The 41239-nt window shown below is 72.7% G+C and carries 43 protein-coding genes (1 of these 43 only partly in view); 19 read left to right on the plus strand and 24 right to left on the minus strand.

Annotation, left to right across the window (positions count from 1 at the left end; genetic code table 11):
• Window positions 1-927: the 3' portion of a hypothetical protein gene (locus BM093_RS16220; protein WP_093343898.1), read on the plus strand. Its footprint begins 720 nt before the window's first position; 927 of the gene's 1647 nt are visible here — the last part of the coding sequence; its start codon lies beyond the left edge, outside the window; its stop codon occupies window positions 925-927.
• Here the strand turns inward: BM093_RS16220 and BM093_RS16225 are convergent.
• Both BM093_RS16225 and xylB read right to left on the minus strand, forming a co-directional pair.
• Window positions 893-1666 carry an IclR family transcriptional regulator gene (locus tag BM093_RS16225; protein WP_093343900.1) on the minus strand — a complete coding sequence of 258 codons (774 nt, stop codon included), beginning with the start codon at window positions 1664-1666 and terminating at the stop codon, window positions 893-895. The genes BM093_RS16220 and BM093_RS16225 overlap by 35 nt on opposite strands.
• Window positions 1663-3069, minus strand: coding sequence for a xylulokinase (gene xylB / locus BM093_RS16230; protein WP_093343903.1), 1407 nt, complete (start codon window positions 3067-3069; stop codon window positions 1663-1665). The genes BM093_RS16225 and xylB overlap by 4 nt, the downstream gene beginning before the upstream one ends.
• A 73-nt stretch (window positions 3070-3142) precedes the next feature.
• On the opposite strand from xylB, the gene BM093_RS16235 reads away from it, so the two are divergent.
• Together BM093_RS16235 and BM093_RS16240 are read left to right on the plus strand one after the other, a co-directional pair.
• On the plus strand, window positions 3143-3334 hold the full coding sequence (locus BM093_RS16235; RefSeq protein ID WP_093343906.1) for a hypothetical protein: 192 nt from the start codon (window positions 3143-3145) through the stop codon (window positions 3332-3334).
• Between the two features lie 10 nt (window positions 3335-3344).
• Window positions 3345-4094: an SDR family NAD(P)-dependent oxidoreductase gene (locus BM093_RS16240; protein ID WP_093343908.1), complete on the plus strand. Its 750-nt coding sequence runs from the start codon at window positions 3345-3347 to the stop codon at window positions 4092-4094.
• Window positions 4095-4122: 28 nt separating this feature from the next.
• On the opposite strand, the gene BM093_RS16245 is transcribed toward BM093_RS16240, so the two are convergent.
• Window positions 4123-5559, minus strand: coding sequence for a cytochrome P450 (locus tag BM093_RS16245; protein ID WP_245773560.1), 1437 nt, complete (start codon window positions 5557-5559; stop codon window positions 4123-4125).
• A 102-nt stretch (window positions 5560-5661) separates the two neighbouring features.
• Here BM093_RS16245 and BM093_RS16250 point away from each other — a divergent pair, with 102 nt between their 5' ends.
• Window positions 5662-6222, plus strand: coding sequence for a TetR/AcrR family transcriptional regulator (locus tag BM093_RS16250; RefSeq protein WP_177238513.1), 561 nt, complete (start codon window positions 5662-5664; stop codon window positions 6220-6222).
• Window positions 6223-6239: 17 nt separating this feature from the next.
• Here the strand turns inward: BM093_RS16250 and BM093_RS16255 are convergent, their stop codons facing one another.
• Genes BM093_RS16255 through BM093_RS16265 form a run of 3 tightly spaced genes read right to left on the minus strand, consistent with a single transcriptional unit; the run spans window position 6240 to window position 9303 of the window.
• Complete coding sequence (locus BM093_RS16255; RefSeq protein ID WP_093343916.1) at window positions 6240-6890, minus strand: LutC/YkgG family protein; 651 nt, start codon at window positions 6888-6890, stop codon at window positions 6240-6242.
• Complete coding sequence (locus BM093_RS16260) at window positions 6887-8494, minus strand: LutB/LldF family L-lactate oxidation iron-sulfur protein (protein WP_245773561.1); 1608 nt, start codon at window positions 8492-8494, stop codon at window positions 6887-6889. The genes BM093_RS16255 and BM093_RS16260 overlap by 4 nt, the downstream gene beginning before the upstream one ends.
• Entirely contained in the window at window positions 8491-9303 is an 813-nt protein-coding gene (locus BM093_RS16265; RefSeq protein ID WP_093343918.1) for a (Fe-S)-binding protein, read from the minus strand. The genes BM093_RS16260 and BM093_RS16265 overlap by 4 nt, the downstream gene beginning before the upstream one ends.
• A 118-nt stretch (window positions 9304-9421) precedes the next feature.
• On the opposite strand from BM093_RS16265, the gene BM093_RS16270 reads away from it, so the two are divergent.
• The gene (locus tag BM093_RS16270) at window positions 9422-10135 is read left to right on the plus strand and encodes a FadR/GntR family transcriptional regulator (RefSeq protein ID WP_245773562.1); all 714 of its coding nucleotides are present in this window, start codon (window positions 9422-9424) and stop codon (window positions 10133-10135) included.
• Window positions 10136-10293: 158 nt separating this feature from the next.
• Here the strand turns inward: BM093_RS16270 and ctaD are convergent, their stop codons facing one another.
• Window positions 10294-12045 carry an aa3-type cytochrome oxidase subunit I gene (gene ctaD, locus BM093_RS16275; protein ID WP_093343920.1) on the minus strand — a complete coding sequence of 584 codons (1752 nt, stop codon included), beginning with the start codon at window positions 12043-12045 and terminating at the stop codon, window positions 10294-10296.
• 142 nt (window positions 12046-12187) lie between these two features.
• Here ctaD and BM093_RS16280 point away from each other — a divergent pair, with 142 nt between their 5' ends.
• Entirely contained in the window at window positions 12188-12601 is a 414-nt protein-coding gene (locus BM093_RS16280) for a DUF1801 domain-containing protein (protein ID WP_093343923.1), read from the plus strand.
• 217 nt (window positions 12602-12818) lie between these two features.
• Here the strand turns inward: BM093_RS16280 and BM093_RS35990 are convergent, their stop codons facing one another.
• On the minus strand, window positions 12819-13151 hold the full coding sequence (locus tag BM093_RS35990) for a GYD domain-containing protein (protein WP_177238514.1): 333 nt from the start codon (window positions 13149-13151) through the stop codon (window positions 12819-12821).
• A gap of 678 nt (window positions 13152-13829) precedes the next feature.
• On the opposite strand from BM093_RS35990, the gene BM093_RS16290 reads away from it, so the two are divergent.
• The gene (locus tag BM093_RS16290) at window positions 13830-14150 is read left to right on the plus strand and encodes a hypothetical protein (RefSeq protein ID WP_143105406.1); all 321 of its coding nucleotides are present in this window, start codon (window positions 13830-13832) and stop codon (window positions 14148-14150) included.
• A gap of 28 nt (window positions 14151-14178) precedes the next feature.
• Here BM093_RS16290 and BM093_RS16295 read toward each other — a convergent pair whose 3' ends face one another.
• Complete coding sequence (locus tag BM093_RS16295; protein WP_245773563.1) at window positions 14179-14604, minus strand: DsrE family protein; 426 nt, start codon at window positions 14602-14604, stop codon at window positions 14179-14181.
• A 133-nt stretch (window positions 14605-14737) separates the two neighbouring features.
• Complete coding sequence (locus BM093_RS16300; RefSeq protein ID WP_093343930.1) at window positions 14738-15826, minus strand: alpha/beta fold hydrolase; 1089 nt, start codon at window positions 15824-15826, stop codon at window positions 14738-14740.
• Window positions 15827-15929: 103 nt separating this feature from the next.
• Here BM093_RS16300 and BM093_RS16305 point away from each other — a divergent pair, with 103 nt between their 5' ends.
• A complete protein-coding gene (locus BM093_RS16305) occupies window positions 15930-17378 on the plus strand; it encodes a hemolysin family protein (protein ID WP_177238515.1) in 1449 nt (482 codons plus the stop codon).
• A 13-nt stretch (window positions 17379-17391) separates the two neighbouring features.
• Here BM093_RS16305 and BM093_RS16310 read toward each other — a convergent pair whose 3' ends face one another.
• On the minus strand, window positions 17392-18447 hold the full coding sequence (locus BM093_RS16310) for a phosphotransferase family protein (RefSeq protein ID WP_093344010.1): 1056 nt from the start codon (window positions 18445-18447) through the stop codon (window positions 17392-17394).
• Between the two features lie 135 nt (window positions 18448-18582).
• On the opposite strand from BM093_RS16310, the gene BM093_RS16315 reads away from it, so the two are divergent.
• Genes BM093_RS16315 through BM093_RS16330 form a run of 4 tightly spaced genes read left to right on the plus strand, consistent with a single transcriptional unit; the run spans window position 18583 to window position 22760 of the window.
• Window positions 18583-19626, plus strand: coding sequence for an LLM class flavin-dependent oxidoreductase (locus BM093_RS16315; RefSeq protein WP_093343932.1), 1044 nt, complete (start codon window positions 18583-18585; stop codon window positions 19624-19626).
• The gene (locus BM093_RS16320) at window positions 19623-21197 is read left to right on the plus strand and encodes a long-chain-fatty-acid--CoA ligase (protein ID WP_093343935.1); all 1575 of its coding nucleotides are present in this window, start codon (window positions 19623-19625) and stop codon (window positions 21195-21197) included. Before BM093_RS16315 ends, BM093_RS16320 begins: the two co-directional genes overlap by 4 nt.
• Window positions 21198-21202: 5 nt before the next feature.
• Window positions 21203-22012 (plus strand): alpha/beta fold hydrolase, encoded by an 810-nt coding sequence (locus tag BM093_RS16325; RefSeq protein ID WP_093344013.1) that lies wholly within the window; start codon window positions 21203-21205, stop codon window positions 22010-22012.
• 1 nt (window position 22013) lies between these two features.
• Window positions 22014-22760, plus strand: a complete 747-nt coding sequence (locus BM093_RS16330) for an SDR family NAD(P)-dependent oxidoreductase (protein WP_245773564.1) — start codon at window positions 22014-22016, stop codon at window positions 22758-22760.
• Window positions 22761-22839: 79 nt separating this feature from the next.
• On the opposite strand, the gene BM093_RS16335 is transcribed toward BM093_RS16330, so the two are convergent.
• The 3 genes from BM093_RS16335 to BM093_RS16345 form a co-directional block, all read right to left on the minus strand.
• The gene (locus BM093_RS16335) at window positions 22840-23247 is read right to left on the minus strand and encodes a nuclear transport factor 2 family protein (protein ID WP_093344018.1); all 408 of its coding nucleotides are present in this window, start codon (window positions 23245-23247) and stop codon (window positions 22840-22842) included.
• 5 nt (window positions 23248-23252) lie between these two features.
• Window positions 23253-23891: a TetR/AcrR family transcriptional regulator gene (locus BM093_RS16340; protein ID WP_177238516.1), complete on the minus strand. Its 639-nt coding sequence runs from the start codon at window positions 23889-23891 to the stop codon at window positions 23253-23255.
• Between the two features lie 91 nt (window positions 23892-23982).
• Entirely contained in the window at window positions 23983-25074 is a 1092-nt protein-coding gene (locus BM093_RS16345) for an LLM class flavin-dependent oxidoreductase (protein WP_093343940.1), read from the minus strand.
• A 116-nt stretch (window positions 25075-25190) separates the two neighbouring features.
• Between BM093_RS16345 and BM093_RS16350 the strand changes: the two genes are divergently transcribed.
• The 6 genes from BM093_RS16350 to glnT all read left to right on the plus strand — a co-directional run bounded on the left by BM093_RS16350 (window position 25191) and on the right by glnT (window position 32635).
• Window positions 25191-26501 carry a PucR family transcriptional regulator gene (locus BM093_RS16350; protein ID WP_143105407.1) on the plus strand — a complete coding sequence of 437 codons (1311 nt, stop codon included), beginning with the start codon at window positions 25191-25193 and terminating at the stop codon, window positions 26499-26501.
• Window positions 26498-27622 carry a 3,4-dihydroxy-2-butanone-4-phosphate synthase gene (locus BM093_RS16355; RefSeq protein ID WP_093343945.1) on the plus strand — a complete coding sequence of 375 codons (1125 nt, stop codon included), beginning with the start codon at window positions 26498-26500 and terminating at the stop codon, window positions 27620-27622. The genes BM093_RS16350 and BM093_RS16355 overlap by 4 nt, the downstream gene beginning before the upstream one ends.
• Before the next feature lie 103 nt (window positions 27623-27725).
• Window positions 27726-28490, plus strand: coding sequence for an SDR family NAD(P)-dependent oxidoreductase (locus tag BM093_RS16360; protein ID WP_093343948.1), 765 nt, complete (start codon window positions 27726-27728; stop codon window positions 28488-28490).
• A complete protein-coding gene (locus tag BM093_RS16365) occupies window positions 28490-29785 on the plus strand; it encodes an acyl-CoA dehydrogenase family protein (protein WP_093343951.1) in 1296 nt (431 codons plus the stop codon). Before BM093_RS16360 ends, BM093_RS16365 begins: the two co-directional genes overlap by 1 nt.
• The gene (locus BM093_RS16370) at window positions 29782-31011 is read left to right on the plus strand and encodes a CaiB/BaiF CoA transferase family protein (protein WP_093343953.1); all 1230 of its coding nucleotides are present in this window, start codon (window positions 29782-29784) and stop codon (window positions 31009-31011) included. The genes BM093_RS16365 and BM093_RS16370 overlap by 4 nt, the downstream gene beginning before the upstream one ends.
• Window positions 31012-31237: 226 nt before the next feature.
• Complete coding sequence (glnT, locus tag BM093_RS16375; RefSeq protein ID WP_245773565.1) at window positions 31238-32635, plus strand: type III glutamate--ammonia ligase; 1398 nt, start codon at window positions 31238-31240, stop codon at window positions 32633-32635.
• 112 nt (window positions 32636-32747) lie between these two features.
• On the opposite strand, the gene BM093_RS16380 is transcribed toward glnT, so the two are convergent.
• The 10 genes from BM093_RS16380 to BM093_RS16425 form a co-directional block, all read right to left on the minus strand.
• Window positions 32748-33029 (minus strand): hypothetical protein, encoded by a 282-nt coding sequence (locus BM093_RS16380; RefSeq protein ID WP_093343955.1) that lies wholly within the window; start codon window positions 33027-33029, stop codon window positions 32748-32750.
• Window positions 33026-33703 carry a hypothetical protein gene (locus BM093_RS16385; RefSeq protein ID WP_093343958.1) on the minus strand — a complete coding sequence of 226 codons (678 nt, stop codon included), beginning with the start codon at window positions 33701-33703 and terminating at the stop codon, window positions 33026-33028. The genes BM093_RS16380 and BM093_RS16385 overlap by 4 nt, the downstream gene beginning before the upstream one ends.
• A gap of 10 nt (window positions 33704-33713) precedes the next feature.
• On the minus strand, window positions 33714-35159 hold the full coding sequence (locus BM093_RS16390; RefSeq protein WP_218162794.1) for an APC family permease: 1446 nt from the start codon (window positions 35157-35159) through the stop codon (window positions 33714-33716).
• Entirely contained in the window at window positions 35156-35338 is a 183-nt protein-coding gene (locus tag BM093_RS16395; protein WP_093343961.1) for a hypothetical protein, read from the minus strand. Before BM093_RS16395 ends, BM093_RS16390 begins: the two co-directional genes overlap by 4 nt.
• Window positions 35339-35387: 49 nt before the next feature.
• Window positions 35388-35822, minus strand: a complete 435-nt coding sequence (locus BM093_RS16400; protein ID WP_093343964.1) for a hypothetical protein — start codon at window positions 35820-35822, stop codon at window positions 35388-35390.
• A complete protein-coding gene (locus BM093_RS16405) occupies window positions 35819-36139 on the minus strand; it encodes a hypothetical protein (protein WP_093343967.1) in 321 nt (106 codons plus the stop codon). The genes BM093_RS16400 and BM093_RS16405 overlap by 4 nt, the downstream gene beginning before the upstream one ends.
• Before the next feature lie 272 nt (window positions 36140-36411).
• Window positions 36412-37737 carry an FMN-binding glutamate synthase family protein gene (locus BM093_RS16410; RefSeq protein WP_093343970.1) on the minus strand — a complete coding sequence of 442 codons (1326 nt, stop codon included), beginning with the start codon at window positions 37735-37737 and terminating at the stop codon, window positions 36412-36414.
• Complete coding sequence (locus BM093_RS16415) at window positions 37737-38492, minus strand: glutamate synthase (protein WP_093343973.1); 756 nt, start codon at window positions 38490-38492, stop codon at window positions 37737-37739. The genes BM093_RS16410 and BM093_RS16415 overlap by 1 nt, the downstream gene beginning before the upstream one ends.
• Complete coding sequence (locus BM093_RS16420) at window positions 38480-39373, minus strand: class II glutamine amidotransferase domain-containing protein (RefSeq protein ID WP_093343976.1); 894 nt, start codon at window positions 39371-39373, stop codon at window positions 38480-38482. The genes BM093_RS16415 and BM093_RS16420 overlap by 13 nt, the downstream gene beginning before the upstream one ends.
• A 312-nt stretch (window positions 39374-39685) precedes the next feature.
• Window positions 39686-40456: a FadR/GntR family transcriptional regulator gene (locus BM093_RS16425; RefSeq protein WP_093343979.1), complete on the minus strand. Its 771-nt coding sequence runs from the start codon at window positions 40454-40456 to the stop codon at window positions 39686-39688.
• A gap of 247 nt (window positions 40457-40703) precedes the next feature.
• On the opposite strand from BM093_RS16425, the gene BM093_RS16430 reads away from it, so the two are divergent.
• Window positions 40704-41239 (plus strand): FAD-dependent oxidoreductase (locus BM093_RS16430; protein ID WP_143105408.1); only part of this gene is annotated, 536 nt, incomplete at its 3' end.

The following is a 41239-nucleotide window of genomic DNA, read 5'->3' on the forward strand; positions in this document are numbered from 1 at the left end:
CGCGGCTGGGACGCGGTGCTCGGCGCGGGCCGGGCGCTGACCACCACCCCGGCGCTCACGCTCGCCGTGCTGGGGCTGGTCGTGGTCGCCGGTGTCTTCCACGAGTGCGGACACGTCACGGCCTGCCGGTACGGCGGGGCCACCCCCGGGGCGATGGGGGTGGGCATCTACCTGGTCTGGCCGGCGTTCTACAGCACCGTCACCGACGCCTACCGGCTCTCCCGGGCGGGACGGCTGCGCACCGACCTGGGCGGGGTCTACTTCAATGCGATCGTCCTGACCGTGCTCGGCGGGCTCTACCTGGCCACCGGGTCGGAGTGGCTGCTCGCCGCCTCGCTGCTCTGGCACGTCGAGACGGCCTGGCAGTTCCTGCCGTCACTGCGGATGGACGGGTACTACATCCTCGCCGACCTGGTCGGGGTCCCGGACCTGTTCAACCGGATCCGGCCCATCCTGCGCTCCCTGGTCCGCCGCCGGCACTCGGACCCACTGGTCGCCGACCTGAAGCCGTGGGCGCGCCGGGTGGTGACCGCGTGGGTCGTGCTGGTGGTGCCGCTGCTGCTCGGCTGGCTGCTCGTGTTCGTCGCGCTGGCCCCGCAGCTGGCGCCCGCGGCGTGGGACGCGCTGACCGGTCTCGCCGGGCAGGCGCTGGACGCCGCGCGGGCCGGCGAGCCCGCCGGCGTGCTGGCCGCGGTCCTGCGCGGACTGCTGCTCCTGCTGCCGTGGGTGGGCGGCGCCTACCTCGTGGCGTTGCTGGTGCGACGGATGGTGCGCGCGGTGGGCCGGTTCGTCCGGCGTCGACGCCCGCAGGGACGGCACCGGTGGCGACCGGGGTCCGGCGTGCTCACGGTCGACACGGTCGGCACCACGCCCGCGGGTGCCCGGCACCGGGTCAGGCCGGCGGGCGGCCGCCCAGCGTCCGGGTGAGCCGGTCCGCCGCCCCGACCAGCAGCTCCACGTACTCCTCGCAGTGCTCCCGGCCGAGCCGGATCGTCGGCCCGCTGATCGTCAACGCCGCGGACACCGCGCCGGAGTGGTCGAAGACCGGGGCGGACAGGCCGGAACCCCCGTCGTCGCGTTCGGCCGTGGTGATCGCGAAGCCGTCGCGGTGGGTGTCGGTGAGCAGCACGCGCAGCCGGTCCGGGTCGGTGACCGTGTAGTCGGTGATCGTCTCCAGCGGTCCGGCCAGGACCTCCTCGGCCAGGACCGGGTCCCAGGCGAGCAGCACCCGCCCGGCCGACCCGGTGTGCAGCGGGACGATCTTGCCGACGTGCATCTCCCGGCGCAGCGCGTGCCGGGTCTCGGCCACCGCGACACAGACCCGGAAGGCCTTCTCCGCCCGGAACAGCGCCGCCGTCTCACCGGTCGTGTCGCGCAGCTCGCGCAGCACCGGACCGGCCAGCTCCAGCAGGTCGACACCCCGGGCGGCGGCACCGGCCCAGTAGGCCATCCGCACTCCGATGCGGACCCGGTCGCCGACCCGGTCCAGCATGCCCTCGGCGACCATGTTGGACACCAGACGCTGCACCGTGGACGTCGGGATCCCGGTGGCCTGCTGGAGCTCGCCCAGGCTGAGCACCGGGCGCTGCAGGGTGAACGCGTCCAGGATGTCGGTGATCTTGCCGAGGACCAGCAGCGGTTTCGGCCCGCTCGGCTCGGTGGTCACGAGTGGTCCCGGGACGCGCGGGCCAGGAACAGTCCGGCCGCCTCCCGGTAGCGCTCCCAGGCCTGCGGCGCGGGGTCGGTCTCGTAGCGGGCCGGTGCGGTCGGCGGCGACCACGACGGCGGCTCGTCCCCGCCGCGCAGTGCCCAGGCGGCCTGGCGCGCGGCGCCGTCGGCGACGTACTCGCCCGGCTCGGGCACCCGTACCGGCACCTCGAAGACCTGGGCGGCGATCCGGGCGACGGCCTCGGACCGGGCGGCGCCGCCGACCAGCGTCACCCCGGAGACCGCGACCCCCTGCTCGCGCAGCGCCTCCAGACCGACCCGCTGGGCGAAGAGCATGCCCTCGACGGCCGCCCGCGCCAGGTTCTCGCGGGTCCCGGACGCCAGGGTCCACCCGTGCAGCGACCCGGTCGCGTCGGGCAGGTTCGGCGTCCGCTCGCCCTCCAGGTACGGCACGAGCACCAGCCCGCCCGCACCCGGCTGCGCCGCGAGCGCCAACCGGCCCAGTTCCTCGTGGTCCACCCCGAGCAGCCGGCAGGTCGCGTCGAGCACACGAGAGGCGTTGAGGGTGCAGGCCAGTGGCAGGTAGGCGCCGGTGGCGTCGGAGAAACCGGCGACGATCCCGGACGGGTCCTCCGCCCGCCGTGCCGAGCGGGCGAAGACCGTCCCGGAGGTGCCGAGGGAGACGACGACGTCGTCCCCGGCGTCGGCGCCCAGCCCGGCGGCGGCGTTGTCGCCCGCCCCGGCACCCACCACGATCCCGCCGGGCCCGGTGACCGACCCGGACGGGCCGAGCACCCGGGGCAGGGCCGCCGTCCGGCCGAAACCGCGTTCCAGCAGGTCGAGGCGGTAGTCGGTGCCGTCGTAGTAGCCGGTGCCGGACGCGTCGGACCGGTCGGTCACCAGCTCGTCCAGCTCACCGCCGCCGAACCCGCGCAGCTTCCAGGTCAGCCAGTCGTGCGGCAGGCAGACCGCCGCCGTCCGCTCCGCGTGGTGCGGTTCGTGCGCCGCCAGCCAGCGCAGCTTGGCCAGCGTGATCGACGCGACCGGGACGACACCGGTCGCGTCCGCCCAGCCGTCGGCACCCAGCTCCCGGACCAGCTCGTCCGCGGCACCGGCGGAGCGGGTGTCGTTCCACAGCAGGGCGTCGCGGACCACCGCGCCCGCGTCGTCCAGGCAGACCATCCCGTGTTGCTGGCCGGCGACCGAGACCGCCTCGACGCCGTCGAGCCCACCCGCGTCGTCGAGGGCCTGCTGCAGGGCGGTCCACCAGGCCCGGGGATCGACCTCGGTGCCGTCGGGGTGCGCGGCCCGCCCGGAGCGGACGAGCGCGCCCGTGTCGGCGTCCCGGACGACCACCTTGCACGACTGCGTGGACGAGTCCACGCCGAGCACCAGCGCCATGTCCCCAGACTGCCATCGCGGCACCCCCGCGCGGCGGGCGGCACACGCTCCTGATCGGTGCCAGGGTGGACCCATGAGCGACGAGCAATGGTTCTACTGCCTCAAGCACAACACGGTGGAGACGAAGGACGGCTGTCGTGCCGCGGACCGGCTCGGGCCCTACCCGGACCGCGAGACCGCCGCGCGCGCCCTCGAGATCGCGCGCGAGCGGACCGAGGCCGAGGACCGCAAGGACCGGCGCTGGGCCGGCGGGGACGACGACTAGCGTCACCCGCATGGGAGACGATCACAGGGTTGTCGTCGTCACCGGCGGCAGCCGGGGCATCGGACGCGAGGCGTGCCGGGCGTTCGCGGCACGCGGGGACACCGTCGTCGTCGCGAGCCGGAAGGCCGAGGCGTGCACGGCGCTGGCCGCGGAGCTGACCGCCGAGTTCGGCACACGGGCGCTCGGCGTGGGCTGCCACGTCGGGCGCTGGTCGGACTGCGACGCGCTCGTCGACCGGGTGCTCGAGGAGTTCGGCCGGGTCGACGTGCTGGTCAACAACGCCGGGATGTCGCCGCTGTACGGCTCGCTCACCGAGGTCACCGAGGAGCTGTTCGACAAGGTCCTCGCGGTGAACCTGCGCGGTGCGTTCCGGCTCGGTGCGCGCTGCGGCGAGCTCATGGCCGCCGCCAGCGGCGGCGCGATCGTCAACGTCTCGTCGGTGGCCGCGGTCGTGCCGAACCCGCGCGAGCTGCCGTACGCGGCGGCGAAGGCCGGGCTGAACGCGCTCACCGTCGGCCTGGCCCGGGCGTACGCGCCGTCGGTACGGGTCAACACGGTCATGCCCGGGCCGATTCGCACCGACATCGCCGACCACTGGACCGACGAGTTCCGCGAGGCCGTGCGGACCGACGTCCCGGCCGGGCGGGTCGGCGAGGCGGCCGAGGTGGTCGGCGCGATCCTCTACCTCACCGGCCCGGACGCCGGCTACACCACCGGCGCCACGATCAAGGTGGACGGCGGCATGGCCTGGCACCCGTGAGTGGTTTTCGCGGTCCAGGCCACGGTTGTCACTCACGGGGGCGGAGGGTGACCGGGATGCCGCCCACCGGCACCGGCAGCGAGGTGTTGTCCCAGCGCAGCCGGTAGGCGGGATCGACGGTCCAGCGATACCGGCGCAGCATCTCGTGCAGGATCGCGGTGACCTCGAGCGTGCCGAAGTGCAGGCCGATGCACTTGTGCACGCCGCCGCCGAACGGGATCCAGGCGTCCCGGTCGGAGCGGTCCTCGCGGCGGTCCGGGCCGAACCGCTCGGGGTCGAACCGCTCCGGGTCGCTCCAGCAGGAGCGGTCGTAGTGGTTCACCGCCTGCGCGACGATGACCCGGGTACCCGCCGGCAGGTGATGGCCCACGACGGTGGTGTCCTTCTCCGCGGTGCGCATCACCACCGGCACCGGCGCGTCCATCCGCAGCGCCTCCCTGATCACCAGGTCCAGGGAGGTCAGCGAGCGCAGGGCGGCGACGTCGGGGATCCCGTCGCCGAGCGCGTCGGACTCGGCGCGGCAGCGTTCCTGCCACTCCGGGTTGCGCGCGAGGTGGTACGCCGCCGACGCCGCCGTGGTGGTGGAGGTGTCGTGCGCGGCCATCATCAGGAAGATCATGTGGTTGACGACGTCGTCGTCGGAGAACTGCTCGCCGTCGTCGGTGCGCGCGTGGCACAGCGCGGAGAACAGGTCGGTGCCGTTGCCGGCCCGCTTGGCGGCGATGTTGGCCCGGAACCAGTCCTCCAGCAGGGCCCGCCCGCGCAGGCCGCGCCGCCAGCGGGTCCCGGGCAGGTCCTTGCGGACGAACGCGTTGGCCGCGCGCACGCAGTCGACGAACGCCCGGTTCACGGCCTCCGCATCGGGACCCGAGCGGGCGTCCATGAACACCGCCTGCGCGACGTCGAGCGTGAGCCGCTTGAGCGCCGGGTAGAGACGCAGGTCCCCGCCCCAGGTCGGGAGCACCTCGCGCACCACCGGGGTGGTGGCCGCGACGTAGCTCTCGATCCGGTCCGCGGTGAACGCCTGCTGCATGATCCGCCGGTGCGCGCGGTGCTCGTCGAAGTCGAGCAGCATCAGGCCGCGGTGGAAGAACTCGCCGACCATGGACCGCCAGCCCTCCTGGGAGAACGCCTTGTCCCGGTTGGTCAGCACCTCACGGGTCGCGGCCGGGCCGGTCACGATGACCGCGCGCCCGACCGGCGAGCGCATCCACCACAGTGGACCGAGCTTCTCGGTGCGGGCCCGGGTGAACCGGTGCCCGTACCGGATGTAGGACACCGCGTGCCCGAGCAGGGGCAGGCCGTCGTCGCCCGGGATCTCGCGCAGGCCCTCCGGGGCCGGGGCGAACGGGGCCGGGTTGCGACCGTGCACCCCGCTGTCGAGCAGGGTGCGGTCCACCCGCTCCGGGGCGGGCAGGGTCAGCACCGAGGACCAGCGTTCACGGGCGTGCTGTACCAGGCTCACGGGACGTGCCTCCTTGCCGTCGACCACCGTGGTCGCTCGCCAAGTTAGACACATATGAGGAAAGTGTCCAGACGGTTGACGAGACATGCCACAATGTCGACGATGGAGCGGCGATCGATGGCCCGGCGGGCGCGGGACGACCTGCGCACCGAGGTGCTCGACGTGGCCGAACGGCTCGCCGTCGCCGGGGACCGGCTCTCGATGCCCGAGATCGCCCGCCGGGTCGGGGTCAGCCGGCAGACGCTCTACAGCGAGTTCGGCGACCGGGACGGTCTCGCCGCCGCGCTGGTGCTGCGGGCCACCGACGAGTTCCTCGACCGGATCATCTCCGCCCTCGACGGCGAGGCCGACCTGCACGCCGCGTGGGTGGCCGCGGCCGGTGCCGCGCTGACCGAGGCGTCGGTGAACCCGCTGGTGAAAGCCCTGCTGACGGGGGCGCCGTCGGCGTTCGGGGACCGCTCCGGGCCGATCGTGGCCGCCGCCACCGAGCGGGCCGCGGGCTACCTGCGCCGGTCCCGCCCGGACCTGCCCGACGACGACGTCGACCTCGCCGCCGACACCGTCACCCGGCTGGTCGTCAGCCACCTCGTGCTGCCCGGCGGACCGGCCGAGCTGGTGGCCGAGAAGATCGCCACGGTGGTGCTGCGGATCCTGCGGGTCTGAACGCGCGCCGGGCGCGGTCAGGACCCGACGATCAGCACGTGCAGGGTGCGCGGGCCGTGCACGCCCTCCACCCGGTCCAGCTCGATGTCGCTGGTGGCGCTCGGGCCGCTGATCCAGGTGTGGGGCCGGACCGGGTCGAGCGCGGCGACCGCCTCGGGGACCGCGGGCACCACCTGGTCGGCCCGGACCATGCAGACGTGCAGGTCCGGGACCAGGGTCGCGGCCCGGCGGCCCTGCCCCTCGCCGTGGTCGAGGACGATCGTGCCGGTGTCGGCGATCCCGACCGCGGCCGTCGACAGCACCCCGTCGCAGCGGTCCAGCTCGGACACCGCGACGTCCGGCCCGTCGTGGACGACCTCGACGTCATCCGGCACCCACTCCGGCGGGAACCCCGGCGGCACCAGGATCCGCAGCGGGCCGGCCCCGGCCGACGGCTCCCGGCCCCGCAGCGCCGCCGCCACCTGCTGCACGACCGTCGACGAGGTCGCCCGCTCGACGACGGCCCGATAGTCCGCGACCCGCTCGGCGAACAGGTCCACGACCTCCTCGCGCGACCGGTCGCGCTCCGGGGCCGGGCGGACGACCGCGACGTCGAGCACCGGCTCGACGTCGGGCACGTCGGCCAGCGCCCGGCGGGCCTTCTGCAGGATCGCCTCGCGCGCGCTCACGCCTCGTCCCTTCCGCCGGAGGTGTCGTCGGTCCGGCTCGAGTCGCCCACGGTGTCGTCGGTCCGGCTGCGATCGCCGGCTGTGTCGTCGGTCCGGCTGCGATCGCCGGCTGTCTCCTCGGTCCGGCTCCGGCCGCCGTCCGTCCGCTTCCACCAGGACCGGAACGACTCCTCGGCGGGGATCGGGATGTCGCGGGAGTCCGACCAGGCGCTCGCCGGTCCGGGCAGTGCACCGAGCACGGCCCGCCCGCCCGGGGCGGAGCGGCCCAGCTTCGCGGCGAGCTTCCCGCCGAGCCCGGCGGCCTTCTCGGCGGCGCCGGTGCGTCCGGCCGAGGACAGGGTCCACGACGCGGCCTTCATCGCCATGTCCTGCACCGACGGGAGCCGCGCGGCCTCCTGGTGGGCCTCGACGACCTCCCCGCGCAGGTGCACGAGCACCTCGGGGATGTCGATGCGGACCGGGCAGACCTCGAAGCAGGCCCCGCACAGGCTGGAGGCGTAGGGCAGGGAGTCGGTCTGCGGGTCCGAGCCGACACCGCGCAGCTGCGGGGTGAGGATCGCGCCGATCGGGCCGGGGTAGACCGAGCCGTAGGCGTGGCCGCCGGTGCGCTCGTAGACCGGGCACACGTTGAGGCAGGCCGAGCAGCGGATGCAGCGCAGCGCCTGGCGTCCGGTGGGGTCGGCGAGGACGTCGGTGCGGCCGTTGTCGAGCAGCACGACGTGGACCTCCTGGGGGCCGTCGCCGGGGGTGACACCGGTCCAGGTGGAGGTGTAGGGGTTCATCCGCTCGCCGGTGGAGGAGCGCGGCAGCAGCTGCAGCATCACATCCAAGTCCTGGAAGGTCGGCAGCACCTTCTCGATGCCGACCACGGAGACGAGGACCTCGGGCAGGGTCAGGCACATCCGGCCGTTGCCCTCGGACTCGACGACGGTCAGCGTGCCGGTCTCGGCGACGGCGAAGTTCGCGCCGGAGACGGCGACCTTGGCGCGCAGGAACTTCTCCCGCAGGTGGGCGCGGGCGGCGGCGGCGAGCTGCCGGGGCTCGTCGGTGAGGTCGTCGGGGGCGGCGCGGCCGGCGTTGCCCATCTCGCGCAGGAAGATCTCGCGGATCTCGGCGCGGTTGCGGTGGATGGCGGGGACGAGGATGTGGCTGGGCAGGTCGTCGCCGAGTTGGACGATCAGTTCGGCGAGGTCGGTCTCCCAGGCGTGGATGCCGGCGGCCTCGAGGGCGTCGTTGAGTTCGATCTCCTGGGTGGCCATCGACTTGACCTTGACGACCTCGTCGGTGGCGTGCCGGCGGGCGATGTCGACGACGATGGCGTTGGCCTCGGTGGCGTCGCGGGCCCAGTGCACGGTCGCGCCGGCGGCGGTCAGGGAGCGTTCGAGCTGTTCGAGGTAGTCGGGCAGGTGGCGCAGTACCCGGTTCTTGATCGCTTCGCCGGCCAGGCGCAGCTGTTCCCACTCGTCGACCTCGCCGACGACGCCGGCGCGTTTGGTGCGGATGGTGCCGGTGGCGTGGGCGAGGTTGCGGCGCAGCTGGGAGTCCTCCAGCGCCTCGCGGGCCGCGTCCGGGAACGCGGGCGTGCCGAGGAACGTGCCGCTCATCGGTGGGCCTCCTGGTTCTGCGGTGTGGCGCTGCCGATGCTGATCGGGTCCGCGGAGCGCTCGTCGCGGCGTTCGACGACCCGCTCGGTGGAGGCGAGGATCTCGGCCAGGTGCATCACCCGCACCCCGGAGCGCTGCCGGGACAGCAGTCCGCCGATGTGGGTCAGGCAGGAGTTGTCGCCGGCGACGAGGACCTCGGCGCCGGTGGTGCGGACGTGGTGGGCCTTGTCGTTGCCCATCGCGATGGAGGTCTCGGCGTTCTTCACCGCGAACGTGCCGCCGAAACCGCAGCACTCGGCGGCGCCGGGTAGGTCGAGCAGGGTGAGTCCGCGGACCGCGCGCAGCAGCCGGGCCGGGCGGTCGCCGACGCCGAGCATCCGCAGCGAGTGGCAGGTCGGGTGGTAGGTGACCCGGTGCGGGAAGTAGGCGCCGACGTCGGTGACGCCGAGGACGTCGACCAGGTACTCGGTCAGCTCGTAGGCCGGTGGGGCGTTCTCGACGCCGCGCACCAGGCCGGGATCACCGGAGCGCTCGGCGACCAGGCCGTGCTGGTGCCGCACCGACCCGGCACACGACCCGGACGGCACGATGATCGCGTCGCACCCGTCGAACGCCTCGAGGTGGTTGCGCACCAGCGGGACGGCGTCGGCGAGGTAGCCGGTGTTGACCATCGGCTGCCCGCAGCAGGTCTGCGCGGCGGGGAACTCGACGTCGACACCGAGCCGCCGCAGCAGGGTGACGACGGCCTTGCCGGTGTCCGGGAACAGGGCGTCGTTGAGGCAGGTGACCATCAGGCCGACGCGTGGCATGGGGCCTCCGTGTTGTGGTGGGCGGAGGGGTGTGGTCCGACCAAGGTAGCGCTATGGTCGGACCAGGACAACTCGGATCCGATGCCGCGGCGCGCGACCGCCGGCCTAGGGGGACGACGTGACCGACACCCGCAGGGCGCGCCCGGCCACCTACGAGATGGTGCTCGAGCACGTCGAACAGCGCCTGACGTCGGGGGAGTGGCGGCCGGGGGACCGGCTGCCCCCCGAGCGCGAGCTGGCGGCACGGCTGGGGGCGAGCCGGCAGGCCGTGCGCGAGGCGTTGCGCGTGCTGCAGGCCCAGGGCGTGATCCGCTCCCAGGTGGGGACGGGGGCGGACTCGGGGACGGTCGTCGTCCCGGCGCCGGCCCGGGCGCTCGGGCGGGTGCTGCAGCTGCACCTGGCGGTCGACTCGTTCCCGGTCGGTGACGTGACCGAGGCCCGGGTGATGCTCGAGCGATTCTCCGCCGAGGCCGCGGCCGGGTCCGGCCGGGACTCGGCGTCCGGGCTGCTGCAGATCCGCGCGGCGCTGGAGGCGATGGACGGCGACCTGGACCGTGCCGCGTTCGGCGCCGCGGACGCCGCGTTCCACGTCGCGATCGCCCGGGCGACCGGTAACCGGCTGGTGGGGGAGCTGACGACGGCGATCCGCGAGTCGGTCCGCGGCACCCTGCTGGACGCGATGTACGGCGACGGTGACTGGCCGCCGTTGCGGGCGCGGTTGCAGGACGAGCACCACGCGATCTGGTCCGCGATCGCCGACGGGGCCGGTGGCCTGGCGGCCGACCGGATCGAGGCACATATCCGCGCGTTCCACGGGCGGCTGGGTGGGTGAGTGACACGGGCGGCTGGGCGGGTGAGTGACACCGCGGCTGGATGGGTGAGTGACACACGGGCGACTGGGTGGGTGAGTGACACCGCGGTCGGGCAGGCGAGCGACGCCGCGGCCGGGCGGGTGAGTGTGCCCCGCCGGGCCGGGCGGCCGGGGCGGGGTCAGACCGAGCGGGGGTCGTCGTCGGGCTGGGCCTCCTTGCCCACCTGCTGTGAGGCGACCTCGGCGGCTTGCGGCTTGGAGCTCCCCGAGTGCGACTCGGCGCGGGCGCGCTCGACCAGGTGCGGGTAGTGCAGCTCGAACGCCGGGCGTTCGGAGCGGATCCGCGGCAGCTCGGTGAAGTTGTGCCGCGGCGGGGGACAGGTGGTGGCCCACTCCAGCGAGTTGCCGAAGCCCCACGGGTCGTCGACGGTGACCACCCGCCCGAACTTGTAGCTGCGGAACACGTTGTAGAGGAACGGCAGCATCGATGCGCCGAGCACGAACGCGCCGATCGAGGAGACGATGTTCAGTGCGTCGAACCCGTCGGTGGGCAGGTAGTCGGCGTAGCGGCGGGGCATGCCCTCGTCGCCGAGCCAGTGCTGCACCAGGAACGTCGTGTGGAAGCCGACGAAGGTCAGCCAGAAGTGGACCTTGCCGAGCTTCTCGTCGAGGAACCGGCCGGTCATCTTCGGGAACCAGAAGTAGACCCCGGCGAAGGTCGCGAACACGATCGTGCCGAACAGGACGTAGTGGAAGTGGGCGACGACGAAGTACGTATCCGAGACGTGGAACCCGACCGGGGGCATCGCGAGCAGCACACCGGTGAGACCGCCGAACAGGAACGTCGCCAGGAAGCCGAGCGCGAAGACCATCGGTGTCTCGAAGGTGATCTTGCCGCGCCACAGGGTGCCGATCCAGTTCACGAACTTGATCCCGGTCGGGACCGCGATGAGGAACGTCATCAGCGAGAAGAACGCGAGCAGCACCGCGCCGGTGGCGTACATGTGGTGCGCCCACACGGTGATCGAGAGCACCGTGACGACGAGGCTGGCGAAGATCAGGCTCTTGTAGCCGAACAGCGGCTTACGGCTGAACACCGGGAAGATCTCGGTGACGATTCCCCAGAAGGGCAGCGCCACGATGTAGACCTCGGGATGGCCGAAGAACCAGAACAGGTGCTGGTAGAGGATCGCCCCGCCGTGTTCGGGGTCGTAGATCTGCGCTCCGAGGTGCCGGGCGGCCATCAGACCGAACAGGGCCGCGGTCAGGATAGGGAACGCGACCAGGATGAGGATCGCCGTGTAGAGGATGTTCCAGGTGAAGATCGGCATCCGGAACATCGTCATCCCGGGTGCCCGCATGCAGATGATCGTCGTGAGCATGTTGACCGCACCGAGGATCGTGCCCAGCCCGGACACGATCAGGCCCGCGGTCCACAGGTCGCCGCCGATGCCCGGCGAGTAGTGCGCGGTCGAGAGTGGCGTGTAGGCGAACCAGCCGAAGTCCGCGGCGCCGCCGGGGGTCAGGAACCCGCCGAGCACGGTGAGCCCGCCGAACAGGAACAGCCAGTAGGAGAACGCGTTGAGGCGGGGGAACGCGACGTCCGGGGCGCCGATCTGCAGCGGCAGGATGTAGTTCGCGAACCCGAACAGGATCGGGGTCGCATACAGCAGCAACATGATCGTGCCGTGCATGGTGAACAGCTGGTTGTACTGCTCGGTGGACAGGAACTGCAGCTCCGGGCGGGCCAGCTCGGCCCGGATGAGCAGCGCCATCGCGCCCCCGGCCAGGAAGAACGCGAACGCGGTGACGATGTACAGCACCGCGATGTCCTTCGGGTCGGTCGTCCGCAGCATGTGCAGGAACTTCGACCCCTTCCCGGCGGAGGGCCGCCGGGGGATGTTGATCGGTGTGGGGGTCGTCGTGGCCATGTCGGATCACCATGCCCTGCGTCTGAGAGGTCGTCCCGGGCATCGGCTGCACGGAGACCGGTCCATGGTGCGACGCCCCACGGTGCGGTGCAAATCACAGCCGCCGGGGACGCCGGGCCGGGCGGCGCCCTACACTGCGCCGGTGGCGGAGCGGATCACGGTGCCCTCGGACGCCGACCCCGAGGACGTCCTGGCGGCGGTGACGCCGGGTCGGCGGGCCACCGACACGCGGTCGGCGGCAGCACTGCTGACCCGGGTGACCGGGGCGCGGCCCCGCGTCTGGGGTACCTCGATCCTCGGGTTCGGGCGCACGACCTACACCACGGCCGACGGCGTCGAGCACGAGTGGTTCGCGCTCGGACTGGCCGGGCGGAAGGCGGCCGTCACGCTGTACGGCCTGACGTACGACGACGGCGACCTCGACCTGATCGAGCGGCTCGGGCCGGTCCGGCGCGGCAAGGGCTGTCTCTACGTGTCCCGGTGGGACGCGCTCGACCACGCCGTGCTGGAGGAACTGGTCCGGCGCGCGTGGGCCGCGCACCACCGGCCGGTCTGACCGGGCCGGCCACGGGACCGGGAGGGATGCCACGGGGCAGGGAATGAAATGGGCCGGGGGCCATCACCCGAGATGGCCCCCGGCCGGGGTCGCCGACCGTCCGCTCCCCAGCGACGGCGGCGTTACGACGACCGTCCCAGGATCCGCGCCCCGGCGCCTCCGAATTCCCCAATTCTGTGGAGGGCCGGGTGACCGTGGCGCCCGGCGGGTGCGGTGCTCAGGTGCCGGGCGCCCGGTAGACCCCGGACGCCTCGCCCGCCCGGCCCAGGATCGCGACCAGCCGCTCCGGAGTGATCAGTTCCCGGGTCTCGACGCTGCGGAACGCGCCGGAGCTGTTCACCGCGATCGACGCCGCGGCGGCCGCTTCCCCGTCCGGCAGGTCGCAGATCGCCATCCCGTCGTGGCAACCGAACATGAAGTAGATCGATTCCAGGGTGCCGCCGGCCGACTCGGCCACCGCGCGTGCGGCGGCCGCCCGGTCCCCCGGGTTCTGGATCATCCTGTTCCACGCCTCGGCGGTGTAGGAGAAGAACAGCGCGTACCTGGGCATGGGGCCCTCCCGCTCGATCGGTGTGCCGGCTCGAGGTCCGATGTGGTGACTCGGGCTCGTGCGCAGCCCGGGAAAGGCCCGCCCGTCGAGGGAGTCCCAGAGGACCCCTCGCCTCTGGGCGTGGCCACGACGGGCTCGTCCACCTCCCGGAGCGCCTACGACGACGGCTCCACGATGGACACCGGAATCCGCACGTGCCGATCGCGGGAGCATTCGGCGGAAGTCGTCGTGATCCGTCGTCCGGTCGTGGGGCCTTTCCGATTCCGTCCGCGACTCGGGTACGGACGACCAGTATGCCGAGGTCCGCAGACGTTCCGCATCCTGCAATGTGACGACATCGCCGGATCGGCATCCGTATCCGATTCGCGTGCCGATTGTCCGGCACGCGGTTCAGGGCCGAAGGACCTTGAGATCGGCCCGGCAGGGGAGTATTTCTACTTGCCCATCCTTCGGTCGTCCCGTCCTCTCTCGTCCCCGGTCAGCCGGGTCCATTGTGCGGGGTACGGCGCAGGTCCGTTCGGTGCACCGAGGGCTGGATCGAATGCTCGGCCGGATTCCGATCGCGGCCGTGCAGGAGTGTTCCACCGGGCGGACCGCGCGAACGGGCGGGTTGTGCGGGATCCGGGGGAATCGCTCGCAGCGGCAACTGCTCCGGCCCCTGGGCCGTGACGGTAGGGGGTGACCACTGTGTCCGCGATCGGCACCGGGCTGAGTGATCTGTGGATTCCGCTGGGCCTGCCTCCGGCGGTCATGCTCGTCACCCTGGTGCTGGCCCGTTTCGAGAGTCGCGTTCTCGGTGATTGCCGTGTCGTTGATCGTCGCGAGCCCACGGTGGCAACCGAGGAGTTCCGGGACGTCCGCGTCCCGGATGTGCCGACCGTGCCCGTACCGGCCGCACCCCCGGACGGCCCGGCCGTGGCCGGCGACGAGCACTGGGAGGTGATGTCGCCGGCGCTGGCCGGGGCACCACCGGCCGTCCTCCCGGGGCGCCCTCGCTGAGCGAGGCGTGCGCGGCCCGGCCCGGCCGTCAGTAGCTGAAGGTGGTCGCATTCCCGGGGCCGATCCAGTTCCACAGCGGCACGGTGCCGCCCACCTCGGCGCCGGCGATCAGGTTGCCGGTGTCGAGTTTCTTGGCCTGGACGCAGACGGGGCAGACGAGGTAGCGCCCGCCGGCCCGCTCGTAGCGGTCCAGCAGTTCGGGCAGCGGCGGGCATCCCTCGCAGGCGGTGCCGACGGCGATCCCGGAGACCGCCACCCGCGTCGCCTCTTTCGCCAGGAACATCATCGTCGGGCGCCCCTGCTCGGCGGCGCCGACCGCGACCAGGAACGCCACGGTGACCCGCTCGGGGTCCTCCAGTCCGGTGGACAGGTTGATCACGGCCTTGCCGGGCGTCTCGCCGGCGGTGGTCCGGCTGGTCGTGGTCTCGCTGGTGGTGGTCTCGCTGGTGGTCATGGTGTGGTCCTCGAATCCGGTGGCGGGGTGCGTACCGGGAGAACGGTAGGAACGCCGGAGGCCCGTGGACACGGTGCCGACCGCCGTCGTCGAGCCACCGGGAGACGGTGCGGTGGCGGCCGGCACGCAACGCTCAGCGGTGGGCGAGCAACCGGGACACGGCGGCGGCGCGGGCGGCCCGGCCGGTGACGCCGAGCTTGGTGTAGACGCTGGTCAGATGCCGCTCGACGGTGCGGACGCTGAGCGAGAGCGCCCGCGCGACCTCCTCGTTGCCCCGGCCGCCGGCGACCAGGCGCAGCACGTCGAGCTCGCGGTCGGTGAGTGCCGGCAGCACCGTCGCGGGGCCGGTGCCGGGCGCGATCCGGTCCGGGGCCAGGAACGTGACCAGCGCATCGAGCAGCACGGGCCAGGCCGGCTCGTGCGCGAGCGTGATGTGGTTGGTGCTGTCGAGCGTCACCAGGCGGGCGCCCGCGATGCCCGCCGCGAGCTCGCGCGCGTGTGCGAACCCGATCATGCGGTCGCCGCGGGCGTGCACCACCAGGGTGGGCGTCGTCAGGCCGGGCAGCAGCGCCCGGACGTCGGCCTCCAGCCGGGTGGCGCGCGAGCGCACCGCGTTCTCGGTGGAGGTCGCGCGGTTCAGCAGCGCGTCGAGCCAGCGGGCCTGCTCCTCGGACGCCTGCGGGATCATGAGGCTGGTGAACACCCGCCGGAACGTGCTGTCCGGGCGCGCCCACCCCACCTTGATCATCTGCTGGAACGTCTCCTCCAGCTCCAACGCCTCGGGGCCGCGGTCCGTCGCGGCGTAGGTGCCGTAGAGCACGAGCCGGGTGAGCCGGTCCGGGTGCCGGCTCGCGTAGGTCAGCGCCACCGGGCCGCCCTGCGACATGCCGATCAGCGCGAACCGGTCCAGCCCGGCGGCGTCGGCGACGGCCTCCAGGTCGGTGACTCGGCGCTCGATGCCGAAGTCGCGCACCTCGCCGTCGGACATCCCGAACCCGCGCTCGTCGTACCGCACGACGGTGGCGACCCGGCCGAGCTCGAGCAGGAAGTGCCGCCACACCGGGCTGCGCCAGTCGTACTCGAGGTGGCTGAGCCAGCAGGAGGCGAGCAGGAGCGGCGGGCCGGCTCCGTGCACGGCGTAGGCCAGGCGCGTGCCGTCCACGCTGCGGCAGAACCGGACGTCCTGCGGCGGCGCGGCGGCTGGCCGGGCGGGCCGCGACATCGCTCGAGGGTAGCGCCCCGGACGGGATCGGAGACTCCGCCGGAGCGGTCCTCCCCACCGGCCGTGCCCGGCCGACGGGCCGGAAGTCCGATACGTTCCCGATGTGCTGCTCGACGTGGCCCTCATCGCGGTGTTCCTGCTCGTCGGCGGATTCTTCGCCGCCGCCGAGATCGCGCTGGTGACCCTGCGCGACGGACAGGCCAGAGCCCTGGCCGAACGCGGACGGCGCGGCAGACGGGTGGCCCGGCTGCGTGCGGACTCCAACCGGTTCCTGTCCTCGGTCCAGGTCGGGGTGACCGTCGCCGGATTCTTCGCCTCCAGCTACGGCGCCACCACGATCGCCGCGCGCCTGGACCCGGTACTGGCCGGGTGGGGGATGCCGGTCGCGCTGGCCTCCACCGTCGCCCTGGTCGGGGTGACCCTGGTCGTGTCGTACCTGTCGCTGGTGGTGAGCGAGCTCGTGCCCAAGCGGGTGGCCCTGCAGCACCCGGAACGCACGGCGCTGGCGACCGCCGGGGTGCTGGACCGGGTCGCCACCGTGTTCCGCCCGGTGATCTGGGTGCTGTCGCGCTCGACCGACGCGGTGGCCCGGCTGCTGGGCGTCGGCGCACCCACCGGTGGCGGCCGGGTCAGCGAGGCGGAGCTCCGCGACATGGTGCGCACCAGCAGCAGCCTGGGCGTCGAGGAGCGCCGGCTGCTCTCGAACGCCTTCGGCGCCACCGACCGGGTCCTGCGGGAGGTCATGGTGCCCCGCACGGAGGTCGACTTCCTGGACGGTGCGCTGAGCCCGCCGCAGGCAGCCGTCCGGGTCCTGGACCGGCCGCACTCGCGGTACCCGGTCCTCGGCGACGACGTCGACGACGTCGTCGGGGTGCTGCACGTGCGCGACCTGCTCGGCGCCGCCTACGGCGACGGCGCGAGGTCGGTCACGGAGCTGGCCCGGCCGGTCACGGTGCTGCCCGGCACCAAGAACGTGCTGGACGCGCTGGGTCATCTGCGCCGGGGCGGCGGGCACCTGGCGGTGGTCATCGACGAGTACGGCGGCAACGACGGCATCGTCACCATCGAGGACCTCGTCGAGGAGATCGTCGGTGACATCCGGGGCGAGGCCGACGACCTCGCCGGGCCGGTCGCGCGTCCCCTGCACGGCGGCGGGTACGACGCCGATGGGCTCGTCTCGGTCGCGGGGCTGCAGGAGCAGACCGGGATCGGGCTGCCGGACGGGCCCTACGACACCCTGGGCGGGTTCGTGCTCGCCCAGCTCGGCCGGGCCCCGACCCGTGGGGACGCGATCACCGCCGCCGGGTACCGGTTCACCGTCGGCGAGGTGGATGGCCACCGCGTGGCGCGGGTGCGCATCGCGCCGGAGCCCGGGTCCGAGCGCGGCGCCGGTGACGGCGGCGGAGGGAACAGCGACCACAACGACGACGCCAACGACGACGACGCCAACGACGACGACGCCAACGACGACGGCGACAACAACGACAATGGCGGCCGCGACAACAACGACAACGGCGGCCGCGGTGACAACGGCGGCGGTCCGCGGCCCTGACGGGACGAGGCCGTCAGCGGGCGAGCGTCGCCGCGTACTCCAGCCGGGCCACCGCGGAGCGGTGCAGCCGCAGCCCGACCTCCGGTGGAGCCTGCCCGGCCAGCGACCGCGCGTAGGTCCCCTCGATCACGATGGCGAGCTTGAACCCGGCGAGCACGGTGTACCACTCGACGGCGGACAGGTCGCGGTCGCTGCCGCGGGCGTAGGCCTCGACCAGCTCGTCGCGCTCCGGCAGCCCGCCCAGCTCGGCGAACGGCCCGCCGGTCATCGTCTCCTCGCCGTGCCCGTCCGGCCAGGTGACCAGCAGCCAGCCCAGGTCGAGCAGCGGGTCGCCGACCGTGCACATCTCCCAGTCCACAACGGCCGCCACCCGCGGCGTCGCGGGGTCGAGCAGGACGTTGTTGAGGTGGTAGTCGCCGTGCACCAGCCCCGGGCGGGACTGCTCCGGAAGGTGGGCGCGCAGCCAGTCCGCGAGCTCGTCGACGTGCGGCAGCCGGGTCCCGCGGTACTCGGGCACCGCGTCGTAGGACGCGAGGTGGTCCAGCCAGCGGGGCACCTGCCGCTCGAGGAACCCCTCGGGACGGCCGAGGTCCTCGAGCCCGATCGCGGTGTGGTCGACGGCGGCCAGCCGGGCGATCGCGGTGGCGGTGTCGAGGGCCGCGCGGTGCCGGGCGCCCGCGTCGCGCTGGTAGAGCTCGCCGAGGCCCTCGCCCGGGTTGTCGCCGTCGACGGCCTCCATGAGGTAGAAGACCACGCCGAGCACGTCGGTGTCGGTGCACCCGGCGACGAAGGCGGGGTGCGGCACGTCGGTGCCGGCCAGTGCGGAGAGCACCCGGATCTCGCGCAGCAGCGTGCGGTCGCTGCCGGGACGGGGGTGCTCGGGCGGGCGGCGCAGCACGAGGTCGCGGTCGTCCCAGCGCAGGCGCAGGACCACGTTCTGCGTACCGCCGCCGATCCGGGTGACCTCGGAGACCGTGCCGGGCAGCCCCTGACGGTTGCCCCAGCGGGTCAGCGCCTCCAGGTCGACGACGTCGCGGGACAGCCAGTCCGGCTGGATCGTTGCGCGCACCCCGGGCACGCTACGGCGCGTGCCGCGCCGCGTCACGGTGCGTCGCGGCGGGCGTCCCGCCGGCGTTGAAGGAGTCCACAACGGCCCCCGCCGGGTCCGGGTGACAGCGATCACCACGACCGCCAGAGTGCCCGCATGACCGACCAGAGCGAGACGTCCGCCCAGCACGGTCCGGCCATCGGGCTGTGGTACGACTTCCGCAACCCCGACCCGGAACGGTCGTTCGCGTCGTTCTACGGCGAGGTGCTCGACCAGATCGGCTGGGCCGAGCAGAAGGGGCTCGACTCGGTGTGGCTGACCGAGCACCACTTCTGCGGTGACGGCTACAGCCCGTCCCCGTTCGTGCTCGGCTCCGCGATCGCCCAGCGCACGTCCCGGATGCGGATCGGCACCAACCTCATCGTCTCCCCGCTGCACGACCCGGTCCGCCTCGCCGAGGACGCCGCCACCCTGTCGCTGCTCTCCGGCGGCCGCTTCGACCTCGGCGTCGGGCAGGGCTACTGGGCGCGCGAGTTCGAGGCGTTCGGCCGGAAGATCTCCCAGCGGCCCAGCCTGCTCGAGGAGGGCGTGGAGCTGATCCGCCGCGCCTGGTCGGGGTCCGCCGAGGGCTTCGAGGGCAAGCGCTACCGGCTGCCCGCGCTGCCGGTCACCCCGGTCCCGGAGTCGACCCCGCAGCTGCTGGTCGGGGCGATGGCCGATGTCGCGATCGAGCGGGCCGCCCGGATCAGCGACGGCTTCCTGTCCACCCAGAACGCCCACCACCGCAGCTACCTCGACGCGCTGGAACGGCTCGGGCGCCCGGTCGCCGACGCCCGCATCTACGCCGGGCAGTGGGCGATCGTCGCCGAGGACCCGGAGAAGGTCTGGGCGCAGATCGGCGAGCACGCCCTGTACCAGCTCAACGAGTACATCTCCTGGGGCGCGTTCGGCCCGCCGGACCAGACGCCGAGGTTCACCGACCCCGCGCAGATCGTCGAGGCCGGCGCCTACCAGCTGATGGACGCCGAGACCGCGGTCGACCACTTCACCGAGCTGCTGCGCGGCACCCCGCAGATCCGCGACGTGCACTTCTGGGCGATGCTGCCCGGCGAACCGGTCGAGAGCGGCTCGGAGCGGATCGCCTACCTGGCGGACAAGTTCGTGCCCGCGCTGCGGGAACGGCTGCGGGCGGGGTCGTGACCGAACTGCTGATCACCGACTTCGCCGAGCGCGCCCGCCGCCACCACCCGCACCGGGAGATCGTCGCCTACGCCCGCGGCGAGGAGGTGCTCCGCTACGACTACGCCCGGTACTGCGAGCGGGTCGCCCGCCTCGCCGGTGCGCTGCAGCGCCTCGGGGTACGCCCGGGGGACCGGGTGGGCTCGCTGTGCTGGAACCACCACCGCCACCTCGAGCTCTACGCCGCGGTGCCGCTGGCCGGAGCCGTGCTGCACACGCTCAACCTGCGGCTGTCCGCGGAGGAGATCGCCTACATCGCCGGGCACGCCGACGACCGGCTGATCGTCGCCGACACCGACCTGATGCCCCTGCTCGACGGGGTCGACCCGGAGCTGGGCGTGCTCGACTCCGGCGAGGCCTACGAGGCGCTCGTCGAGCAGGGGCCGCCGCTGACGACCCCGCCGGAGCGCTCCGAGCACGACCTCGCCGTGCTCTGCTACACCTCCGGCACGACCGGGCGCCCGAAGGGTGTCGGGTACCCGCACCGCGGCCTCTACCTGCACACCTTCGCCGCCTGCATGGTCGACGGGCACGCCGTGTCCGGGCGGGACACCGTCCTGCACGTGGTGCCGCTGTTCCACGCCAACGCCTGGGGTGTGCCGTTCGCGGCCACGATGGTCGGGGCCAAGCAGGTCCTGCCCGGCCCGCACCCGACCGTCCCGGAGATCGCGCGGATCGTGGAGCGCGAGCGCGTGACCTACCTCGGCATGGTCCCGACCGTGGCCACCGACCTGCTCGAGCACGTCCGTACCCACGGCACCGACTTCTCCTCGGTGCGGGCGCTGGTGCTGGGCGGATCGACGCCGTCGCTGGAGCTGATCCGCGGCTGGGAGGAACGCGGAGTGCCGGTCTTCCAGGGCTGGGGGATGACCGAGATCTCGCCGATGGCGACGTTCACCCGGGAGACCGACCCGACGGCCACCGACCCGGCGGCAGGCGACTCGCCGGGCGCTGCGGAGGAGCGGTACCGGCGCACCCGCGGCCAGGGCCGGCTGCTGCCGGGCCTGCAGTGGCGCATCGTCGACGACGACGGCGCCGAGCTGCCCCGCGACGGCGTCGCCTCCGGAGAGCTGCTGATCCGCGGGCCGTGGGTGGCGTCGTCGTACTACCTCGGTGAGGCTCCCGACCGGTTCGTCGACGGCTGGCTGCGCACCGGTGACGTCGCCACGATCGACCCGGCCGGGCGGCTGCGGATCGTGGACCGGGCCAAGGACCTGATCAAGAGCGGTGGCGAGTGGATCAGTTCGATGGCGCTGGAGGAGGCGCTGCTGGCCGATCCCGACGTCGCCGAGGCGGCGGTGGTGGCGGTGCCACACCAGCGTTGGCAGGAACGGCCGCTGGCGGTGGTCGTCCTGCGGCAGGGGAGCCGGGCGGGCGGGGAGCAGCTGCTGTCCCGGCTCGGCGGCCGGGTGCCACGGTGGTGGCTGCCCACCGACGTCGTGACGGTCGACGCCCTGCCCCGTACGAGTGTGGGAAAAACGGACAAGCGGCGGCTGCGCACGCAGTACGCCGGTACGACCGGTAAGGAGTGATCGACATGGCGTTCCTCGAGGTGGAGGACGGCAAGCGGGTCTACTACGAGCACCATGCGGGCGCCGGACGCCCGGTCGTGCTCGTGCACGGGTGGGCCGCGAACGCACGGTGCTGGGACACGACACTGACCGCGCTGCTCGCGGCCGGGCACTCGGTCACGACGATCGAGCACCGCGCGTGCGGCCGGTCGGACAAGGACTTCGCCGACACCTCGATCGCGGCGATCGCCTCCGACGTGGTCGCCCTGGTCGAGCACCTGGGCCTGCGGGAGCCGGTGCTCAACGGGTGGTCGCTCGGCGGAGCGGTCGTCGTCGAGGCCGCCCGGCGGCTCGGCGCGAACCTGGGCGGGCTGGTGCTCACCGGTGGCGCGACACCGCGCTACACCGCGGCCGAGGGCTGGCCCTACGGCGGTACCCCGGACGACGTCGAGGGCGTGCTCGCGGGCCTGGCCGCCGACCGGCCCGGCACGTTCCGCGCGGTCGCCGACGCGGTCTGCGTCAAGCAGGTCGGCGACCCCGTGGTGCAGTCGATCTGGCTGGCGTTCCTGGAGTCCGGCCCGGGCGCCGACGCCACGTTGCGCGACCTCGCGCACGTCGACCAGCGCGAGATCCTGCCGACGATCGACCGGCCGGTCCTGCTGCTGTGCGGCCGCGAGGACGGCTTCGTGTCCTTCGACGGTGTGGCCGCGTCCCGCACGCTGTTCCCGAACGCCCGGCTGGTGGAGTTCGGCGGCTGCGGCCACGCGCCGTTCCTGGAGGACGGCGAGACCTACCGCACCGAGCTGCTGGGCTTCCTGGCCGGCTCGGGGACCTGAGGTGGGGCGCACCTGGGTGGTCACCGGCGGTTCGCGCGGTATCGGGCGAGCCGTCGTCGACCGGGCCCTCGACGAGGGGGACACGGTGCACGTGCTGGCCCGCTCGATCGACCCGGACAGCTGGCCGGCGGCCGTGCGCGAGCGCGTGCACCCGGTCCCGGCCGACATCGCCGACGCCGGCTCGGTGCAGCGGGCGATCGCCGCCGTCGAACAGGCGTCGGGAGCGGTCGACGTGCTGGTCCAGGCGGCCGGCGTGCACCGGGGCGGGCGCCTGGACCGGCTCGGCGACGAGGCGTGGGACGAGGTCCTCACCACCAACCTGACCGGCGCGTTCCGGGTGGCGCGCGCCGCCCGCCCGCTGCTCTCCGCGGGGTCCTCGGTGGTCAACATCGGGGCGGTCGTCGGGCTGCGCGGGTACCCGGGCGACGCGGCCTACGGCTCGGCGAAGGCCGGCCTGTCCGGGCTCACCCAGACCCTGGCGATGGAGCTGGCCCCGTACGGGGTGCGGGTGAACCTGGTGGTCCCGGGCTTCGTCGACACGACGATGACGGCCGGGATCTCGGAGAGCTCGCGGGAGACCGTCGTCGACGGGATCCCGCTCGGGCGCCCCGGGCGCCCGGAGGAGATCGCCGACGTGGTCTGGTCGGTGGCCGGTGCGAGCTACATGACCGGCTCGACGGTCGCCGTCGACGGTGGGCTGCTCGCCTCGTTCGGCGCTCCCCGGTCGCGGCGCCCGGCCGCCGGCTAGCCTTCCCTCCACACACGACGGTGCCCCGCAGCGGATCGCTGCGGGGCACCGTCGTCTGTGCAGTGTCGTCTGTGGATGGTCAGGGGGTGACGAACACCGCGGTCGTGTGCTCGGTGTCCAGGTACTCCTTGACGCCCGCGATCTTCCCGTCCCGCACGGTGAACAGGAAGTGGTAGATGTTGTTGTAGATGCGGCCGTTCTTGAGCTCGGTGTAGGACTCGGTCTCCACCGCCACCCGCTCGCCCTCGGCGGTGAAGGCCAGCGGGGTCAGCCGGATCGCGCCGGAGGTGGTGGACCCGGCGATGCCGGAGACCATGTCCTTGAAGCCGGCCTTGTCCTTGGTGCCGGAGATGCCCGGGATGTTCCCGGCCACCCACCAGGTCGCGTCGTCGGTCATCCGGTCGAGGATGGCGTCGACGTCGCCGCCGGAGAACACCTCCATGAACTCGGTGACGGTCTGCTTGTTGCGGTCTTCGAGCGTGCTCACATCGATCACCTCGGGTTCGGGTCGCGCCCCTCGGGGCGGACGGGGGTCAGCTGGCGGACGACCATGTCCGCGTACCGGTCGGCGAGCTCGGCGATCGTCAACCGGCCGGACGGGTCGAACCACTCGTTGGGTCCGTTGATCAGGTCCAGGATCGCCAGGGACGACAGCCGGGGGTCGGGGCAGTCGAACTCGCCCGCCTCGACCCCCTCGGCCAGGTGCCGGGCGATCCGGCGCTGGTAGTCGCGGCGGAAGGCCTGCACGGCCTCCAGCCGTTCCGGGGACAGGGCACGCAGCTCGCGCCCGGCGACCCACCACGCGTCGCGGTTGGCGCCCAGGTGCGTGACGTGCGCCCGGACCAGGCGGGCCAGGCGCTCGCCGTGCGTGCCCGGGCCGTCGAGCAGGGGCATCTGCTCGACGATCATGTCCCGGTCGACCACGTAGATCGTTTCGAGGAGGAGCTCCTCCTTGTTGCGGAAGTGGTGGTAGAGCGACGCGGCCTGCATCCCGGCCGCGTCGGCCAGCGCCCGCATGCCGACGCCGTGGTACCCGTGCTGCCGGAACATCCGGCTGGCCAGGGCCACGATCTCGGCTTTGCGGGCGCTACCCCGGGCGGGCCGGCCCCCCTCGCTCCGATCCGTGCTCATGATCGGAGACCTTGTCATCTCTCTCCCTCCGGGGTCGCCGCGCGCCGGGGGCGGGCCGGCGGGACGTCCCGGCCGCCCCCGACGCCGGCCCTCAGGCCGGGACCGGCGTCGAGACGCCCATCTTCTTCAGCTCGGGCACGACCTTCTCGCCGAACAGCTTGAGGCTGGCGTGGACCTTGTCGAAGGGCAGCCCGGCGAACGACGGCGCGACGTTGGGCTGGTGGTCGCCGAACAGCTCCACCCGCCGCCGGTACTTCTCGATGATCTGCTCCGGGGTGCCCCAGATCTGGGTGTCGGCGTAGCCGGCGGCGGCCGCCTCCATGCCGGCCTCGCGGATCATGTCCGCACCGGCCTGGTAGGCCTCGTAGCCCTTGGTGTCGCGCCAGTGCTTCCCGGCGAAGTCGTAGTGCTTGACCACGGACAGGAAGTACTTCGCGAGGTACTCGCGGGCGGTCTGCTCGGCGACCTCCGGGTCCTCGTGGCAGTAGATGAAGTCCTGGGTCAGGATCGGGCCAGGCTCGGTGCCGTGCGCGTCGCGGTAGCACTCGCGGTAGCGCTCGATGGCCGGCACGTGCTGCTCGGCCGGGTACTGCATGAACGTCATCATCCGGGCGCCGACCTTGGCCACCGCGGGCACCGAGTCCGGCGACATCGCGACGCCGTAGAGCCGGTTGCTCCAGTCGCGCCCGGCCTCCGGCGCCGGGCGGATGGTGGCCCGCGGCTGCGGGTAGAAGGGCCCGTCGTTCTCGACGTAGCCGTTGCGCAGGCCGTCCAGGATCAGCGGTGCGGCCTCGTCGAACCGCCCGCGGGACTCGTTCATGTCCTGGCGGAACGCCTCGTACTCCATCTTGGCCAGGCCACGGCCCATCCCGAAGATCGCCCGGCCCTCGGAGAGGATGTCGAGCATCGTGACCTTCTCGACGACCCGCAGCGGGTCGTTCCACGGCAGGATGACCGCGCCGGTACCCAGCTTGACTCGCTTCGTGCGGGCGGCCAGGTAGCTCATCAGCTGCAGGTTGTCGGGGCACATCGAGTAGTCGTCGAAGTGGTGTTCGGCGGCCCAGACGGAGTCGAATCCGTACTCCTCGGCCTTGACGCCGAGTTCCGCCTCCTGACGGAACATCTCCGCGTCGCTCAGGTCCTCGTGCCAGTTCTGGAAGACAAGCAGGACACCGACATCCATGGCGGTTCGCCTCTCTCGGAAGGGGACGGAGGGGGTTGCCTAACGAACGTTAGGGCTGCGATGGTAGTTGTACGCGTCACAGCGGGTCAAGGCACCAACGGAGGTGACAGGCAGTCATGGCACGCCCCCTCACGATCGCTCCGGCTCCCGTGGTCGGTAGCGCCCCGCTCGTCGTCGGAGAGCCACCGGATCCGCTCCCACGCCTGCTCGGAGGCCTGTCCGAGGCCGTTCTCGACGGCGCCGACGCCGAGCAGCTCGTCGCCCGGGTGGCGAGCCTGCTCGGTTTACCGGTTGCTCTGCGTGACCACTCGTTCGGTGTGCGGTGCTGGTCGGCGCCCGCCGCGTTCCGGCTCGAGACCCCGCCCGCGTTCCCGTCCGCCGCCCTCGCCGTGCCCGCCGTGGCGCGGGCGACCGCCGGTCTCGGCGCGGTGCGCCGCTCGGTGGTGCTGCCGCCCGCGCCGGTGCATGGCCTGACCCGGCGCCACCTGCTCGCGGCCCTCGTCGTCGAGGGGGAGGTCGCCGGCTACCTCGACGTCGGCGAGCTGGGCCGTCCGCTCGCCGCGGCGGACTCGCACGTCGCGGAGCAGGCGGCCGCGATCCTCTCGGTGCTGCAGCTCGGCGAGGTCCGCACGGAGCGGGCGGTGGCGCGCAACCGCGACGACGTGCTGGCCGACCTGCTGCGGGGTGCCCGGCCGGACCCCGACCTGCGGCGGCTCGCCCTGCAGGTCGGGCTGGACCCGGCCGCGGGACACGTGCTGGTGCGCTGCCCGGTGGGCGCCGATCGCTCCACCCAGGACTGCCGTGGCCGGGTTGCCGACGTGCTCGGCGCCGTGCTCGGCGCGCAGCCGGCGGTGCTCGCCGAACCCGACGCGGTGGTCGCGCTCGTCGAGACCCCCGGCGACCGCACCCCGGCCGGGCTGCGCGCGCTGCACCGGCGGCTGGGGGAGGCCCTCGACGGGGTCGCGGCCGCCACCGGCGTCCGGCGGGCGGTGGTGTCCGGCCCGGTGCACGACGTGCCCGGTTTCCCGGCCGCCCTGGCCGAGACCACCGAGGTCGACGCCATCGCCGCCGCGCTCGGGGGCGGGTCCGGGGTGGTCCCGGTGACCGAGCTCAGCACGCTGCGGCTGATCGTGAACGGCGAGCGGGCGGGTGTCGCCGTCCGGTTCGCCGAGCAATGGCTCGGCCCGCTGCGGCGCAGCGACGCCGAGTCCGGCGGTGACCTGGTCGAGACGCTGCGGTGCTACCTCGCGGCCGGGGCACAGGTGCGGGCGGCCGCGAAGGCGCTCGGGGTGCACGAGAACACCGTCCGCTACCGGCTCGGCCGCATCGAGCACCTGACCGGCCTGGACACGCGCCGGTTCGACGCCCTGCTCGCCGCCCAGCTGGCGTTCCAGGTCGAGGGCCTCACCGCGGGGGAGGCCCGGTGACCGCGCCGGGGCGGGTGGCCGGCGGGCCGGACCGGGCCGCGGCGTCGCTGGCGGCGGGCCGGCCCGTGCTGGTGATCGCCGACCACACCGGTCACGCCGACCGTGCCGACCACACCGGTCACGCCGAGCGCACCGGTCACGCCGACCGGGCCGGCCACATCGATTCCACCGGTGACACCGACCGGGTCGGCGGCGCGCTCGTCGTCGCGGCCGACCGGGTGGACCGCCGGTCGATGGCGTTCGTCGTCCGGCACACCTCCGGTTTCGTCTGCGTCGCGCTGACCGGCTACGACTGCGACCGCCTGGGCCTGCCACCGATGGCCGGCGCCGGCGGCCGTCCGGCCCTCACCGTGACGGTCGACGCCGCCACCGGGATCACCACCGGCATCTCGGCCGCCGACCGCGCGCGCACCGCCCGGTTGCTCGCCGGCGCCGCCACGGCGCCCGGCGACCTGACCCGGCCCGGCCACGTCGCCGGGGTACGGGCGGCCGCGGGCGGGGTGCTGGCCGAACCCGGGACCGCCGAGGCCGCGGTCGATCTCGCCCGGCTGGCCGGGTGCCGGCCGGCAGCGGTGTACGCGCAGCTCGTCCGGGACGACGGCGCGACGGCGGGCCCGCAGGACCTGGCCGCGTTCGCCGCCGCACACGAGCTCGACGTGGTCACCGTCGGTGAGCTGGTCGAGCACCGCCGCCGGACCGAGGTGCTGGTCGAGGCCGTCGCACGGTGCCGGATGCCGACCCGGCACGGCGAGTTCACCGCGGTCGGCTACCGGTCGCACCCGGACGGTGGCGAGCACCTCGTCCTCGTCGCCGGCCCGGTCTCCGGACGCTCCGACGTACTGGTGCACGGGCACGAGGAGTGCCTCTGCGGCGACGTCCTCGGCTCCCGGGCCTGCCGGTGCGGGTCCGAACTGGACGCGGCGCTGGCCGCGGTCGCCGAGCACGGCTGCGGCGTCGTGCTGTACCGGCGCTCGGCCGCCGGCCTGCTCGGCCACGCGCCGTCCGCACCCTCGGCGGCCGGGGCCGGCCGGGTGCTGCTGGACGCGGTGCTCACCGACCTCGGTGTCCGCTCCTGGCGCCCGGCCCTGCCCGCGGCCGGGGCGGCCGGAGCCGCGTCCTGACCGCGCTGGAGACCTCGACAACCGGGGCGGGGACGGCCGGTTGTCCGCCCACCCGGGCGTTCCTAGCGTCCCCGACACCACCCACGTCCACGGGAGGACAGTGATGACCGTCAAGGACGGCCTGCAGGGCCGGACCGCGATCGTGACCGGCGCCGCGCAGGGCATCGGCCGGGCCACCGCGCTGCGGCTGGCGGGCGAGGGCGCGCTCGTGGCCTGCGCCGACATCCAGGACTGCGGCGAGACCGTGCGCCTGGCCGAGAAGGACGGCGGCCGGGCCGTGGCCGTCGAGCTGGACGTGCGGCACGGCGCCGACTGGGCGCGTGCTGTCTCCGCGCTGGTGGCCGAGCACGGCCGGATCGACCTGCTCGCGAACGTCGCGGGCGTGGTGAACATGAACAGCCCGGACACCGTCGTCGACCTCACCGAGGACGCCTGGCAGGTCGTGATCGACACCGACCTGAAGGGCGTCTGGCTCGGGATGCAGGCGGTGATCCCGCAGATGATCGAGGCCGGTGGCGGCCGGATCGTCAACATCGCCTCGATGGCCGCGCTGCGCGGGCTGCCCAACCTGGCCTCCTACTCGGCGGCCAAGGGCGGCGTCGTCGGGCTGACCCAGCAGGCGGCGTTCGAGTACGCCGACCGCGGTGTGCTGGTCAATGCCATCGCCCCCGGGACCATCGACACCCCGATCCTCGCCGGGATCACCGACGAGATGCGCGAGGCGAACGCCAACGCGCACCTGATCCGCCGGTTGGGCCGGCCCGAGGAGATCGCCGCGATGGTGGCCTACCTGTTCCGCGAGGGGTCGTTCCAGACCGGGCTGACCTTCCCGGTCGACGGTGGCTGGGCTGCGAAGGGGAACTTCTGATGTGGGACTTCCGCACCGAACCCGAGTTCCAGGAGAAGCTGGACTGGGTCGACGCGTTCGTCCGGGACGAGGTCGAACCGCTCGACCTGGTCCTCGGCGACCCCTACGACAAGTCCGACGAGACGGCGCGGCGCCTGATCGCCCCGCTGCGCCGCCAGGTCCGCGACCGCGGGCTGTGGGCCGCGCACCTGCGCCCCGAGCTGGGCGGGCAGGGCTACGGCCAGGTGCGGCTGGCGCTGCTCAACGAGCTGCTCGGCCGATCGCGCTGGGCACCGTCGGTGTTCGGCTGCCAGGCCCCGGACTCGGGCAACGCCGAGATCCTCGCCCGCTTCGGCACCGAGGAGCAGAAGCAGCGTTACCTGCAGCCGTTGCTCGACGGCGAGATCTCGTCCTGCTACTCGATGACCGAGCCGCAGGCGGGCGCCGACCCGACGCTGTTCACCACCCGCGCCGTGCGCGACGGTGACGAGTGGGTGATCGACGGCGAGAAGTGGTTCTCGTCGAACGCGCGGCACTCGTCGTTCCTGATCGTGATGGTGGTGACCGACCCGGACGCGCCGCCGCACCAGGCCATGTCGATGTTCATCGTGCCGCGTGAGACGCCGGGGCTGACGATCGTGCGCGACGCCGGCGTCGGCACCGAGTCGCCGGAGCACTCCAGCCACGCCTACTTGCGCTACGAGGGCGTGCGGGTGCCCGCTGACCACCTGCTCGGCGAGCGCGGGCAGGCGTTCGCGATCGCCCAGACCCGGCTCGGCGGCGGCCGCATCCACCACGGGATGCGCACGATCGCGCAGATGCGCAAGGCGTTCGACCTGATGCTCGAGCGCGCGGTCTCGCGGACGACGCGGCACGGCAGGCTCGCCGACATGCAGTCCACACAGGACAAGATCGCGGAGAGCTGGATCGACCTGGAGCAGTTCCGGCTGCTCCTGCTGCGGACCGCGTGGCTGATCGACGAGCACCAGGACTACCGGGCCGTCCGCAAGGACATCGCCGCGGTCAAGGTCGCGATGCCGCGGGTGTACCACGACGTGGTGCAGCGGGCGATGCAGCTGCACGGCGCGCTGGGGATCTCCAACGAGATGCCGTTCTCGGCGATGATGGTCGACGCCCAGGTGATGGCGATCGCCGACGGTCCGACCGAGGTGCACCGCCAGACGCTGGCCCGCCAGCTGCTGCGCGACGTCACCCCCGGCGAGCCGCTGTTCGGCTCGGGGCACCTGCCCACGCGCACCGAGGCGGCCCGCGCGCACGTCGCGGCCCGGCTCGAGCACCTCGTCGCGAACGCATGACGTCGCTGTCGCTGTCGCCGCCGCCGCCGCCGTCGTCGTCGTCGCCGCCGTCGTCGTCGTCGTCGTCGCCGTCGTCGTCGTCGTCGCCGCCGTCGTCGTCGTCGCCGCCGGGCCGGACCGGACGGGGTGGGCCGCTCGCCGGGGTGCGGGTGGTGGAGCTGGCTGGCATCGGGCCGGGGCCGCACGCGTCGATGGTGCTGGCCGACCTCGGCGCCGAGGTCCTGCGGGTGGGACGCCCGGGTGAGACGACCGACGACCGGGACCCGACGCTGCGCGGGCGGCGCCGGGTGGTCGCGGACCTGAAGACGGCCGCAGGCCGCGATGCGGTGCTCGAGCTGGCCGCGCACGCCGACGTCCTCGTCGAGGGGTTCCGGCCGGGCGTCACCGAGCGGCTCGGGGTCGGGCCGGACGACTGCCTGGCCCGCAACCCGTGCCTGGTCTACGCCCGGATGACCGGGTGGGGCCAGGACGGGCCGCTGGCGGACCGGGCCGGCCACGACATCAACTACATCTCGCTGACCGGCGTCCTGCACGCGATCGGGCCGGGCGACGGCGCCCCGCCGGTACCGCCGCTGAACCTGGTCGGGGACTACGGCGGCGGGTCGATGGCCCTGGTCGTCGGGGTGCTCGCCGCGCTGTTCGAGGCCCGGGGGTCGGGCCGCGGGCAGGTCGTGGACGCGGCGATGGTCGACGGTGCCAGCACGCTGGCGCAGGTGGTCTGGTCGCTGCTGGGGCAGGGGGAGTGGGTCGACCGGCCGTCGTCGAACCTGCTCGACGGGCACGCGCCGTTCTATCGCACCTACCGCTGCGCCGACGGCCGGTTCGTCGCGGTCGGTGCCATCGAGCCGCAGTTCTGGGCCGAGCTGCTCGACGGGCTGGGGCTCGACCCGGCGGAGCTGCCGTCCCGCGACGACCCGGCGTCGTGGCCGGCGCTGGGCACCCGGTTCGCCGAGGTGTTCGGCGCCCGCACCCGTGACGAGTGGGCGGCGGTGTTCGCGGGGTCGGACGCCTGCGTGACCCCGGTGCTGAGCTTCGCCGAGGCGGCCGGGCACCCGCACCTGGCGGCCCGGGACACGATCGTCGCGCCGGAGGGCGGGGTGCGCCAGGCCGCCCCCTCGCCGCGGTTCTCCCGCACCCGCACCTCGCTGCCGGACGCACCGTCACCGGCGGAGGACGTGGACGCCGTGCTGGGGGAGTGGGCGGGCGGACGTCGCCACTCCCGGTGACGGAGTGTGATCGTTGACACGCGCATCGGGGGCTGGCTATCGTCCCTGCAATGGTCTGCGGATAGGCCCAATGCGGTAGATCTACTGCAGTAGGTCTCTTGCAGTAGGCCCAGTGCGGTAGGCGCAATGGAGTGCCGGGTTCGGCCCGTCGCGGTCGTGGTGATCGAGATCGACCGTGGGTCGGGTGGCGTCCGGATCTCGCTCCGATCTGATCAGGGAGTGAACCGTGACAGAGAAGCCAGAGTCGATCGACGACGTCCGACGCATCATCGAAGACAACGACATCGAGTTCATCTTCGCCTCGTTCGGCGAGGTGCGGGGGAAGTCGAACGCGAAACTCGTTCCGGCGTCGCAGGTCGACGACCTGTTCGAGAACGGCGTGGGTTTCGCGGGATTCGCCGCCGGAGAGATCGGACAGGGACCGCACAGCCCCGACATCGAGCTCGTCCCGGACCCGGGATCCTTCCGTGTCGTCCCGTGGCAGCCGGGGCTGGCCCACGTCATCGGTGACGCCCGGGTCGAGGGCGAGGTCTGGCCCTACTGTCCGCGCCACATCCTGCGCCGGCAGGTGGAACGGGCGAGAGGGCTCGGCTACGACTTCCGGATCGGCTTCGAGGCCGAGTTCATGCTGGTGGACCACGACGAGAACGGCCGGCTCGTCGTCGCCGACCGGCAGGACAACTGGCCGAAGCCCTGCTACGACGTCAAGGGCCTGACCCGGCAGTACGACTTCGTGACCACGCTCTCCCGCTACGTGACCGAGCTGGGCTGGGAGAACTACGCCGTCGACCACGAGGACGGCAACGGCCAGTTCGAGTGCAACGTCACGTTCGCGGACGCCCTCGAGACCGCGGACCGGGCGGTGTTCTTCCGCTACATGGTGGAGACCGTCGCCCAGCAGCACGGGGTGCTCGCGACGTTCATGCCGAAACCGTTCACGGACAACACCGGCAACGGATTCCACTACACGATGAGTCTGTGGGACCGGGAGACCGAGACGAACCTCTTCGCGGACCCCAACGATCCGCGCGGTCTGGGGCTGTCCGAACTCGGGTACCGGTTCGCGGCCGGCATCCTCGAGCACGCCCGGGGCTACACCGCGCTGGTGGCGCCGACGGTGAACAGCTACAAGCGGCTCAAGGCCGGTACCGAGGCGATCCGGACCTGGGTCCCGGTGTCGATGACCTACGGCGGCAACAACCGGACCCAGATGCTGCGGGTGGCGCGCGCGGGTGCGATCGAGGACCGTACGCCGGACTTCTCCGGGAGCCCGTACCTCGGGTTCGCCGCCGCGCTGGCCGCCGGTCTGGACGGGGTCGAGCGTCGCCTCGAGGTCGGTGAGCCGAACAGCGCGAACCTCTACGAGTTCAGCCCTGCCCAGCTGCGGCAGAAGGGTCTGGGGGTCCTGCCGAACAGCCTCATCGAGTCGATCCACTACCTGGAGAAGGACGACGTCTTCCGGGAGGCCTTCGGCAAGGTCCCGTCGGACGGACCGGACGGGAGTCCCGGTGGCGGTTTCGAGGACTTCGTCGACTACTACGCCCGTCTCAAGCAGGACGAGTTCCACGCCATCAACGACTTCGTGACCACCCACGAGGTCGAGCGCTACCTGCAGTTCCCGTGACCGGTCGGTGACGGGGTGACCGGAGCGGTCGCGACTCGGCGGGGCGGCCACCCGAGCAGGGTGGTCGCCCCGCGGGGCGTCGTGGCGGTCGTGGTCGGCGCCGTCCCGGGCGCTACGTGTCGCCGGGCCCGGCGGTGCCGCCGGAGAGGGCGTTCGCACGGGCACGGTGCACGGCCCACTGGTAGGCGTCCACGATGCTGATCGCGTACACGAACAGTCCGCCGGCCAGCCGCCCGACGAGCGAGTGGTCCGGGGTCGTCAGGTTCCAGGTGATCACGCCGAGCAGGACCGTGTAGAACACGAACGTCAGCCCGCGGGTCGGGAGCCGGTTCAGTACATGCCCGACACCGGGCAACACGATGGCGGTGAGGAGCACCACCAGCGGGTGTCTCATGTCGTGATCTCCCTCGGATGCTCGTGGTCGCCGACAGGGGCGAGGACGTCGACGGCCCCGACCACGTCGGACAGCGGAACGCGCGCCCCGGTGAACGAGGCGCGCCGGCTCACCCGGTAGGCGCCCTGGTCGGCGGAGGCGAGCAGCCGCACGGTCCGTAGACCGCCGGGACCGAGCCCGACCTCCTTCGTCCCTGGTTCGGCGAGGTAGCCGGCCAGTGGCTCGAGCAGGCCGAGCGCGGGCGTCGCGTCCGGCTCCGACGCGGCGACCCGGGCCGGACGCGGGAAGGACGCCGGTGTGGGCAGTTCGTGCGGGAAGCGTGCGTTCGGCGAGAAGTACTCGGCGCCGTGCGGGCGCAGCAGCACGCTGACGGACCCGGCCACCGGCACGCTGCGCCGGACCACGACCTCCAGCCACAGCACGGGCAGCTTGCGCAGCACCAGCGCGTCGACCAGCACCCGCAGCCGGACCGGGTGGCCGCCGACCCGGCCGTGCAGCTCCGGGTAGCCGTCGCCGCGCCGGAGGACGACCGGGTCCTCGACGACCGCCAGCACGTCGTCGAAGACCCGGTCACGGTCCCGGATCGCGGCGCGGCGGCCGGTCACGTGTACCGCGGCCGCCACGGCGGCGCCGAGTACCACCAGCGCGACGACGCCGACCAGCGACAGGGACACGACGCCGGCCTCAGTAGCCGCGTGGACGCGGCAGGTCGGCGGTGAACTGGGCCCCGCGCCGGACGAACTTGTAGCGGCGCACCACGAACCAGATCGACGCCAGCAGGTAGAACAGCAGCATCGACAGCAGCGCGGCGCCGTAACCGAGGAACGTCGCGAAGAACACCAGGGCCGCCAGGATCAACAGTGCGATCGCGGGTGCCGGGTGCAGCGGCAGCGTGTACGCCCGCTTGATCGACCCGATCGGCCACAGCTTGCGGAACCGGAAGAAGTTCGGGCCCATGAAGCTGTACATCAGCAGTCCGGACAGGATCGAGAACGTGATGACGGTGGACAGCAGGGTCGGTTGGTCCAGCAGTACCGGCAGGATCGCGAACGAGATCGCGACCGGCACCAGGAACACGATCGCCCGGAACGGGGTGTGGTATCTGGGGTGGACCGCGCCGAACCACTCCGGCAGGTAGCGGTCACGACCCATCGAGAACCAGGCCCGCGACGCGTCGTTGATACAGCCGTTCGCCGACGCCAGCGTCGCGCACAGGGTCCCGAGCAGCAGCAGGACGACGAGCGTGTCGCTGCCCGACAACCGGGCCGCGTCGAACAGCGGGGTGATCGCGGAGCCGAGATAGTGCCACGGGAGCAGGCCGGCGCAGATGAACCAGGTCAGGGACGCCGCGATGATCAGCGTCATGATGCCGGCCATGCTGCCCAGCGGGACGGATCGCGGTGCGGACCGGCACTCCTCGGCGGCCTGCGCCGTCCCCTCGATGCCGAGGTAGAACCACATCCCGAACTGGAACGCGGCGATCACGCCGATCCACCCGTAGGGCAGCCCGTTGGACGGCGAGCCGGCGAGTCCGGCGAGGTCCAGCTGTGCGGTCGGGTTCCATCCGCGGAGGCCGATGAACAACAGCAGCAGTGTGATGAACGCGAAACCGGTGATCACGAAGTTCAGCGTCAGCGTCGCGAACACGCCCCGGTAGTTCAGGAACGCCAGCGCGAGGATGGCGAGGACGGCGAACGGGTAGGGCGACAGCGTCACCGAGCTGCCCATCAGGCCCGACAGCGTGCTCAGCAGGTAGCTGAGCACGTTGGCGTTGGCCGCCTCGAGCATCGTGTAGGCCAGCGTCAGGTACAGGCCGACATTGAAGGCCATGAGCGGGCCGACGGTGTGCTTGGCCTGGGCGTACTGGCCACCGGCGGCCGGGATGGCCGAGGTGATCTCGGAATTGATCATCACGATGCAGGTGTAGAGCAACCCGACCACCCACCCGGCGACGAGCGCGCCGTACATCCCGCCCTTCTCGACGGCGAAGTTCCAACCCATGAACTCGCCGACCAGGACGATGCCCACACCGAGGGCCCAGATGTGGAGGGGGGACAGCACACGGCGCAGCGTGGGGTGCTCCGCGGCTCCGGCCGCCTGTCCGGACGGGGCGGTCTCCTCGACACTCACGCGGAACCCCTCTCGGTCCCGGCCGGCGGATCGAACGGCTCCTCCAGGGGATCGGGTGCGTTGACCAGCGACGCCTCGTCGTGCCTGCGACCGACCCGGATCATGTCCTGCACGATCCAGATCGCGATCGCCGCGCTGATCAGCCAGGCGAGCGTCTCGACGATCGCCACCGCGCTCACCGTGCGACCTCGCTTCGTCCGGTTCCCTCGCCCGTGCTCGGTCGACGGCTCATCGCGACTCCTCCTCGTCCCGCACGCCGAACCTCTCGTCGATCACCTCTCGGTACTCGCGGAAGGAGACGCTGTAGACGAATCCCAGGTAGACCGCGAGCAGCAGGGCCGTGCCGACCAGGGCCCACACGTCGATGGCGTACTTGTCCTCGTCCGGCTGGTTGGCGGCGACACCGGAGGAGATGGTCGGGAGGTCGGCCGTACCGGTGTCGATCATCTTCTGGTACTGGACGGCCTCGCCGGGAGTCACCGGCAGCTCGCTCACCTGCTGTACCTGCGGGCCGGCGGTCTCCTCCTCGTCACCGATGATGTACGTCGTGACGAACAGCGTCGCGAAGATCAGCACGAGGATCGTGGCGGCGTCGACGAGCTGTCCGCCCAGCGACTGACGGGGCGGTTCGTACGGCGCCGCCTGCTCGGCCGGCGCGCTCATGAGGCGCTCCGGCGCTTCTGGCTGCGGGCCTGCTGCCGCACGGCCCGCAGGCGGTCGGCGAACTCGATGTCCGGGCCGTACACGGCCTCCCGGGACAGCCGGTAGCGGCGGATCATCGCCAGCACCGACGCCGTGTTGAGACCGCCGAGCAGGATCGCCGCCACGACCAGGGCGACGGACACGCCGGGACTCGGCGAGGTGGTCATGGCGACCGCGCACACGAAGGCCAGTACCGCCCACATGGCGACGACGAACGCCAGGGCCAGGATCCGGTCACGTCTGAGCAGGGTGTCGATGCGCGCCTCGAGTGTCTTCAACGAAGCCTCCGTTGGCTCCTGCCGGCGAGCGGCGCCCTGCCCCGTGGGACAACGGGCCACGTCGTCGGGCGGATGGTCGGGCGTCGAATGGGCCCGGACCGGTCGTGCGGGGCGCGCGGAATGCGATCGACCCCGATGGTCCTCGGTCCGGACCAAATACCTCCATCGTGAGAATAAGGCGCCGACGCCGACCTGTGTCAACCGTCACCGCTGCATTCCGCAACGAGCCGTGCTGCCGTTCGGGTGACGACGGCCGTCGGTGGTCGGGCCGCTCAGAAGCCCGATCGCCCCGGGATCCAGTCGGTCCCCGCCAGCGGGACCCGGGCCATCGCCGACGCCTCGATCGTCAGGGCCACGAGGTCCTCCGGCTCGAGGTGCTGCAGGTGGGCCTTCCCGCAGGCGCGGGCGATGGTCTGCGCCTCGAGCGTGAGAACCCGCAGGTAGTTCGCGATCCGCCGGCCGCCCTCGACGGGGTCGAGACGGGCCGCCAGCTCCGGATCCTGGGTGGTGATCCCCGCCGGGTCCCGGCCGTCCTGGAAGTCGTCGTAGAACCCCGCGGCGGAGCCGATCTTCTCGTACTCGGCGGCGTACCGGGGGTGGTTGTCGCCCAGCGCGACCAGCGCACCGGTCCCGATCGCGACGGCGTCCGCGCCGAGCGCCATCGCCTTGGCGACGTCGGCGCCGGTCCGGACCCCGCCGGAGACGATCAGCTGGACCTTGCGGTGCATGCCGAGCTCGGACAGCGCCTGCACGGCCTGCGGGATCGCGGCGAGGGTCGGGATGCCGACGTTCTCGATGAACACCTCCTGGGTGGCCGCCGTCCCGCCCTGCATCCCGTCCACGACGATGACGTCCGCGCCCACCGCGACGGCGAGCTTGACGTCGTAGTACGTGCGGGTCGCGCCGACCTTGACATAGATCGGCTTCTGCCAGTCCGTGATCTCCCGCAGCTCGAGGATCTTGATCGCCAGGTCGTCGGGCCCGGTCCAGTCCGGGTGCCGGCAGGCGCTGCGCTGATCGATCCCGGCCGGCAGCGTGCGCATCTCGGCGACCCGCTCGGAGATCTTCTGGCCGAGCAGCATGCCGCCGCCACCGGGCTTGGCGCCCTGCCCGAGGACGACCTCGATGGCGTCGGCCGCGCGCAGGTGGTCCGGGTTCATCCCGTAGCGGCTGGGCAGGATCTGGTAGACGAGCGTCTTGGAGTGTCCGCGTTCCTCCTCGGTCATCCCGCCGTCGCCGGTGGTGGTGGAGGTGCCGACCTCGCTGGCCCCGCGACCGAGGGACTCCTTGGCCTGCGCGGACAGTGCTCCGAAGCTCATGCCCGCGATCGTCACGGGGGTGGCCAGGTGCAGGGGCTGCTGCGCGTGGCGGTCGCCGAGCACGACGTCGGTGTCGCAGCGCTCCCGGTAGCCCTCCAGTGGGTACCGGGACATCGACGCCCCGAGGAACAGGAGGTCGTCGAAGTGGGGGACGGCCCGCTTGGCCCCCCAGCCGCGGATGTCGTAGACGCCGTGCTCCGCCGCGTGCTGGATGCCGGCGATGGTGGCCCGGTCGAACGTCGCGGACTCGCGCAGGCCGCGCTCGGCAGGTGAGGTCATCAGTAGCTCCCCGCGTGCTCGCTGGTGAAGTGGTAGAGCGTGCGCGCCGATCCGTACCGGCGGAACTCGCCGAGTGCTCCGGCGTCCTCGGCGACGTCGGTCATCCCGGCGGCGGTGAGCAGCTCGACGAGCTCGGCGCGGTGCTCGTCGCGCAGCTCCTTCTCGATGCAGTCGGCGCCGAGCTCGCCGACCTTCCCGCGGACGTAGATCCGCGCCTCGTAGATCGAGTCCCCGAGCCCGTCGGCGGCGTCCCCGCAGACCACGAGGCGGCCGGCCTGCGCCATGAACGCGCTCATCGGGCCGACGTCGCCCCCGACGACGATGTCCACGCCCTTCATCGAGATGCCGCACCGCATCGAGGTCTTGCCCTCGACGACGAGCAGGCCGCCCCGTGCGGTCGCCCCGGCCGACTGCGAGGCGTCGCCACGCACCCGGATCGAGCCGGACATCATGTTCTCGCCGAGCCCGGGGCCGGCCATCCCGTCCACCACGATCCGGCCGCGCTGGTTCATCCCGCCGCAGTAGTAGCCGACGTCGCCCTCGACGTGGACGTCGAGGTCGTCGTCGATACCGACGGCGACCGCGTGCGTACCCCGCGGGGAGAGCACGCGGTAGCGACGGGCGGTCGGGGAGTGCAGCTCGGCGTTGAGCTCGCGCACCGACGACGAGGCAAGGTCGATGACGCGGGCCTCCTCGCCGAGCGTGGTGCTCCCGCCGTCGGCCTCGGTCTCCGGGCTCTTCCTCAGCGCTGCCATGCGTACACCCTCCCCGGCTCGGGCTCGAAGATCGTGGCCTCGGACAGCCCGGGCAGCACGGCCAGCGAGCGGAACTCCGATGCCATCGCCACCCAGCGCGGGTGGTCGGCCACGATGGCGGGCTTGCAGGCGATTTCGTCACGGACCACGGCGAACCCGTCGGCCGTGGTGACCAGCAGCGTGTAGAAGCCGTCGAACTCCTCCCCGAGGCGGTGCAGCGACTTCTCCAGGTCGTCGCCGTCGGCGAGACAGGCGGCGACGAACCGGGCCGCGACCTCGGTGTCGTTCTCCGAGTCGAACTCGATGCCCTCGTGGCGCAGCGCCCGGCGGATCGTCGCGTGGTTGGAGAAGGACCCGTTGTGCACCAGACACTGGTCCGGTCCCACGGAGAAGGGGTGGCTGCCCTCCGGGGTGATGGCCGATTCGGTGGCCATCCGGGTGTGGGCGAGTGCCTGCCAGCCCGTCGCGGAGGCCAGGTCGTAGCTCGTGGCGAGCTCGAGGGGGTTGCCGATGTCCTTGTAGACGACCAGGTCGCGCCCGATCCCGACGACCCTGGCCTCGGGTGCGACCGTCCGGGCTGCGGCGGCCAGCGCGTCCGGGTCGACCGGCGCCGTGATCACCGTGGTCGCGCCGAACCGGCCGACCGTGACCTCGGACAGCCCGGGCAGCACCCGCCGGATGTCCGCGGCCGGGTCGGCGGGCGCGCCCAGCAGGGAGACCGCGGAGTGACCCTCCGGGCAGCGCTGCCGGTCTCCGTAGACGGCGATCCCGGCGGCGTCCGGCCCTCGCTCGGTGGCCCCGGCCAGCATGGCTTCCAGCAGGCTGCCCAGCCGGGGGTACAACTCGGGGTCTCGCACGTGCAGACCGACGATCCCGCACATGGCGGCCTCCCTTCTCGATGCTCGGTCCCGTGCCCCGTCCGGGAGGGCCGGGATGATCTGTCGCCTGGGATCGCCCCTTCGCGGAATCGGTCACGGCGCCGGTCGGGCTGTCGCCGGCCGGCGCCGCTGAGGGGCCTCCGCGCGCCGATGGCGGTCCGGCGTCGTGGCCGGTCGAACAGGCGGGCGGCTCGAAGGTGTGGTTTTAGTACCTTTGATGAGGACACACCGAACCCGGCAGAAAGTCAACCCCGCTGCCGCGAGCGGCTCGGGTGGACGACCGTGTCAGCGGCGGTCGGCGGAGGTCCCGCCGCCTCACGAGGCGCTGCGGGTGCCCTTTTCCCGGTCGCGCGCCGGGTGACCGGTCGGGTGCTCCTCGTCGCCGAAGACCTGGTCACCGAAGACGATGTGCCGGAGCTGGGCTCGGGTCCGGTCCAGGTGCTCGCGCATGACGCGGGCGGCGGTGTCCTCGTCCCGGTCCGTCACCGCGTCGAGGATGTGCTGGTGGTCCCGCTGTGTCTCCCGGATCGGTTCGGCGTAGGGCAGCAGGTCGTGCGGGCTGAAGAGGTCGCCGCGGGTGGCCTCGATCGCCTCCGCGAGACGATCGCTGCGGGCCGCGCGGGCCAGGGTCAGGTGGAACTGCGAGTCGGCCTGGCGGAAGGCCGCCCGCCCGTCGATGCCGGCGAGGGCGTCGATCGCTCGCTGGAGGGCGACGATGTCGTCGCTGCCGTACCGGCGGGCGGCGAGGATGGCGGTCTCGGTCTCGAGCGCGATCCGGAAGTCCAGGAGATCGTCGATCTCGCCGTCCTGGGTGCGCATCCGGGCCCGCCATGCCGCGGCCGGCTGGCTGAGCTCGGTGACGTAGGTGCCCCCCGTCGCTCCGCGCCGGACCTCGACGTAGCCCTCGTCGCGAAGCTGCTTGATCGCTTCCCGGAGGCTGATCCGTGCCACGCCCAGCTGCTCGGCCAGTTCCCGCTCGGGTGGCAGTCGTTCGGCGGGGCCGACCTCGCCCCGGTGGATCAACGTGCGCAGGTGGTCGGCGACAGCTTGGGTCAGCTTCGTGGAAGTCACCGGCCGCCGTGCCATGGGCCAACCCTACCCCGGGTCTGCAGCGCGTCCCGCCACCTCCGATCGGCAGCGCCTCCGGCCCGCTGTGACGGGGTTGACATCCGGCGTCGTGGGGTGTTGCCTCGTGAATGGTTCTAAGACCACACCTTGACGAGCGCGTAGTCGTCGTCCTGGCTGCACGGGACGTCCCACGCTGACCCGGCCCCCGATTCGGTTCCACCCCGGCGATCCCGTCCCCATCGGCCGTCTCCTCAGGAGGAAGTCCATGGCCATCTCCACGAACGGTCACCGCTCGTCCCGTGCGGACGGGAACGGCAAGGTCCGCGGGTATTCCGCGTGGAGCCTGTTCCAGAAGGGGCTGACCGACGGGGAGTGGCCGCGGGCGTGGCGTGAGCACGAGATCGCCGGCAGTTATGACGTGGTGATCATTGGTGGTGGGGTGCACGGGCTGGCGACGGCGTACTACCTGGCCACGAATCATGGGATCACGAATGTGGCGGTGGTGGAGAAGTCGTATATCGGTAGTGGTGGTTCGGGGCGGAACACGGCGATTCTGCGGTCGAATTATCTGACGCCGGAGGGCGTGCGGTTCTATGACCGTTCGGTGAAGTTGTACGAGCATTTGGCTGCGGATCTGAATTTCAATGTGATGTTCTCGCAGCGGGGGCACATGACGTTGGCGCACAATGATGCGTCGTTGCGGACGATGCGGTGGCGGGCCGAGGTCAACAAGGTGCAGGGGGTCGATTCGGATGTGATCGACCCGGGTGAGGTGAAGAAGCTCGTCCCGTACATGGATGT

It is taken from the genome of Pseudonocardia ammonioxydans, assembly GCF_900115005.1.
GTDB classification, from domain to species: domain Bacteria; phylum Actinomycetota; class Actinomycetes; order Mycobacteriales; family Pseudonocardiaceae; genus Pseudonocardia; species Pseudonocardia ammonioxydans.

Bases quoted from the DNA above. Each gene is read 5' to 3' on its own strand.
- xylB (WP_093343903.1), bottom strand. From the start codon at position 3,069: ATGGCGCTGGTGCTCGGCGTGGACTCGTCCACGCAGTCGTGCAAGGTG.
- BM093_RS16235 (WP_093343906.1), top strand. From the start codon at position 3,143: ATGAGCGACGAGCAATGGTTCTACTGCCTCAAGCACAACACGGTGGAG.
- BM093_RS16240 (WP_093343908.1), top strand. From the start codon at position 3,345: ATGGGAGACGATCACAGGGTTGTCGTCGTCACCGGCGGCAGCCGGGGC.
- BM093_RS16250 (WP_177238513.1), top strand. From the start codon at position 5,662: ATGGAGCGGCGATCGATGGCCCGGCGGGCGCGGGACGACCTGCGCACC.
- BM093_RS16260 (WP_245773561.1), bottom strand. From the start codon at position 8,494: ATGAGCGGCACGTTCCTCGGCACGCCCGCGTTCCCGGACGCGGCCCGC.
- BM093_RS16265 (WP_093343918.1), bottom strand. From the start codon at position 9,303: ATGCCACGCGTCGGCCTGATGGTCACCTGCCTCAACGACGCCCTGTTC.
- ctaD (WP_093343920.1), bottom strand. From the start codon at position 12,045: ATGGCCACGACGACCCCCACACCGATCAACATCCCCCGGCGGCCCTCC.
- BM093_RS35990 (WP_177238514.1), bottom strand. From the start codon at position 13,151: ATGCCCAGGTACGCGCTGTTCTTCTCCTACACCGCCGAGGCGTGGAAC.
- BM093_RS16295 (WP_245773563.1), bottom strand. From the start codon at position 14,604: ATGACCACCAGCGAGACCACCACCAGCGAGACCACGACCAGCCGGACC.
- BM093_RS16300 (WP_093343930.1), bottom strand. From the start codon at position 15,826: ATGTCGCGGCCCGCCCGGCCAGCCGCCGCGCCGCCGCAGGACGTCCGG.
- BM093_RS16315 (WP_093343932.1), top strand. From the start codon at position 18,583: ATGACCGACCAGAGCGAGACGTCCGCCCAGCACGGTCCGGCCATCGGG.
- BM093_RS16325 (WP_093344013.1), top strand. From the start codon at position 21,203: ATGGCGTTCCTCGAGGTGGAGGACGGCAAGCGGGTCTACTACGAGCAC.
- BM093_RS16340 (WP_177238516.1), bottom strand. From the start codon at position 23,891: ATGAGCACGGATCGGAGCGAGGGGGGCCGGCCCGCCCGGGGTAGCGCC.
- BM093_RS16345 (WP_093343940.1), bottom strand. From the start codon at position 25,074: ATGGATGTCGGTGTCCTGCTTGTCTTCCAGAACTGGCACGAGGACCTG.
- BM093_RS16350 (WP_143105407.1), top strand. From the start codon at position 25,191: ATGGCACGCCCCCTCACGATCGCTCCGGCTCCCGTGGTCGGTAGCGCC.
- BM093_RS16360 (WP_093343948.1), top strand. From the start codon at position 27,726: ATGACCGTCAAGGACGGCCTGCAGGGCCGGACCGCGATCGTGACCGGC.
- BM093_RS16365 (WP_093343951.1), top strand. From the start codon at position 28,490: ATGTGGGACTTCCGCACCGAACCCGAGTTCCAGGAGAAGCTGGACTGG.
- BM093_RS16370 (WP_093343953.1), top strand. From the start codon at position 29,782: ATGACGTCGCTGTCGCTGTCGCCGCCGCCGCCGCCGTCGTCGTCGTCG.
- BM093_RS16380 (WP_093343955.1), bottom strand. From the start codon at position 33,029: ATGAGACACCCGCTGGTGGTGCTCCTCACCGCCATCGTGTTGCCCGGT.
- BM093_RS16400 (WP_093343964.1), bottom strand. From the start codon at position 35,822: ATGAGCGCGCCGGCCGAGCAGGCGGCGCCGTACGAACCGCCCCGTCAG.
- BM093_RS16410 (WP_093343970.1), bottom strand. From the start codon at position 37,737: ATGACCTCACCTGCCGAGCGCGGCCTGCGCGAGTCCGCGACGTTCGAC.
- BM093_RS16415 (WP_093343973.1), bottom strand. From the start codon at position 38,492: ATGGCAGCGCTGAGGAAGAGCCCGGAGACCGAGGCCGACGGCGGGAGC.
- BM093_RS16420 (WP_093343976.1), bottom strand. From the start codon at position 39,373: ATGTGCGGGATCGTCGGTCTGCACGTGCGAGACCCCGAGTTGTACCCC.
- BM093_RS16425 (WP_093343979.1), bottom strand. From the start codon at position 40,456: ATGGCACGGCGGCCGGTGACTTCCACGAAGCTGACCCAAGCTGTCGCC.